Origin of the sequence: Bacillus sp. FJAT-42315, from assembly GCF_002797375.1 — a bacterium.
Lineage (GTDB): Bacteria > Bacillota > Bacilli > Bacillales > Domibacillaceae > Bacillus_CE.
This window is the reverse complement of sequence record NZ_KZ454941.1, coordinates 1,748,761-1,806,431: the sequence shown is the minus strand read 5'-3', so window position 1 is coordinate 1,806,431 and position 57,671 is coordinate 1,748,761. Positions and strand designations below refer to the sequence as shown.

At 41.8% G+C, this 57,671-nt stretch carries 62 protein-coding genes, 1 pseudogene and 2 riboswitches (1 of these 65 running past the window's edge); of the genes and pseudogenes, 13 read left to right on the top strand and 50 right to left on the bottom strand.

Annotated features, from left to right (window positions below; all coding sequences use genetic code 11):
* Nucleotides 1–82: 82 nt before the first annotated feature.
* From CEF22_RS08830 to CEF22_RS08800, 7 genes and pseudogenes are all read right to left on the bottom strand, one after another.
* On the bottom strand, nt 83–706 hold the full coding sequence (locus CEF22_RS08830; protein WP_100402563.1) for a hypothetical protein: 624 nt from the start codon (nt 704–706) through the stop codon (nt 83–85).
* A gap of 66 nt (nt 707–772) precedes the next feature.
* Nucleotides 773–1,096: a hypothetical protein gene (locus CEF22_RS08825; protein ID WP_100402562.1), complete on the bottom strand. Its 324-nt coding sequence runs from the start codon at nt 1,094–1,096 to the stop codon at nt 773–775.
* A gap of 115 nt (nt 1,097–1,211) precedes the next feature.
* A complete protein-coding gene (locus tag CEF22_RS08820; RefSeq protein WP_100402561.1) occupies nt 1,212–1,784 on the bottom strand; it encodes a GNAT family N-acetyltransferase in 573 nt (190 codons plus the stop codon).
* Nucleotides 1,785–1,910: 126 nt separating this feature from the next.
* Nucleotides 1,911–2,094: riboswitch (cobalamin riboswitch) on the bottom strand.
* A 75-nt stretch (nt 2,095–2,169) separates the two neighbouring features.
* Complete coding sequence (locus CEF22_RS08815; RefSeq protein ID WP_100402560.1) at nt 2,170–2,838, bottom strand: DUF975 family protein; 669 nt, start codon at nt 2,836–2,838, stop codon at nt 2,170–2,172.
* Between the two features lie 43 nt (nt 2,839–2,881).
* The gene (locus CEF22_RS08810) at nt 2,882–3,094 is read right to left on the bottom strand and encodes a hypothetical protein (RefSeq protein ID WP_100402559.1); all 213 of its coding nucleotides are present in this window, start codon (nt 3,092–3,094) and stop codon (nt 2,882–2,884) included.
* A gap of 3 nt (nt 3,095–3,097) precedes the next feature.
* A pseudogene (locus CEF22_RS08805) lies at nt 3,098–4,114 on the bottom strand (RNA-guided endonuclease InsQ/TnpB family protein); the annotation flags it as partial.
* 220 nt (nt 4,115–4,334) lie between these two features.
* A complete protein-coding gene (locus CEF22_RS08800) occupies nt 4,335–5,066 on the bottom strand; it encodes a hypothetical protein (RefSeq protein ID WP_100402557.1) in 732 nt (243 codons plus the stop codon).
* A 114-nt stretch (nt 5,067–5,180) separates the two neighbouring features.
* Between CEF22_RS08800 and CEF22_RS08795 the strand changes: the two genes are divergently transcribed.
* Nucleotides 5,181–6,281: an NAD(P)/FAD-dependent oxidoreductase gene (locus CEF22_RS08795; RefSeq protein ID WP_100402556.1), complete on the top strand. Its 1,101-nt coding sequence runs from the start codon at nt 5,181–5,183 to the stop codon at nt 6,279–6,281.
* A 151-nt stretch (nt 6,282–6,432) separates the two neighbouring features.
* Here CEF22_RS08795 and CEF22_RS08790 read toward each other — a convergent pair whose 3' ends face one another.
* Nucleotides 6,433–7,041 carry a DedA family protein gene (locus tag CEF22_RS08790; RefSeq protein WP_100402555.1) on the bottom strand — a complete coding sequence of 203 codons (609 nt, stop codon included), beginning with the start codon at nt 7,039–7,041 and terminating at the stop codon, nt 6,433–6,435.
* Between the two features lie 139 nt (nt 7,042–7,180).
* Here CEF22_RS08790 and CEF22_RS08785 point away from each other — a divergent pair, with 139 nt between their 5' ends.
* Together CEF22_RS08785 and CEF22_RS08780 are read left to right on the top strand one after the other, a co-directional pair.
* On the top strand, nt 7,181–7,906 hold the full coding sequence (locus CEF22_RS08785) for a polysaccharide deacetylase family protein (protein ID WP_232726086.1): 726 nt from the start codon (nt 7,181–7,183) through the stop codon (nt 7,904–7,906).
* A gap of 20 nt (nt 7,907–7,926) precedes the next feature.
* Nucleotides 7,927–8,208: a hypothetical protein gene (locus tag CEF22_RS08780; RefSeq protein WP_100402554.1), complete on the top strand. Its 282-nt coding sequence runs from the start codon at nt 7,927–7,929 to the stop codon at nt 8,206–8,208.
* Nucleotides 8,209–8,283: 75 nt separating this feature from the next.
* Here CEF22_RS08780 and CEF22_RS08775 read toward each other — a convergent pair whose 3' ends face one another.
* The 5 genes from CEF22_RS08775 to CEF22_RS08755 form a co-directional block, all read right to left on the bottom strand.
* Nucleotides 8,284–8,514, bottom strand: coding sequence for a hypothetical protein (locus CEF22_RS08775; RefSeq protein ID WP_095480631.1), 231 nt, complete (start codon nt 8,512–8,514; stop codon nt 8,284–8,286).
* 280 nt (nt 8,515–8,794) lie between these two features.
* A complete protein-coding gene (locus tag CEF22_RS08770; protein WP_100402553.1) occupies nt 8,795–10,414 on the bottom strand; it encodes a long-chain fatty acid--CoA ligase in 1,620 nt (539 codons plus the stop codon).
* Nucleotides 10,415–10,436: 22 nt separating this feature from the next.
* Nucleotides 10,437–11,996, bottom strand: a complete 1,560-nt coding sequence (locus CEF22_RS08765; protein WP_100402552.1) for a fatty acid--CoA ligase — start codon at nt 11,994–11,996, stop codon at nt 10,437–10,439.
* Nucleotides 11,997–12,026: 30 nt separating this feature from the next.
* On the bottom strand, nt 12,027–13,541 hold the full coding sequence (locus CEF22_RS08760) for a class I adenylate-forming enzyme family protein (RefSeq protein ID WP_100402551.1): 1,515 nt from the start codon (nt 13,539–13,541) through the stop codon (nt 12,027–12,029).
* 145 nt (nt 13,542–13,686) lie between these two features.
* Nucleotides 13,687–15,399, bottom strand: a complete 1,713-nt coding sequence (locus tag CEF22_RS08755; RefSeq protein ID WP_100402550.1) for a sigma-54-dependent Fis family transcriptional regulator — start codon at nt 15,397–15,399, stop codon at nt 13,687–13,689.
* Nucleotides 15,400–15,635: 236 nt separating this feature from the next.
* On the opposite strand from CEF22_RS08755, the gene CEF22_RS08750 reads away from it, so the two are divergent.
* On the top strand, nt 15,636–15,815 hold the full coding sequence (locus CEF22_RS08750; RefSeq protein WP_094835525.1) for an aspartyl-phosphate phosphatase Spo0E family protein: 180 nt from the start codon (nt 15,636–15,638) through the stop codon (nt 15,813–15,815).
* 124 nt (nt 15,816–15,939) lie between these two features.
* Nucleotides 15,940–16,143 (top strand): cold-shock protein, encoded by a 204-nt coding sequence (locus CEF22_RS08745; RefSeq protein ID WP_100402549.1) that lies wholly within the window; start codon nt 15,940–15,942, stop codon nt 16,141–16,143.
* A 291-nt stretch (nt 16,144–16,434) separates the two neighbouring features.
* On the opposite strand, the gene CEF22_RS08740 is transcribed toward CEF22_RS08745, so the two are convergent.
* Nucleotides 16,435–17,448 (bottom strand): helix-turn-helix transcriptional regulator, encoded by a 1,014-nt coding sequence (locus tag CEF22_RS08740; protein WP_232726085.1) that lies wholly within the window; start codon nt 17,446–17,448, stop codon nt 16,435–16,437.
* A gap of 321 nt (nt 17,449–17,769) precedes the next feature.
* Here CEF22_RS08740 and CEF22_RS08735 point away from each other — a divergent pair, with 321 nt between their 5' ends.
* Entirely contained in the window at nt 17,770–18,327 is a 558-nt protein-coding gene (locus CEF22_RS08735; RefSeq protein ID WP_100402548.1) for a GNAT family N-acetyltransferase, read from the top strand.
* Between the two features lie 106 nt (nt 18,328–18,433).
* Here CEF22_RS08735 and CEF22_RS08730 read toward each other — a convergent pair whose 3' ends face one another.
* Entirely contained in the window at nt 18,434–19,237 is an 804-nt protein-coding gene (locus tag CEF22_RS08730) for an ABC transporter permease subunit (RefSeq protein ID WP_100402547.1), read from the bottom strand.
* Nucleotides 19,234–20,118: an ABC transporter ATP-binding protein gene (locus tag CEF22_RS08725; RefSeq protein WP_100402546.1), complete on the bottom strand. Its 885-nt coding sequence runs from the start codon at nt 20,116–20,118 to the stop codon at nt 19,234–19,236. The genes CEF22_RS08730 and CEF22_RS08725 overlap by 4 nt, the downstream gene beginning before the upstream one ends.
* 163 nt (nt 20,119–20,281) lie before the next feature.
* Here CEF22_RS08725 and CEF22_RS08720 point away from each other — a divergent pair, with 163 nt between their 5' ends.
* Both CEF22_RS08720 and CEF22_RS08715 read left to right on the top strand, forming a co-directional pair.
* Nucleotides 20,282–20,875, top strand: coding sequence for a TetR/AcrR family transcriptional regulator (locus CEF22_RS08720; RefSeq protein WP_157843199.1), 594 nt, complete (start codon nt 20,282–20,284; stop codon nt 20,873–20,875).
* Nucleotides 20,876–20,949: 74 nt separating this feature from the next.
* Complete coding sequence (locus tag CEF22_RS08715) at nt 20,950–22,323, top strand: MATE family efflux transporter (RefSeq protein WP_100402544.1); 1,374 nt, start codon at nt 20,950–20,952, stop codon at nt 22,321–22,323.
* Between the two features lie 17 nt (nt 22,324–22,340).
* On the opposite strand, the gene CEF22_RS08710 is transcribed toward CEF22_RS08715, so the two are convergent.
* From CEF22_RS08710 to CEF22_RS08640, 15 genes are all read right to left on the bottom strand, one after another.
* On the bottom strand, nt 22,341–23,660 hold the full coding sequence (locus CEF22_RS08710) for a TrkH family potassium uptake protein (RefSeq protein ID WP_100402543.1): 1,320 nt from the start codon (nt 23,658–23,660) through the stop codon (nt 22,341–22,343).
* A 92-nt stretch (nt 23,661–23,752) separates the two neighbouring features.
* Nucleotides 23,753–23,892: riboswitch (cyclic di-AMP (ydaO/yuaA leader) on the bottom strand.
* A gap of 124 nt (nt 23,893–24,016) precedes the next feature.
* A complete protein-coding gene (locus CEF22_RS08705; RefSeq protein WP_100402542.1) occupies nt 24,017–24,796 on the bottom strand; it encodes an SDR family oxidoreductase in 780 nt (259 codons plus the stop codon).
* Nucleotides 24,797–24,911: 115 nt separating this feature from the next.
* Entirely contained in the window at nt 24,912–25,715 is an 804-nt protein-coding gene (locus CEF22_RS08700; RefSeq protein ID WP_100402541.1) for a CAP domain-containing protein, read from the bottom strand.
* Between the two features lie 308 nt (nt 25,716–26,023).
* Nucleotides 26,024–26,356, bottom strand: coding sequence for a hypothetical protein (locus CEF22_RS08695; RefSeq protein ID WP_100402540.1), 333 nt, complete (start codon nt 26,354–26,356; stop codon nt 26,024–26,026).
* Between the two features lie 66 nt (nt 26,357–26,422).
* Nucleotides 26,423–27,334 carry a CobW family GTP-binding protein gene (locus tag CEF22_RS08690; protein ID WP_100402539.1) on the bottom strand — a complete coding sequence of 304 codons (912 nt, stop codon included), beginning with the start codon at nt 27,332–27,334 and terminating at the stop codon, nt 26,423–26,425.
* 87 nt (nt 27,335–27,421) lie between these two features.
* Nucleotides 27,422–28,894: a lmo1851 family serine protease gene (locus CEF22_RS08685; protein ID WP_100403959.1), complete on the bottom strand. Its 1,473-nt coding sequence runs from the start codon at nt 28,892–28,894 to the stop codon at nt 27,422–27,424.
* A gap of 118 nt (nt 28,895–29,012) precedes the next feature.
* Nucleotides 29,013–29,219: a copper chaperone CopZ gene (gene copZ, locus CEF22_RS08680; protein ID WP_095480611.1), complete on the bottom strand. Its 207-nt coding sequence runs from the start codon at nt 29,217–29,219 to the stop codon at nt 29,013–29,015.
* 18 nt (nt 29,220–29,237) lie between these two features.
* A complete protein-coding gene (locus CEF22_RS08675) occupies nt 29,238–31,634 on the bottom strand; it encodes a heavy metal translocating P-type ATPase (RefSeq protein ID WP_100402538.1) in 2,397 nt (798 codons plus the stop codon).
* Nucleotides 31,635–31,668: 34 nt separating this feature from the next.
* Nucleotides 31,669–31,971 carry a metal-sensing transcriptional repressor gene (locus tag CEF22_RS08670; protein WP_094836469.1) on the bottom strand — a complete coding sequence of 101 codons (303 nt, stop codon included), beginning with the start codon at nt 31,969–31,971 and terminating at the stop codon, nt 31,669–31,671.
* 107 nt (nt 31,972–32,078) lie between these two features.
* The gene (locus CEF22_RS08665; protein WP_442857401.1) at nt 32,079–32,873 is read right to left on the bottom strand and encodes a M15 family metallopeptidase; all 795 of its coding nucleotides are present in this window, start codon (nt 32,871–32,873) and stop codon (nt 32,079–32,081) included.
* Between the two features lie 57 nt (nt 32,874–32,930).
* A complete protein-coding gene (gene deoD / locus CEF22_RS08660) occupies nt 32,931–33,635 on the bottom strand; it encodes a purine-nucleoside phosphorylase (protein ID WP_100402537.1) in 705 nt (234 codons plus the stop codon).
* A 68-nt stretch (nt 33,636–33,703) separates the two neighbouring features.
* A complete protein-coding gene (locus CEF22_RS08655) occupies nt 33,704–34,474 on the bottom strand; it encodes a sporulation protein (protein WP_100402536.1) in 771 nt (256 codons plus the stop codon).
* A gap of 68 nt (nt 34,475–34,542) precedes the next feature.
* The gene (locus CEF22_RS08650) at nt 34,543–34,767 is read right to left on the bottom strand and encodes a YozE family protein (RefSeq protein WP_100402535.1); all 225 of its coding nucleotides are present in this window, start codon (nt 34,765–34,767) and stop codon (nt 34,543–34,545) included.
* A gap of 81 nt (nt 34,768–34,848) precedes the next feature.
* Complete coding sequence (locus CEF22_RS08645) at nt 34,849–35,454, bottom strand: YpmS family protein (RefSeq protein ID WP_100402534.1); 606 nt, start codon at nt 35,452–35,454, stop codon at nt 34,849–34,851.
* Nucleotides 35,451–36,236 (bottom strand): SGNH/GDSL hydrolase family protein, encoded by a 786-nt coding sequence (locus CEF22_RS08640; RefSeq protein ID WP_442857359.1) that lies wholly within the window; start codon nt 36,234–36,236, stop codon nt 35,451–35,453. The genes CEF22_RS08645 and CEF22_RS08640 overlap by 4 nt, the downstream gene beginning before the upstream one ends.
* 132 nt (nt 36,237–36,368) lie before the next feature.
* Here CEF22_RS08640 and CEF22_RS08635 point away from each other — a divergent pair, with 132 nt between their 5' ends.
* Complete coding sequence (locus CEF22_RS08635; protein ID WP_100402532.1) at nt 36,369–36,884, top strand: PCYCGC motif-containing (lipo)protein; 516 nt, start codon at nt 36,369–36,371, stop codon at nt 36,882–36,884.
* A 230-nt stretch (nt 36,885–37,114) separates the two neighbouring features.
* On the opposite strand, the gene CEF22_RS08630 is transcribed toward CEF22_RS08635, so the two are convergent.
* The 3 genes from CEF22_RS08630 to CEF22_RS08620 form a co-directional block, all read right to left on the bottom strand.
* Nucleotides 37,115–38,047, bottom strand: a complete 933-nt coding sequence (locus CEF22_RS08630) for a GIY-YIG nuclease family protein (protein ID WP_100402531.1) — start codon at nt 38,045–38,047, stop codon at nt 37,115–37,117.
* Between the two features lie 105 nt (nt 38,048–38,152).
* The gene (locus CEF22_RS08625; protein ID WP_100402530.1) at nt 38,153–39,511 is read right to left on the bottom strand and encodes a hypothetical protein; all 1,359 of its coding nucleotides are present in this window, start codon (nt 39,509–39,511) and stop codon (nt 38,153–38,155) included.
* Between the two features lie 393 nt (nt 39,512–39,904).
* On the bottom strand, nt 39,905–40,747 hold the full coding sequence (locus tag CEF22_RS08620) for a DegV family protein (protein WP_100402529.1): 843 nt from the start codon (nt 40,745–40,747) through the stop codon (nt 39,905–39,907).
* 184 nt (nt 40,748–40,931) lie between these two features.
* Here CEF22_RS08620 and CEF22_RS08615 point away from each other — a divergent pair, with 184 nt between their 5' ends.
* Together CEF22_RS08615 and CEF22_RS08610 are read left to right on the top strand one after the other, a co-directional pair.
* On the top strand, nt 40,932–41,657 hold the full coding sequence (locus CEF22_RS08615) for an ABC transporter ATP-binding protein (RefSeq protein WP_100402528.1): 726 nt from the start codon (nt 40,932–40,934) through the stop codon (nt 41,655–41,657).
* The gene (locus tag CEF22_RS08610) at nt 41,657–42,412 is read left to right on the top strand and encodes an ABC transporter permease (RefSeq protein ID WP_100402527.1); all 756 of its coding nucleotides are present in this window, start codon (nt 41,657–41,659) and stop codon (nt 42,410–42,412) included. Before CEF22_RS08615 ends, CEF22_RS08610 begins: the two co-directional genes overlap by 1 nt.
* Nucleotides 42,413–42,450: 38 nt before the next feature.
* On the opposite strand, the gene CEF22_RS08605 is transcribed toward CEF22_RS08610, so the two are convergent.
* The 14 genes from CEF22_RS08605 to mntR all read right to left on the bottom strand — a co-directional run bounded on the left by CEF22_RS08605 (nt 42,451) and on the right by mntR (nt 55,670).
* Nucleotides 42,451–43,245 (bottom strand): ABC transporter ATP-binding protein, encoded by a 795-nt coding sequence (locus CEF22_RS08605; RefSeq protein ID WP_100402526.1) that lies wholly within the window; start codon nt 43,243–43,245, stop codon nt 42,451–42,453.
* A complete protein-coding gene (locus tag CEF22_RS08600) occupies nt 43,220–44,200 on the bottom strand; it encodes an ABC transporter permease (RefSeq protein WP_100402525.1) in 981 nt (326 codons plus the stop codon). Before CEF22_RS08600 ends, CEF22_RS08605 begins: the two co-directional genes overlap by 26 nt.
* A 57-nt stretch (nt 44,201–44,257) precedes the next feature.
* A complete protein-coding gene (locus CEF22_RS08595; RefSeq protein ID WP_100402524.1) occupies nt 44,258–45,277 on the bottom strand; it encodes an ABC transporter substrate-binding protein in 1,020 nt (339 codons plus the stop codon).
* Nucleotides 45,278–45,415: 138 nt separating this feature from the next.
* On the bottom strand, nt 45,416–46,144 hold the full coding sequence (locus CEF22_RS08590; RefSeq protein WP_100402523.1) for a lysophospholipid acyltransferase family protein: 729 nt from the start codon (nt 46,142–46,144) through the stop codon (nt 45,416–45,418).
* 44 nt (nt 46,145–46,188) lie between these two features.
* Entirely contained in the window at nt 46,189–46,680 is a 492-nt protein-coding gene (locus CEF22_RS08585; RefSeq protein WP_198508047.1) for a dihydrofolate reductase, read from the bottom strand.
* Between the two features lie 18 nt (nt 46,681–46,698).
* Entirely contained in the window at nt 46,699–47,655 is a 957-nt protein-coding gene (locus CEF22_RS08580) for a thymidylate synthase (protein WP_100402521.1), read from the bottom strand.
* A 34-nt stretch (nt 47,656–47,689) separates the two neighbouring features.
* Nucleotides 47,690–48,469 (bottom strand): class I SAM-dependent methyltransferase, encoded by a 780-nt coding sequence (locus CEF22_RS08575; RefSeq protein WP_100402520.1) that lies wholly within the window; start codon nt 48,467–48,469, stop codon nt 47,690–47,692.
* A gap of 216 nt (nt 48,470–48,685) precedes the next feature.
* The gene (locus CEF22_RS08565; RefSeq protein WP_100402519.1) at nt 48,686–49,120 is read right to left on the bottom strand and encodes a BrxA/BrxB family bacilliredoxin; all 435 of its coding nucleotides are present in this window, start codon (nt 49,118–49,120) and stop codon (nt 48,686–48,688) included.
* Nucleotides 49,117–50,253 (bottom strand): conserved virulence factor C family protein, encoded by a 1,137-nt coding sequence (locus CEF22_RS08560; protein ID WP_100402518.1) that lies wholly within the window; start codon nt 50,251–50,253, stop codon nt 49,117–49,119. Before CEF22_RS08560 ends, CEF22_RS08565 begins: the two co-directional genes overlap by 4 nt.
* A 78-nt stretch (nt 50,254–50,331) precedes the next feature.
* Nucleotides 50,332–52,209 (bottom strand): ABC-F family ATP-binding cassette domain-containing protein, encoded by a 1,878-nt coding sequence (locus CEF22_RS08555; RefSeq protein ID WP_100402517.1) that lies wholly within the window; start codon nt 52,207–52,209, stop codon nt 50,332–50,334.
* Nucleotides 52,210–52,249: 40 nt separating this feature from the next.
* Nucleotides 52,250–52,741 carry a hypothetical protein gene (locus CEF22_RS08550; RefSeq protein ID WP_100402516.1) on the bottom strand — a complete coding sequence of 164 codons (492 nt, stop codon included), beginning with the start codon at nt 52,739–52,741 and terminating at the stop codon, nt 52,250–52,252.
* 12 nt (nt 52,742–52,753) lie between these two features.
* On the bottom strand, nt 52,754–54,442 hold the full coding sequence (locus tag CEF22_RS08545) for a formate--tetrahydrofolate ligase (protein ID WP_100402515.1): 1,689 nt from the start codon (nt 54,440–54,442) through the stop codon (nt 52,754–52,756).
* A gap of 34 nt (nt 54,443–54,476) precedes the next feature.
* Nucleotides 54,477–55,154: a class I SAM-dependent methyltransferase gene (locus CEF22_RS08540; RefSeq protein WP_442857358.1), complete on the bottom strand. Its 678-nt coding sequence runs from the start codon at nt 55,152–55,154 to the stop codon at nt 54,477–54,479.
* A gap of 99 nt (nt 55,155–55,253) precedes the next feature.
* Entirely contained in the window at nt 55,254–55,670 is a 417-nt protein-coding gene (gene mntR, locus CEF22_RS08535; RefSeq protein WP_100402513.1) for a transcriptional regulator MntR, read from the bottom strand.
* Nucleotides 55,671–55,939: 269 nt separating this feature from the next.
* On the opposite strand from mntR, the gene cspD reads away from it, so the two are divergent.
* A complete protein-coding gene (cspD, locus tag CEF22_RS08530) occupies nt 55,940–56,140 on the top strand; it encodes a cold-shock protein CspD (RefSeq protein ID WP_094835484.1) in 201 nt (66 codons plus the stop codon).
* Between the two features lie 42 nt (nt 56,141–56,182).
* On the opposite strand, the gene CEF22_RS08525 is transcribed toward cspD, so the two are convergent.
* Both CEF22_RS08525 and CEF22_RS08520 read right to left on the bottom strand, forming a co-directional pair.
* Nucleotides 56,183–56,365, bottom strand: coding sequence for a zinc-finger domain-containing protein (locus CEF22_RS08525; protein WP_095480693.1), 183 nt, complete (start codon nt 56,363–56,365; stop codon nt 56,183–56,185).
* A gap of 28 nt (nt 56,366–56,393) precedes the next feature.
* A complete protein-coding gene (locus CEF22_RS08520; protein ID WP_100402512.1) occupies nt 56,394–57,050 on the bottom strand; it encodes a reverse transcriptase-like protein in 657 nt (218 codons plus the stop codon).
* Between the two features lie 102 nt (nt 57,051–57,152).
* On the opposite strand from CEF22_RS08520, the gene CEF22_RS08515 reads away from it, so the two are divergent.
* Nucleotides 57,153–57,671: the 5' portion of a queuosine precursor transporter gene (locus CEF22_RS08515; protein WP_095480583.1), read on the top strand. The gene runs 153 nt beyond the window's last position; only the first 519 of its 672 coding nucleotides appear in the window; it begins with the start codon at nt 57,153–57,155; its stop codon lies beyond the right edge, outside the window.

Here is a 57,671-nt window from a genome sequence, read left to right as displayed (position 1 = left end):
GTTGGAGCGGCTGTAAGGTCAAAGCCGCGAGCACCTGTTCAGTTGCCTTGATTTTCGACTAACTAACTAGTATTTATTCACTTTATTCAGGTACTTCAATTTCTGTCAACGTATTGGACGTGGATAGAACGAAATCGACTTCTGTTAAAAACTCGTCAATCTTTTTTTCTAGCTGTTCGTATTCGTCACGTAGCTTGAGTGGATCAACGATTTTTGCTTCGTGTTTTTCACGATAGCTTTTCGTCAACTCATTGCTTTCTTCGACTTTCAATTTCGCTTCCCGGCCGTATAGCACTTCTAATTGGCGGTCTAGCTGTTCCTTGACCTCTGCATTAATCTCTTCCACGTCATCTGTCACCGATGAGAACTCACGCTTCATCTTTTGCAGAAGCTCCTGCTCATATTGGATCGATGTTTTGCGTTCAATCGCTTCAGCAACCGTATATGTATGACCGGCAATTTCAACGTTCGTTTTCGCATTCGATAAAACAATCGCTGACTTAATCGCATTTCGGCGTTTAATTAAAGCTAGCGTCGATTGATAGCTGGCACGTGCTTTCTCTTCAAACTCCTTCACAGAAGCAAAGCCACTGACCGGTTTATTACCGACATGGTATTGAATCAATGGAGTGGAATTCATCGTCGAATGAATCCGTTTATCTAATAGTTTCAGCTCCGCTAAAGCTCTCGTAATTGATATTTTCATCTATGACTACCTCCATTTTTTATAACTATATCACAATAGGTTAATACATACATAGTTGGAAGATTGTTATACCTTATTTTGAAGTTGCTTTTTCAGTATCCGGCTTGCGCTCTCTCCTAATTGCAACGCCGCTCCCCATTTCAATTGCTCCTCCTCATTAAAATCCCTATTTTCAAATGATATTACTTGATAAACAGCTTCAATGGAAGCGATATACAGTAAAAGAGCGCCAATACTATTCGCTTCTTGGTCACTTACATGATCTAACTCCCACTGACTGAAATGAGCTACCTCACTTAGCGTTACAGCTCTTGTATGCTCTAACATCGAAACGAGATCTCCTATTTTGTCTGTATAGCCTTCTAATGACCGAATTGTATAGTTAATCATCTTCTATCCCCCTCATGGCAACATAAAGAAAATATTACCCAGGAAATAAATAGAAATAAAGACTGAACATTCACAACGTATTATGATAAAATAAAATTGAACATGTCTGTTTATGTCACACAAACGCATCCGGATCAGCTAGTTTCATAAACCGATAAAGCTCTTCGCTCGTAATCTCCTTCCCAATACGCCCCATCATAAAATTGTACGGATAGCCCGCAATGTCAGGTTCATTCGTTTGGATGTCCTCAAAGCGACTCGCCTGCAACATGTTTTTTAGCAATTGTTTATATGCGTAAGCATCTCCTTTCGTTATTTGCAAATCCCAATGCCAATAATATTCTAGTGAAATAATGATTTTACTTTCTAATGCAGGATTAGCCGTTACCGTTTGGACTAGCTGTTTCGCTATTCCTTTCCCCCTGAAACTTGGAGCCACCTCGACTACACCTAGCGCACGAACGAAAGGCAGATTGCTCCATCTTTCTTCTTTTTCAGGTGGCAACACAACGGTGTAGCCGATAATCGTATCACAATCAATAGCTAAAGACATCGTTACTTCCTCACTCAGTGCCGCTCGTAACGTCGCTTGCTGATGATCAGGCTCGCGAAATCGATTGAGTAAGGAATGGAATGTAAGCCTTTTCATATTCATTTGGACTTCCTCTTGATTTACAATTATTTTCATTATCTACATCCTCCGTTCTCTTTTTTCCAAAATAAAAAACTCTTTCTTCTAGAAAGAGCTGAAAACGGCAGAAAATAGCACAGGAAAAAAAGCTGCCGATTCAATTTCTCACTCCCCGAAGAAATGAAACTTACGGAATGCATGGCAGGTCTCCTGACTTGTGCTTCGTTTTACTTTGAGCCTTCCCGTATAAGCAAGCTTACACAGTGGTCTTCTCATTTCATCCACACTTACAGTTGCGGGGACAGCTTTGGCTTCGCACCAAATTCCCTATTAAGTCGATATCGACACCGTTAATTCCGAATATTCTGTTATCATTTTATTATACAGAAAAAACAAAGAAAAAGCAAAAGACTGCCTTCATAAAGACAGCCTTTTGATCCCTTTACACTTCCTGATGTTGATCAGCAATATGCTTATCATAGAAAGCAGCCATTGACGCTTGCACGTACGGAGCTAACCATAAATAACCGATTCCGAATGTGAGTAATGCTAAAAATGCCCAGCCAATAAAGCTTAAATATAATACAAAATAACTCCACTTATAGCCTTTCATGCGGCGTTTACTTTCTGTAATAGCTTCAAGCATCGATAGTTCAGGATGATCTTTCATAATAAAATATGTTTGCGAATAAGAAAAAGCTTTAATAATCCCAGGAATAACTAACAATAATGACCATAAAAAGACAAAAATCCCGATTAAAATGGAAACACCAACTGTCTTAAACGCTAAACTCATATTGGCATAGATAGAAAATACATCCCCAACACTTTGTCGCTCTCCTCGAACTAAATGTAAAAAGAACCAATACATTGCTGAAATGGAAAAAGGAATCATAACAAAACTAATGAATAAACTAAAAAGGTCCCCTTCCATAGATGTATTCGTTTGATCCACCCAATTTTCGAGCCCTCCGACAGCCACAATATCAAAAATTGTCGGTACGATCCCACCAATCAGAAACATGATCAGCATTAGGACGACAGCGGTTCCCCAACTTCCGGCTAAAGCGTCTCTCGCATCTTTCTTAATACTTGCAATACGAACATTCATTTTTTTGCTCCTTTCTTTTTTATGGATGAACCTCCCCCACCTATCACTTCGCACTTTGAGGTGGAGGTTTCTTGTCGATCCCCTCGATATCAGAAGCTGGACGATGTCCATAGGTGTACACGACACCCTCGTCTTTCTCGGGGACTGACGCTCCCATATGGAAGCAGTGGTCTTGACGCAAGAAGTCTCTCGACGGCTTGCTGCCACCGTAAGCAACAAAGAGAGAACATTCTCTCTCTGGGGCGGTTCTGCCCATCTACTACGCCTGTACAGGACGTAGATACGTGATGTCAGTCAGCATCACTTCTCGAAACTTCCCGTGCACATACTGGGATAAGATGTTCCCTGCACCGTGGATATCCCGATGCCGTTCATATCCACAAGAGCATTGATAGTTTCGTGAATGGACTTTGTTTCGTTTTCCACAAGCAGGGCATGCTTGCGTCGTGTAGGCTTCGTTTTCTTTTGATAAGGAGACACCAGCCGCTTCTAATTTATAGGCCAACTGTTTCGTGAGTTTTCCAAAGCTCCAGTTGCTTAGTTTTTGATTCACTTGTTTGGAACGAATTCGTTTTCGTTTTTTGTTTCGCTTGCTTGTGTGTCGTTGAACGCCTTCCACATCGCCAAGAGCGACATGACCGACCTTTTGTTCCACGCACCAGTTCACAAAAGCACGAGTCGTCTTATGCAGGAGATCCCCTAGCTGCCGTTCGCTTTTGGAGAGAATATACTTCTTCGCCCAGTTGTATTGGCGCCATTTTCTGGACCCTTTTTGACACCGACTCATGAGAATTTGTAGCTCTCTCACTTTTTTATTTCGCAACCGGTGAACGCTGCGCATCTTTCTGCCCGAAATCACCAGTGCTTGTTCATTTGTACTGACAGCGGCAATCGTATGAATCTCACCTGGATCAATCGCGGCTGTATGACCGTCTTGAATCGGTACAGGCTCGATGCCGTCTTCATATGACAAACAGGCATGCCATCGGCCGTCATAGACGAGTTCTACTTCTTTGAGCACACCAGTTGGAACCGAGGCAAGCGTCAACACGAGTGGTGTCTGTTGTTTCCCTTGCCATCTTCCTAAGCTAAGTATTAATTTCCGTCCTTCCAACACGAAGGATTTGTCGACCCATTTAGGATGAAACACTAACTTCTCTTTGTATGGATACCGGATGGACTTATTTGTTTTTCTTGCTTGGCGAACTCCTTCTCGGGCACACAAAAACTTATGACATACCGCTTGGATCGTCTGACTGTGAAGAGGATACAAGCCTTTGAGTTCAGCTTGAAGGTCACTACGTTCCCATCAAGAGGAGATGGAAAATGTCATCCTTTTTTCTTTCGACAAAGTTCGGGATATCCTCAACCAAACGCTTTTCGGCTGTGCCGAACCGAGATTCACCCCCTCCCTACTCGCTGGGCTGTGCCCTTCACGCTCCTTGAAGAAGCGAACTTCTCTCGGGTTATGGTTAAAGTGTAATATAAATATCTATTTAAGACAAAGAGATATTTTCTCCAAGGATTTCCACCGTTTGACGTAACGGAACAAAATTCTGTCCATCCCACCCCCATATATTGTTCATATATCCGAGCCGATCGGCATTATACTGACCTGCGATATTTTGAAACATGACTAATTCATACGTTCCATCTCGATCAAAATCGGTTGGATAAATGCCCGCTAGTGGTGAGATAAAGCCTTGAATCGGTTGTTTTAATGTTCCGTCAGAATTATAAATGTCAGTTAAATAATCCTGTCCCCTATATTTTAAACTGAGCGTGTAACGTTTGGACGGACGAGAACTAATCACTTCTACGACATATTGATCGCGATAATTGACTTCATATTGACTACTATTATTAAATACGTCCGAATCGAAAATAGGTTTCATTTTTCCTTGAATAAATGAATAGATGTACGCATAGACGATACCGCCGCTCCCTCCCGAATCAATAACGATCAGCACATCATCGACCTGATCTCCCGTCATATCACCTAAAAAAATGGTCGGATGATATCCCGAACTCTCCTGCAAACGAATCGTCGCTATAGACTGATCGCCATATTCAACGACCAATGTAATATTTTGGACATATGGACTGTCTTCTCGTTTCGTTCCAATTAAATATACTGTGTCTACTTGCCCATCTCCCGTGACGTCCCCTTGCTTGACATCGAGTATACGATCATCTCGCGGTAAAAATGACTGTACTTGTTTGTTCATCCTACACCCCCTTATTCCAATTTATGCAAACGGCGTGTCCAACAATTCTTATATTGTATGTAAAAAAAGAAAACTGCTATGATAGACAAGAAAATGAAAAAAAGGGTGTCAGTAATGAAAAGATATTGTGTAATCGGCGCAGGAATTTTAGGTGCTTCTACTGCTTATCACCTCGCTAAAACAGGAGCTCACGTAACGATCATCGACCGAAAAGACGAGGGTCAAGCAACAGGTGCGGCGGCGGGAATTATTTGCCCGTGGCTGTCACAGCGACGAAATAAAGCTTGGTACCGCCTCGCTAAAGGCGGTGCTCGGTTTTATCCTAAATTAATTGCTGAATTGGAGCAATTGGGTGAAACAAATACAGGGTATGCCAAGGTCGGAGCTTTAAGCTTGCATGAAGACGAAGAAAAATTAGTGAAGATGAAAGAGCGTGCTTTGAAACGGCGAGAAGAGGCGCCAGAAATTGGCGAAGTGACAATTGTAAGTCCTGCGGAAGCGAAGGCTTTATTTCCGCCGCTTCGAGATGGTTACGGGGCGGTGCATGTAAGTGGAGCGGCGCGCGTCGACGGCCGAGCGCTTCGTGATGCCTTACTCAGAGCGACCAAAAAATTAGGGGCAACTTTAATCGAAGGAAATGCCCAATGGACAGATAACCGCGAAATCATCGTCAATGATCAAACCCTTACTTTTGATCAAATCATTATTACAGCAGGCGTTTGGGCGAAATCACTACTCGCCTCATTAGACGTTCAAGCAAATGTCGAACCGCAAAAAGCACAAATCATTCATTTCGTGCTGCCGAACGCTACGACTAACGAATGGCCGGTCATTATGCCGCCGAACGATCAATACATGTTAGCGTTTGATGATCGCATCGTGGCGGGGGCAACGCATGAAAATGAAGTTGGCTTTGATACGCGCGTGACAGCAAGTGGGGTACATGAAGTATTAGATAAGGCACTGTACATCGCCCCTGGCTTAGCAGATGCCACTATCCTCGAAACCCGAGTCGGCTTCAGACCATTTACTCCCGGGTTCTTGCCAGTGTTTGGCTCACTCCCTGGACATGAAGGCATACTCTTTGCTAATGGGCTTGGCGCATCTGGCTTAACGATGGGACCTTTTATCGGAGCAGAGCTTGCTAAGCTTGCTTTAGGAGAAGAAACGGACGTACCACTTGAGGATTATGATGTTGCTAGTGCGTTGAGTTAAAAAGAAGAGAAAATAAAAATAATTGGGAGAGCGAAAAAATGAACGATCAAACAGGTTATATATGTGCATGCTGTGGTCAATATCATTCTGAGCTTCCAATGAACTGCATGACAAAGAGCATTGAACGTTGCCTTCAATGCTCTTTGTTTATCTAAGCCGCCTTCCTCTTTTTCATATACCAATACAATCCGTAAATGGCGACTAAGCCAATAAATACGTAGATCACATCGGAGTAAATTCCCATGTAGTAAAGGATAATATCCCATGATTGTCCTAATTTCGCGCCGGCGTACACAAGAAGCGTATTCCAAATGAGGGTACCGCTCGTTGTTAACAATAGAAATAACCATAATTTCATATTGGACATCCCGGCAGGAATGGAAATTAAACTACGTATTAAAGGAACCATCCGGCAAAAGAAGACGGTCCAATAGCCTTTCTGATCAAACCAGTTATCCGCTTTTTGCACATCTTCTTGTTTGATTTTCAATAGATGTCCCCATCTGTCAATGAGTTTCATCATTTTTTCCACATCGACGAGTAGACCAATGCCATATAAAATCAACGCCCCTGACACAGAGCCGGCTGTTGCGGCTACAATCACACCGCCGACTGTTAATGACGTGGTCGTCGTCATAAATCCCCCGAATGGCAAAATCAACTCGGAAGGAATCGGCGGAAATACATTTTCTAAGCACATCAGTAAAAAAATACCGACATAGCCAAACTGTTCTACCACTTGCTCTATCCACTGTTGCATCGCAAGCCTCCATCAAAATAGTTACTTGATTGATATATATTTTGAAAAAACTTCAATATTCTTCGTATTTTATAATAATTTTTTCAATGAATCCACAAAATAAACCTTATATCAATTCATTATTAGGAGTGTAAAGCATGTGAAAAAGTCGATTGTTTGTATCATCATAATTATGTATCTCCTTCCAAACACTCACGCCACAGCTTCTAAAAAGAGCCGTGAAGAGTATGAACGAACAGGAGCAATTATTTGGGACGTTCACACCGATTTGAAGCTAGTAGCACTGACGTTTGATGATGGACCACACCCTATTTATACTCCAGAAATTCTAGATATATTAGCAAAGTATGAAGCGAAGGCCACTTTTTTTGTCACAGGTATGCAAGCAAAGAAATATCCAACCATTATTAAACGACAAGCAAAGGAAGGCCATGAAATCGGCAATCATACGTACAGTCATGCATCCGGTGAAAAAATCAGTGCCGATTTGTTAACAAAGGAATTACAGAAAACAACCCAATTGGTTTCTACTCTTACCGGACGGAAACCTGTTCTTTATCGTCCTGTCGGTGGAGTTTACAATGACCTGATTGTTGAAACAGCAAGGAAAAATGGTTACCAAGTTGTGTTATGGTCTTGGTATCAAGATACAAAGGATTGGCACAGGCCAAAAGCCGACAAGATCGCCCATCATGTCATCACGAATACCAAGCCAGGTAACATCGTATTATTACATGACTCCGGTGGCAACCGCATGCAAACAGTGAAAGCACTGGATGCTATTTTGTCCCACTTATACAAAAATGGCTACAAGTGTGTCACTGTGTCCGAGATGTTGTATCAAACGCAGTCAAAATTTCCATGAATAATATTAGGAGGGATCCTATGCTTACCTTCCCCGTCATTCACACCAATTTTTGGGATGCTGTTTTTGCCGTTCCTGCCGTTATCGTCCTGACTCAATTCATTAAAATATTTGGCCATATTCCGAAACGATATGTACCTACTATAGCCTTGTTGCTCGGCTTGTTCATTTCAGTGTTTATTAGTCATCGCCACCATCTCATTCCAGGGCTTTTCATGGGTTGGTTTTATGGTTATGCAGCAATCGGTAGCTATGCGTCACTCAAAACCGCCATCCTTGCTTTTCGCAATAGTCACACCTAGTCTATAGCTGTCGGTGATCATGTGTAAATCGTCACCGATAGCAAAATTAAAAACACCTGCAGTCACGCAAGTGTTTTAATTGAGCTCATTTACTTTTATAAACCCCCATAAGTCTTCGATTGGACAGATTCCGTGGCGAGGCAAATCTTTAAACTCATAAAAGGCATAGTCTTTCCACGAATGCAAATCTACTTTAATCTCCATTTGTTCATTTTCTTTCCAAAAAAACTGGCGATTTTCATTTAATAGGCTAAGCAACTCCACACTAGTTTTTATTTCCGTAACTATGTGCGATGTATCTGTCATTCTCTTTCCCCTCCTAATTTTCCACCCTCTTTTAATTTCTTCTTATTATACACCTTCTCCTTCTTTAAAATTCATATTTTTTAAAATTTTTAAACAAAGAGACTGATTAGTTTTATCTTTAATGACTCTCGCAACAAGTAAAAACACGAGCACTCCTCCTTTTTCAAGATTTAATAGAGGTGAAGTCAATTATTTATTCAAACATTTAGTGAATGCTAATCGTTTTTTATTCCCTTATTGAAAAAACCCGCCCATCAAGACAGGCGGATTCGCTCTTTTGTTAGCTTTGTTTCATAAAATAATCTTCTAATTGGGCACGCAACGCTCGCTTTAAAAACTTACCGACCGATGTTTTCGGGATTTCCTCCATAAAGACGATTTCATCCGGTAGCCACCATTTAGCAAATTGCGGCGTTAAGTAATCCATTAACTCTTGCTTCATCGTCACTTCGTTGAAGCCATCTTTTAATACAACGCAGGCCACTGGTCGTTCTTGCCATTTTGTATGCGGTACAGCGATGACAGTCGCTTCAAAAACAGCGTCATGACCCATTAGTGCGTTTTCCAAATCAACGGAAGAAATCCACTCACCGCCACTTTTAATTAAATCTTTCGTGCGGTCGACGAGCTTAATGACCCCTTCTTCATCGACCGTTGCGACATCACCTGTATAGAGCCAACCATCTCGAAATGCTTGTTCCGTACGATCATCGCGGTAATATTCATCGGCAATCCACGGGCCACGAATGAGAAGCTCGCCCATATCTGCCCCGTCCCAATTGACTTCGCCACGATCATTAATCACTTTCATTTCAAGACCTGGCACGATCATTCCTTGCTTAGCGCGCTGATCCAATTTTTCTTCTTCTGACAAATCCAACTGGTAGCTTTTTAACCGAGCTAATGTCGCCAGTGGAGTTGTTTCCGTCATTCCAAAGGCGTGGAGGAAAGGAACGTTAAATTTTGTTTCAAAAGCACGAATCATTCCAGCTGGAGCAGCTGAACCACCACAAAGAACGGCTCGTAAGCTCGACGTATCGTAATCTCCTGCTTCTAGCTCTTTTAATAAACCGAGCCAGATTGTTGGCACACCGGCTGTGATGGTGATACCTTCTTCAGCAATGAGCTCGGCTAGCACTTTTGGCGTAAATTGTGGTCCCGGCAATACTTGCGTCGAACCGAACCAAGTGTTGGCAAACGGCATCCCCCATGCATTCGCATGAAACATTGGCACAACCGGCATCGCAACATCGGATTCCGAAAGCGCGGCCGTATCCGCTAATCCGAGAGCATAGCTATGTAACACAATGCCTCGATGGGAATACACGACCCCTTTTGGATTTCCTGTTGTCGCTGATGTGTAGCACATGCCCGCTGGATCATTCTCGTCAATATCTTTAATAAAAGCCTCGTTAGGATTCCCTTCCGCAAGCAACTGTTCATATGAATACACCGGCTCTAACGTCGTTTTTGGTAATTCTGCTTTGTCCGTCATTATAATAAACGCTTTCACTGTTGGTAGTTGATCCGCAATTTTTTCCACGAGTGGAACGATATCTTCATCAATAAACAGCACTTGATCTTCGGCATGATTAATAATGTAGACGATATGCTCCGGTGAAAGACGAATATTAATCGTATGCAGCACCGCGTGCATTCCTGGAATGGCGAAATATATTTCTAAATGGCGATGATGATTCCAAGCCAATGTACCGGCACGCTCCCCTGTTTGCAGACCGAGCTGTTTCATTGCGCTCATTAAGCGACGTGTACGTTCCCCAATTTCTTTATAAGTAAAGCGCTGAATACCAGCATGCGTTCTCGATACAACCGTTTTCTTCGGAAAATATTTTTCAGCACGCTCTAATAACGACCCGACAGTTAATGGTACATTCATCATTTGGACATATCCCCTTTGTTTTTTATTTTTTCGCCTGTTCTTCTAATTGTTGACGCAAAATAAATTTCTGGATTTTCCCACTAGCATTTCTTGGAAGTGCTTCAACAAAAATATACGCTCGCGGTCGCTTATAATCAGCGAGTTTCGGGCTGTTTTTGCATAGTTGCTCTAGCTCCTGTGCTGTAACACTTTCATCTTTCTTGACGACAAAGGCAATCACTTTCTCTCCCCACGTTTCATCCGGTTCACCAATCACAGCGGCATCTAGCACGCCAGCGTGTTCAAACAGCACGTCCTCCACTTCACGAGGGTAAATATTTTCTCCGCCGCTGATGATCATGTCATCGACGCGATCGGCAATCCATAAGTAGCCATCCGGATCAAAATAGCCAATGTCTCCCGAATGGTACCAGCCTTGATCAAGTGCACTTTCCGTCGCTTCTGGTCGGTTAAAATATCCCATCATCATACTCGGTCCACGCACAATAATTTCACCCGGTTCAAAAGGAGCGGCAATATCATTTGGATCAGATGGTTGCCCTTCCTTCGTTCTAACAATTCGAATCTCATGGTTGATCAATGGACGCCCCGCTGAACCTGCTTTTGTAATTTGTTCGTCTTCCATTAAAAATGTAATGGCTGGTCCCATTTCCGTCATCCCGTATGCTTGGACAAATTGGACACCAATTCGGTCTTGGCAAGCTCGAACTAACGCAGGAGCCATCGGAGCGGCACCGTATAATCCAAGAGTTAAAGAGGACGTATCATATTGACTTAAATCTTCTTGTAAAAGCATATTCCACATCGTTGGCGCGGCAAAAAATTTCGTGATGTTTTCTTGTTGAATTAGTGAAAGTACTTTTTGAGGGTGAAACTGATGAAGGATGACATTGCTACCACCGGCATGAATGCGCGGTAAAAAAGCACAATGAAGTTCGGCGCAGTGAAACATCGGTGCTGTCACAAGTCCGCGATCGCGATCGGTTAGCTTTGTCGAGTGAATGAGCGCTTGTGATTGCTCAATCATATCGCGATGCTTATGCATCACCCCTTTAGGACGACCAGTCGTGCCACTCGTATACATAATCGCGTATAAATCATTTTCATCGACATGTGCCAATGGCTTTTTCGCTGACTGATACTGGATGTTCTCTTGATAGCTCGCAGCATAGCTCGGAGTGTCCTCATCTGTATACCAAAACGCAACTTGTGGAAAACGTGATTCAATCGCCGTAATTTGATCCTTCAAAGCCTGTTCAAATAGCACAATTTTCGGCTTAGCGTCGTTTAAAATATAAGCGGTTTCTTCTGCCATTAGCCGAAAATTAATTGGATTAAATACAGCACCGATTTTGCAACAAGCAAAGTAAGCGGTTGCTAGTTCTTCGCGGTTATATAAATAAGTAGAAACAATATCTCCTTTTTGAATGCCTTCATCTAGAAAGGCATTAGCTAGCTTATTCACTTCCTCGTTCCACTCTCGATACGTATAGCGATTGCCGCTTTTCGCATCATATAACGCCTCTTTATCGGCATATTGATGGACTGTCAATTCAAACACATCACCTATTGTTACATACATGTTTAATTCCCCCCCTTATTTAGAAAGCGATTACATTTTTTGATGAAATCTTTGTCGCAACTGATATTTTAGTATTTTCCCAGACGTATTCCTTGGAAGCTCGTCCACAACGATCACTTGACGCGGAACTTTGTAGCCAGCAAGCTTTTGCCGGCAAAAACCACGGAACTCTTCCTCATCAAACGTTGCATTAGGCTTTAAAACAACAATAGCTGTCACCATTTCTCCCCACACTTCATCAGGCAAGCCAATGGTTGCCGCTTCTAAAATACTCGGATGCTCATACATCACTTGCTCGACTTCAATTGAATACACATTTTCTCCGCCGCTAATGATCATGTCTTTTTTACGGTCCACAAGCGTCATATACCCTTCCTCATCAGCAACTGCTAAATCACCGGTATACAACCACCCATCCTTTAACGCTCGTTTCGTTTCTTCCGGCTTCTTATAATATTCCTTCATCACCGTCTCCCCACGAATGACAAACTCACCGATCATCCCAGGAGGTGTCTCTTTCCCTTCTGAATCGACGACTTTCACTTCCGTTAAAAAAATCGGCTTTCCACCTTTACCGAGGTGATACTTATGCCCTTCAGGATCAAGCATAATTCCTCCTGGTCCTCCCTCAGTTAATCCGCATAAATTGTAAAACTGGTCCGTTTGAAAAAATTTCATGCTTTGCTTCACAATTTCAGGTGGCATCGGAGCCGCTCCGTACCCGCATCGTTTAATCGAAGAAAGGTCGTACGCTTCCTTATTCGGCACTTGTAAAATGAAATTGTACATCGCCGGCACCCCAAAGAAATGGGTAATTCGCTCATCTTCAATCGCTTGTAACGCTTGAACAGGATGGAATTCACGATGAATCACATGAGTGGCTCCTAAAATCACGCCAGCGACTAAAAATAAATTTAATTGAGCCGAGTGAAACAAAGGGGCAAGATGAAGAAAACGATCATTTTGATTGATCCCCATCCCGACCATCATCGTCAAACCCACATTAAAAATACGACGATGATCGAATAGTGCTCCCTTTGGCTGCCCTGTCGTTCCAGAAGTGTACAGAATTTCAAGGTCATCACTCTCTAATACAACAACTTCTGGCTCGTTCTTATTGTCAGAAAGAAGCGATTGAAAACTCACATGACTCGTCGTTTCTCCTACAACGATCAATGCTTTCACAGCTGTTTGTTTTTTCGCCACTTGAATGATCGCTTCATATTCTTGATCACAAAAGACAAACTGGGTATCCGATTGATCCAAAATATAATGGACTTCAGGAGCAGTGAGGCGAAAATTGATGGGGACCACAACAGCTCCGATTTTCGCACTAGCAAAATAAGCAAATACAAAAAAATCGGAGTTTTTCATCATGAGAGCGATTTTGTCTCCTTTTTGTACACCGAGGTCTAACAGCCCATGAGCCAATCGATTGACTTGCTCATTAAACTCTTCATATGTGTACTCTCTCCCCTCACAATGAATCGCTCGTTTTGTCGGATAATTTCTCGCGTTTAATGTTAAATAGTAGCCGATATCCATTTGTTTTCCCCTCCTTTGTCGTTTCATCTATTACTATTGCAATTTATATGCCAACGACAAAAGAGCATACTTTAACGGAAATCTCGATGAATGATTGTCTCATTCATGAACAAACAGACGACAGCTGTACAAAAAATGGACAGTTTTACAACTGATATCTTTTCAGCTTTTCATATAAGCCCGACCGACTAATCCCTAGCAATCTAGCCGCTTTCGCTTTGTTGCCATTGACCTCCTCCATCACTTTTTGAATCGCTGACATTTCGGCCTGCTCCGTTATTGAATAAGACTGATTATGAGACAACGAAGCCGTTTCTACTTTCGCTGTTAAATATTCCGGCAAATCTTCCGTTTGAATATTGCCCGTTTCCGCAAATGTCATCGCCCGTTCTAAAATATTTTTCAACTCGCGAACATTCCCCGGCCAATCATAATGCAATAAACAACGAAAAGCATTGGATTCGATCCCCGTGACACTTGTACTAAGCACCCGATTCAATTGTTTCATTATATGGTTGATTAATAATTTCACGTCTCCTCTTCGTTCTCTCAAAGGCGGAATATGTAGTGAAATCACATTCAACCGGTAGTATAGGTCCTCGCGAAACTCGCCGTTTTTGACCATTTCCTCTAATGGTCGATTCGTAGCGGCAATAATTCGCACATCGACATGCACACGCTCTGTTCCTCCCACCCGATAAAACTCTCGATCCTGAATCACTCGCAAAAGCTTTGCTTGTAAAACTAACGACATATCCCCAACTTCATCTAAAAACAGCGTCCCGCCATTCGCTAAATCGAACTTGCCAATTTTCCCTTTACGGTTCGCTCCCGTGAACGCCCCTTCCTCATAGCCGAAAAACTCGGATTCTAGCAATTGTTCGGGAATCGCGGCACAATTCACTTCGACAAAAGGTCCGTCTTTTCGTGCGCTGCTGGCGTGAATCGCATGAGCAAATAGTTCCTTCCCGGTACCAGACTCTCCCCGAACTAAAATCGTTGAGCGACCTTTCGCGGCTTTGGCGGCACTTTTCTTCAATTTATCTACATAGCGATCCTCTGTAATAATTTGCTCCCATGTAAACCTAGCTTGCTCTGATTTTTTTAATTCACTTAAATAATAAGCAGCCTTGCTCTCTGCTTTTTCGAGCTTTTTAAACAAAATACTGACTTCATTTAATTGACGATACATCACTTTTCCGAGCACGCCGATCACTTTTTGATCTTGAAGAATCGGAATACGGTGAACAATGTACTTAATGCCGTTCACTTCCATAAAATCACTGAATTCCGCCTCCTCTGTGTGAAGCGCCTTCGATAGATGGAAATGAGGAAACACTCGATCGACAGGCTGCTGTAACACCTCTTGCTGCTTTAAGTTAAATAGCTCTAGTAAAGCGGGATTGACCATCTCAATATTGGATTGTTCGTCGATCATAATAATGCCATCATACGCATGTTCAATCGCCGTATCCAATTTCCGCTTAAACATCAATGCTCTCACGATATCCGTTTTCGTAGCAAGACCAACCACCTTCTCCTCTTGATCAAGCACAATACCCGTTCCTACCTTACTTACTTTGACGACTTCTGCCACCTCTTCAAATGTCATATCCTCTGGCAGTGTCACTGGTTGATCAATAATATAACCCTTTATGCTCATCGACAAAGGCTGCTCATTTAACACCATTTGATATAAAGAACTCCGGGTAAACACACCGATCAGTTGACGGTTGTTATCAGTGACAGGTAAAGTATTCCATTTATTTTCCTTCATCATTACGAGCGCCTCTTTTAACGTAGATGTTTCACGTAACGTTTCTGTGATGGGTGTCATAATATCTTTTATATGAGTCAAGGCGATGCCCCTTTCTTTTATGAATTTTCAAAATATTTTAACTTTATATTAACATGATTTGTTTGTCGAAAACACTTTTAGACAAGGGCTTTTATAAGCAAAATTCGTGTATGTCATGTTTTTTTGTAATTTTCCTAGAAGTTTTGTCGAACATCTTTCATTTTCTCAATAAAGTGGGCATAATACATACTGTTGTGTGGATTAAAATATGAATGAAAAATTAGGAGACTGAAAAAATGGAAAAAATGGAACCAGACTTAGTTACAGAGATTATGTGTAAGCGTCATTTGATGATCCAGACGGGGATGACGAAGGGATTAGGTCACAGAGAGACAATTAAGTATAGCCAAGAATTAGACAAGCTCATTGCGAAATATCAAACAATCAGCAAAAGTTTCCACTCATTCAACGACTAATGTGAAATGAAACACAACACGAAAAGACAAGCCTTTTAGACAAAATAAACAGAAACTTATGAAATTGCATAAAAGTATGAGATAATAGCAATGAACGAAAATATGCAAATTAGGAAGTGACGAAATGTCTTACTACAATAACAGACGTACAGAACCTTTACCGAGTGAAGATGTTGCTACATGGGAATGCGTAGCAAATGACTGTAACGGCTGGATGAGAAAAGACTTTGCAACAAAAGACGCCCCAACATGTCCATTTTGCGGGTCAGAAATGAAAACAGGAACACGCCACATCACCGCCCTCAAAAACAACAATTTACATAAGTGACAAAGAAAAGCGGAAAGCGCCGTCTAACGACGTATGAACTGGAATGGGCCGATCGAGATAAAGGAAACACGATGAACGTAGTGAATCGATGTTGACTTATCGCAAGGAGGAACATGGAAGTTCATACGTCGTTGGCGCTTGGAGCTGGACACTCGAAAAGCGGAAGGCATCGGTCAGCCATAAGTCTGGCCGATGCAACCATTGAACCGGGGAGTCGGTCTTTAGCATTCAACAGCAAGACTAAAAGTAGGCATCATTACGAAACACAATCAAAGGAAAGGCGGCCTAGGCTTAATCCACCGCCTTCTCCTTCTCTGCTATATACAAGTGATACATCTTCTCTACTTCTTGTTGCACCCGCTCTCTTAACGCATTCGGTTGCACGACTTCTGCTTTAGATCCGAAGTTGAGAATCCAATTAACTAACCCAGTACTGACGATCGCTTTAGCCGACAAAATAAAGTGATCTTCCCCATCTTTTTGAATATCCACCCCATGACCAAACTTATCAATGATCACGTTAACCAACTCATTTTTAAAACGAATTTTGATCCAATCAGCCTGTCCGGCAAACATATTGAATGTTGATTGCACATATTTGCCGACATCAAAGGCTTCATATGTGAACGACTCTTCAGTTACTTGCACATGCTTCATTCGATCGATACGATAATGTCTAATTTCATTGGCCTCAAAATAATAGGCAATCAAATAATAAAAATCATGTGCCCACGTTAAAGCGAGCGGCTTCACTTTATAAAGCGCTCCATTATGACTTAACATAAACCGTTTATCGACATTATATCGTCCATATTGAAACGTCACGATTCGTTTTTCCGTAATCGCTTCATGCAAATCATTAATCGTTAGTTGAACTAATTTACTTTCACTTTTGATCGACGTATCAATTAAAATTTCATTTTGCAGCCGTTTCGCTTGCGGCTGGCTCGTTAATGTTTTGATTTTTCGAGTGAGGCTTTTCGTTTCTTCTTTCGTAATAAACCTAGCAGAAACGACCGCGTCAATAAGCATTCTAAGTTCATAAGGCTCAAACAGTCGATATTGATGACTATAGTATTTCGGCATCCCTTCTTTTTCCTGATTAATCGTGATATCAAAATTAGCTTCTATTAAATTCTCAATATCATCTTTTAAAGAGTTTTTATTCGGTGTATATTCTTCGCCATAGAATATTTGAAATTTGTTAATAATGTCATCAATCGTCCATTGGTTGCTTTCATCCGTCTCCTTTCGAAACCACTCCATCAACTTTAACAGCCTTTGTTTATTGTTAACTTTAACCACGAATACCCACTCCTTCCTATTTTCATTGTATCAAAAAAAATAGAAATCAACGCCAATTTCTTGCGCCTATTTTCCTAAAAAAAAATTTAAAAAATATACAAAAAAACAGTTTCCAAACAAAAAAAATTTTTGTATGATAGTAGCAGAAAAACAAATAACTGATGGTGATTTAGGGAAGGCAAATGGTGCGCCACCAGCTTCTTTAGCTGGTTCTAGTGGGTTCGATTCCCACCCCGAAATTTTTTATGAAAGCTATGAAAAATTTCGAGGGTGGAATTCGGGCGCGATAGGACCGAACTGCCCTCATTTGGAGGGATTATCATGTTAAAGAAGCGCGATGTACATGACAGCCATGTACTATTTGATTTGATGACGCACCCTGAAGTCTTCCCTTTCGTGCGTCAAAAAGCTCACTCTTATGAAGAATTTGTCTTCGTTTCGAAACAAACGATCGAAGCGGAAGAACGTGGAGAATTAATTTCACGAACGATTGTTGATGAGTGGGGCAATCCAATTGGAACGATTAATTTATATGACATTAATGAACAGGCTGGTTTTCTTGGTACTTGGCTAGGCAAGCCCTATCACGGAAAAGGATACAATGCTCCAGCAAAGGAAGCCTTCTTTCAAGAATTATTTTATGAGTTAGACATTGAAGCTGTCTTTATGCGGATTCGCAAAGTCAATACGCGATCCTTAAAAGCCGCCCGAAAACTCCCATATGCTATATTAGCAAACGAGACGCGACCATCGATTTACGCACAAATCAATGAATATGAAGATGTGTATGACCTCTTTGAAATTTCTAAAGACTTATTTACTCTCTACATGATGCGTCAAATGAACGAAACAGCAGACGATCAAGCAATGGAAGCTTAAAAATTTCCCCTCTGCCAAATTCATTCTTTAAAAAACGATTCTCATATCCTCTATATGAGCTAACAAATAGGACCCTTCAGCATCCCGCTGAAGGGTTTTCCAATGATTACACACTTAAATCCTTTTTCGTAAAAACACGAACAGCTAATGCAAATAGGATCGTTCCCGCTATCGCAAGCCCAAACACAACCGTACCGAAAGCATAATCAGGCTTGATAATCTCGACCGGATTAAACATGGTAAAGATCGTCACATATTGTAGCCAATCTAGCTGATCACTAATTTTTGCTACTAAATCTAGCACATAAAACAGCAACACCAAACTAGCGGAATAAGCTAAAGCTTTCTTCTCGTCATTCATGATCGCCGACAATAGAAAGGCGATGCCGCTAATGACATAAAAGAACAACAAAGCGACCAAGTTCAATTTTGCAAAATCTCCAAGTGCAAAGGGTTCATCCTTAATAAACAAAGCCGCTCCAATGATCCCGCCAAGCATCGTACAGCTAATAATGATCACAAGCCCTGATAACAGCACGAACATTTGCGTTCTAGCAATCGCCGATCTTGATACTGGCATCGACAGTAAATAAGCAATCGCCCCGCGGTCGACTAAGCGGGCTACTAACTGTGAAGCCGTCATAATACAATACACCGATAATATAATCACAAACAGCAACCCGTAAAATTTTCCGCTCAAAAAATCAAGCAACGTGCCCATTCCTTGATCTAAGTTAAACGCATCAACGAACCCTTTTGGCATTTGTTCCATAAGCTGCTCCATCTCCGTCCCTGAAATAGAAGGATAGACACTAACAATGAGCAATAAGTAAAGAGCCGCTCCGATCCCATAGCTGAACATCGCTTTCGCATGAACCTTCATCATTTTTTGATACAATGCACCATTCATGAGTGTTCACCTCTTCGATCGTAATAGTCCATAAAAATATCCTCTAAGCTTTGAGCATGCGCATCCAAATTCAGCACATGATAATCCGCAAGAGTATGAATGAGCGAATCGAAGTCGCCTTTTACCGTCACACGAACGCGGTTGCTACCCGTTCGTTCCCCGTTCAATACTTGCTCAAGCCGATCCGCTTCCATTTCATTCGCCACGGTAATCTCCAGCACTTTCCGCTGTAGTGTTTGCCATTGATGCACATCCTTTTCGGCGACAAGATATCCATCCTTAATAATCGCCGCTCGATCACATGTCCGTTCAATCTCTTGAAAGCTATGAGAAGAAAAGAGAAACGTCGTACCCCTTTTTTTCTCTTCGTTGACAAGGTTAATAAACAGCTGCTGCATGAGTGGGTCAAGTCCTGACGTCGGTTCATCCAAAATAATGACAGCTGGTCGATGCATGAAGGTGGCGGTGATCGCGACTTTTTGCTTCATCCCTTTAGACATTTTTCGAATCGGTGTATCCGGGTCAAATTGCAGTCTCTCAATCAGTTCATTTTTTAAAGTATGATCCTTCATCTTACGCATATCCGCTAATAATTGGAGAAATTCTCGACCCGTCATCCCTTCGATAAAAGCAATCTCCCCTGGCAAATAGCCGGTAAATATTTGAATAGCCGCGGCCTCTTTCCAGCAGTCTAGCTGTCTAATCGCCGCTTGCCCATGATCCGCTTGAATAAACCCCATCAATAACCGAATCGTTGTCGACTTCCCAGCCCCATTCGGACCAAGAAAACCAAACGCCTCTCCCTCTGCAATCGAAAAAGAAAGATCAAATACACCTCGCCCATTGGAAAACTGCTTCGTCAATCCATTGACATCGATCACCTTGCCCACCCCCAATAAGTTTTGAAATAATAATAATTAGATATTTCATTTTCATTGTATGCCATTCGTTTCCTTAATACAATGATTTTTTGAACTATTCATTCTCTTTTATTTCAAAACATGGCATAATAGAAGGAAAATGAACGGAAATTAGGTGATTCTCGTGAACGGCTTTGATAAACGAACAGAAAAGAAAAAACAACAAATTAAAGAAGCCACTTTTACATTATTGAAAACAAACCGAGCAAAAGCGATCACGATTAAAGATATTGCGAAGCTTGCTCAAGTATCGCAAGTAACCATTTACAATTATTTCGAAAACAAGGACTCGTTAATACGAGAAGTAATGAAAGAATACTTCACGAAGCAAGTGCAACAATCGAAAGAGTTATTTCATAGTGAGCTTCCTTTAAAAGAGAAAGTCGAAGCGATTTTTTTTCAAAAAAAAGCGGTGATTCAAGAGATTGAACCAGCTAATTTTCAACAACTATTAACTGATGATCAAGAGCTACAACAATTCGTCGAGTCCATCTATCAAAATGACATTATGCCTTTATTTATCGCGATGGTGGAACAAGCCCAAGCTAGAAATGAAATTAATCCAAATCTCTCCATTCGAGCGATTTTATTTCACTTACATACGTGGAAACAAGCAAGTGACAAGCTGACTTACGAACATTTCTCTCGAGAGGAACTAGCTTTGTTTACAGAGGAATTAATTCAATTATTCTTTTATGGCTTATCTGCTAAAGACTAAAAGAATCCCTTTCCTGTAAGAAAATATGTTATAATGCTTTCATTCTGCCAATTAGCAGCGAAAGGAAGAGTTGGATGAAACAAACCTTTACAAAGAAAGAAAAGCTGAAGCAGCTTTTTTATATTATGCTTCCGATCTTGATCACTCAACTTGGGATGGTCTCGATGAACTTTTTCGATATTATGATGTCGAGCCGGTACTCAGCGGACGATATCGCCGGTGTCGCGATCGGCTCCTCTCTTTGGGTGCCCGTATTTACCGGGCTAAGCGGCATTTTGTTGGCGATTACTCCGATCGTCGCTCAACTTGTCGGAGCGGAGAGAAAAGAGGAAGTACCTTTTTCAGTGATGCAAGGAATCTACGCGTCCATTGCCCTAGCCGTGATTGTATTTGCGATCGGTGCTGTCACCCTTAATCCTGTATTACAGGCGATGAAGCTTGAAGACAATGTGCACTATATTGCCAAAGGATATGTGACGGCGTTGGCTTTTGGAATTATTCCTGTCTTTGTCTTTACCGTGCTACGCTGCTTTATCGACGCCCTCGGCATGACGAGAACGTCGATGTTGATTACGCTAATCGCCTTGCCGTTAAATGTTCTATTTAACTATGTACTCATTTTTGGAAAATGGGGACTTCCTGCTTTCGGAGGCGTTGGAGCGGGCTATGCTTCGACACTTACCTATTGGATCATCGCCTTCATTGCTGCATGGATTATCCACCGGGAACGACCATTTTCCGACTATAAAATCTTTCATTCATTTCCAGCCATCTCTTTTCCTAAATGGAAGGAAATTTTATTGATCGGTGTTCCGATCGGCTTATCGATCTTTTTTGAAACGAGCATTTTTTCCGCAGTGACGCTGCTGATGAGTGAGTACAGTACAAATGTGATTGCCGCCCATCAAATCGCTCTCAACTTCTCATCAATGCTCTATATGGTTCCGATGAGTATGTCGATGACCTTAACAATTGTCGTGGGCTTTGAAATTGGAGCGCAGCGATGGAAGGATGCGAAAATATATAGCTGGTTTGGGGTAGCAACCACTGTTTTTGTCTCCTTCCTTGCAACAATTCTATTATTTTTATTCCGAGATCAAATTGCCGGTATTTACACATCGCATACGGAAGTGCTTCAGCTTGCGAGTCAGTTTCTGCTCTTTGCCGCTTTATTTCAACTATCTGACGCGATTCAAGCGCCCGTTCAAGGGGCATTGCGCGGCTATAAAGATGTCAACATCACCTTTTTAATGACAATGATTAGCTACTGGGTGATCGGCTTGCCACTCGGCTATTACTTAGCGAACGAAACGGAGCTTGAGGCATTTGGCTATTGGATCGGCTTAATTTCTGGATTAACAGCTGGAGCCCTCACCCTGTCTGCTCGACTTCTTTTTATTCAAAAGAAAAAATTTCAAGATATAAAAACAAACCACGCCGCTTCTTGAGGCGTGGTTTTTCTATGTCAACCTGTTAAAATATCTTCCGTTGGGTATTTATATTTTTGCTCCTGCTTACGGGCTAGAATATAAACTAACGACAGCGGTCCCACTTTTCCTGTGATCATAATGGCAATAATAACGAGCTTACCAATGATCGATAAAGAAGCCGTAATTCCCATCGATAAACCCACTGTGCCGAAAGCGGACACCACTTCAAACATTAACGGCAGGAATGGTAACGGCTCAGTAATATTGATAATGAGCACACCTGCAACAACAACAAATGTGCTTACCATCGTAATCGACAATACTCGAAGAAGATGATCTGTGCGAACCGTTCGCTCAAACAGATGGATATCTTTTCTCCCTTGCACATATGTCAGCATCGCCACAAGCATGATAACAAACGTTGATAGCTTAATTCCCCCTGCTGTCGATCCGCTCCCCGCACCGATAAACATGAAAATCATGATCAAAAAAGCTGTAGAATTTTCCATCCCACTTAAATCAACCGTATTAAATCCAGCTGTTCTCGTCGTGATCGATTGAAAGTAAGAAGCCCAAAGCTGATCAGACAGCGGCATCGATCCAATTGTCTTCATATTTCCAGACTCCAAGAAGAAAAAGAACAATAAGCCAATGATATTAATTGAAAGAGTCGCAACTAGCATTACTTTCGTATGTAAGGAAAATTTTCTCCACTTCCGTTTTTGCCACACGTCAATAATCACCGTAAAGCCAATTCCACCTAAAATGATTAAGGACGTAATCGCCAAATTGACAAGCGGGCTTCCTACATAACTTGATAAATTGTCAGACCATAGAGAAAAGCCAGCGTTGTTAAAAGCGGACACCGCGTGAAAAAAGGAATAAAATAACCCATCCTTCCAGCCAAACTCTGGTACCCATTTCATCGCTAAAAAAGCCGCAGCAATCAATTCAATCGTTAAGGAGAAAATAAATAAGTATTTAACAAGGCGAATCACCCCACCGACATGTACATAATTGAGGATTTCCTGCATCACTACTCGCTTTTTTAAACCAATTTTTTTACCAAGAAGCATAAAGATCAAGATCCCAAATGACATGATTCCTAAGCCGCCTACTTGAATGAGGCTCATAATAATGAACTGACCGACCCTTGTGAAATGAGTTCCTGTATCTACCACTCCTAAACCTGTCACTGTCATAGCTGAAGCAGAAGTGAATAACGCATCGATCCAGCGAATCGGTCCATTCGTTGATATCGGAAGCTTCAATAAACAAGCACCTACAACGATAAAAAAACCGTAGACAGACACAAGTAAAGTAGATGGTGCCATTTTAATCCTTTTCATCTTCATTGAAACAACCTTCTTTTCTACAATATTTACAGATAGATTTATATTCCCCCAAAAACATGACAAAAAACCATTAGCCTCTGCCAATGGTTCCAGAAGCCTTCCTGAACTGCTGACGAGGTTAGCTGTCGGATTCGGACTGGAAGGTCGCCCGGCCAAATTTTTTGGCTTCACCCCTGCAGAAATTAATCTGCGCTGGTTCCCCCGCTCCATGCGGATTAAGCGTATGAATGTTCTTTATATTACTCCTCTATTTATTGCTTGTAAAGTAAATTTAATGTAAATAGATAGTCTAGAAGAAGCAACCGCATGATCAAAAAAATAGGCCCCCTTTAAAAGAGAGCTTAACTTTACAATTATTATGATTTCAAATGAAATACTTTTCCTAATACATCTTGTCCACCTGTGACAGGTATGATGCTACCGGTAATAAAGCTAGAAGGCTCAGACACGAGAAAACTGATGACGCGAGCCAGATCTTCTCCGGTTCCATTACGACCGACCGGTGCTAGTGTGTCTGTTTCAACAGTAGCGTCAATAATGTTTTTTTCTTTCCATTCACCGACGATATCCCCAGGACATACCATATTCGCTGTGATGCCATGTTTAGCTTCTTCGATGGAAATCGTTCTTGTTAAGGAAGCAAGACCTGTTTTAGCCGCAGCAAAGGCTGAGCGATAAATCCATCCAGGCGCGGTTTCGACTCGATCAAAGCCGAATGTGATAATACGCCCCCAGCCATTCTCACGCATAAACGGTAGAGTGAGCTTCGTTAAATAGAAGACACTGTTTAAATTGCCGTTCATCATGTATGTCCACTCATCCCATGTGTACTCATCCAAAGTTTTTCTCTCTTTTACGTAAGGACCGGCGTTATGAATGAAAATATCAATGCCACCAAATTGCTTCACTGCCTGTTCAATCAGATAATCACAATCTTCTTTTTTCGAAATATCTCCTTGAATCGCGACGGCCTGTATAGCATAGTCTGTTGAGAGTTGTTCGGCAAATTGAATCGCCTCGTTTTTGCTAGAACGGTAATTAATCACAAGATCCAATCCATTCTCTGCTAAAGCGATAGCTGTCCTTTTGCCAATTCCGCGCGAGCCGCCTGTAATAAGCGCTGTCTTTGTTCTCATGACATCCTCTCCATTAATAAATAGTTATATTATCATAGTAAGCATCCTACTGTTATTATGCAAATATAAGTAGATAAATAGAAAAAAAACACCGCGGCGAGCACGGTGTTATAAGTTATTTCTTAATAAATTGTTGTGTCCAAATAGAACCATTTTCTACATACCCAACGCCAATATGTGTAAAGTCCTTGCTTAAAATATTAGCTTTATGTCCTGGGCTGTTCATCCAAGCTTTGACTACTTCTTCAGGTGTACGTTGACCTTTAGCAATATTTTCTCCAGCTGCCTGATAGGTAATGCCAAATTGCTTCATCATATCAAATGGAGAACCATATGTTGGGCTTGTATGAGAGAAATAGTTGTTGGCCAACATATCCTCCGACTTTTTACGAGCGACTTTACTTAATTGATTATCAATCTGCAAAGCTGGCAAACCTACTTTTGCACGCTCTTTATTCGTTAAAGTGACTACTTGCTGTTCAAAAGCCTTTAATGCAGAAGCATTTGGATCAACAGCTGGTTTTTGTTCAGGTGTTGGTTTTACCTCTGGCTTTGGTTGTGGCGTCGGCTTTACTTCCGGTTTTGGCTGTGGCGTCGGCTTTGGCTTTACCTCTGGCTTTGGCTGTGGCGTCGGCTTTGGCTTTACCTCTGGCTTTGGCTTTACCTCTGGCTTTGGCTGTGGCGTCGGCTTAAATTGAGGCAGTTGATCAGCGTTGCCGAATTGCTTTATAAGTTGTTCTAAATCTATCTTTCCTTGTAGTTGCTTCCATCCATCTTGAGAAAGAGTATATGTTTTATATTGACATGGCGATTGATTCGCTACTTGTGTATTATTCGTAGCTGCTTCTGACTTTGTTGCAAATGGGGCAGCCAAAAGGGTAAGTGATGTAGCTAATGATACGATGATTTTTTTATTCATTGCTCGTTTTCCTCCTGGTTGTTTGATTTGACAACTACATCGTAACATGATTTTGTTGTCATAATAGAGGGAAATAGAAGCAAGAAAACCAGCTGTCTCAATTGAGACCCGCTGGCTTTTATTTTTCTCGGTATAAGACTCGATGACACTTGATCATATCAGCATTTAAGATAAATTTCCTTTATTGTGAATAAATTCAATGATCATTTAGATTATCACACACTATCAAAAAATTGGCAGAAATATTAGCTAGATTAGCTGAATAGACACTTAACTAATGTAACAATTATGACAAATAAAGAACAAGCTTAACAAGAACTATTCATGCAAATACAGCCTTTGACTTCAATATCAAATCTTTTCAACAGTCGAACAGCAAAATTACACTCCACCGTATTTCCAGCAGCGATATAGACTACTTTTTCATTCAAATCAGGGGCGTAGCGCGGAATATACCCACATGGCATTTGGATCGCTTCTTGTACAGGTACTTGGTTCGCTTCCTGATAGTCTCTAACGTCAATAATTGGATAGGATTCTACCTCGTCCAATTGGATTTTCTTGACTGAAACTGGCCAGTATCGATAAGAAATCCCGATAAAAATGAATGAGAATAATAATAACATAAGCACTATGAACATGATAACAACCCCTTTCCAAATGTTATTTTATACTACAAGGGGTATATGAAGCAAGGATAAAGTCTTTTATTTTTCCAACGCCTTTAATTCGGAAATGATTACCTCTTGATTTAGACCTTCACCAATGATGACAATGTTTTTCGGCATATTCATTTCTTCTGGGATCCATAAAGGCATACCATAGGAATATTGAAACAGCATCGGGTATTGCCTATTGCGGACAGGTACGTATCCCTTCATCCGGTACAGTTGCTCGCTCGTTCCTCGCAGCCATTGCTCAAATGCTTCGATATCGACGCTGCCATGAAACGTATGGCTAAAGACGGTCAAATGTAGATGTTGATGGGCATGAACAGCCGTTCTTTCACCTTTAGGAGACATGTTCATTTCGCTTAGCTGCTTCATTGAAACTTTAGCATTCGTTGTTAAGCAAACCGGAGCATTCGCATTGATTTGTTGAATATCATAGGTAATCATCCCTTGATCCATTTCAGAGACAAGATCGATTTTATTAATGATTAATAAATCGGCATGCTTAATTTGCTCGTACATCAATTGCAACACGGCTGGTGATAGGTTCGCTCGATTTTTCCAAGCCAGGCAATCAATGATCGTAATGATTCCTTTCCATTGTAGCTGTTCCGCAAACAGAGGGGACATAATGGCATCAATCGCTTCTACCGGATGTGCCGCTCCCGTCGTTTCAATAATTAAGTCATCGAATTCTTCTGTTAATAACAGCTCCTGTAATTGCGCTTCTAGCTTGTCTTGAATCGTACAGCAAATACAGCCGTTTAAGAGCTCTTTTAACGGCGTCTCCTCGTCAACTTCATCGGAATCGATTGAAATGTCTCCTAGTTCATTCATTAATACGGCTGGTCGGCGATCATTTAACTTTAAATGCTGTAATAGCTGCTTTAATAACGTCGTTTTGCCGCTTCCTAAAAACCCTGACAGCACATATACTTGTTTTTTCATCCTGCTCACCCTTTTTTATGTAGTTAATCAACAGAAAAGGCTGCTTTCAAAGAGCAGAAACTCTCTTTGAAACAGCCTTTTTTTGCATTAGGAAGCAGCTGGAACTTTCTGCTTCGTTAAAATCTCGATGGCTTTTTGTTTTTGCGTATCATTTTGTTCAATTTGCTCTCTTAGCTTCGCCATGAGTTCGAGTGATGTTTTACCTTCAATGATGCCGGTTATTTCAAGCCCGATTCGCTCTTGGAATTGTTTCACAGCGATCTCTGTTTGTTCATCAAAAAAGCCGTCTACTTTTCCAGGATTGATACCGATCGCCTCTAGCATCTTCTCGGCATTCTTTACTTCATCTGATAATTGATCTAGCTTCAATGGTTGATCTGGATTTAAGAAGGCTAGGTTGGCATAGTCCGGTAATTTCACCACTGTATCCGGTGTAACGCCTTTTTTATGAATCCAGTTCCCTTTCGGTGTTAACCATTTTGCGGTTGTAAATTTCATGTTAGAGCCGTCCTTGAATTCTTCGGATGTTTGAACGGTTCCTTTCCCGAAAGTTTTCTCACCAATGATCGGAATACCAGCTGATTCTTTCATCGCTGCGGCAAAAATTTCCGATGCACTAGCGCTTCCTTCGTCAACAAGTACAGCGACTGGAAGATCGAACTTCGGCTTGCCGTCGGACACAAACTTCTCACGTTTTCCTGTGTGGTCTTCCACTTGGAATAGCACTTCGCCCTCTGGGACAAACATGCTCGTAATTTCTACTGCTTGGTCCAATAACCCGCCAGGATTTTGGCGCAAATCAAGAATCATGGATGTCATCCCTTGGGATTCCATATCTTTTATTGCTTTTTTCAATTCTTCTGCCGTATGATCGGAAAAGCTCGTAATTTGAATATGAGCGACTTTATGATCATCCATTGTAGCATAAACCGTTTCGACCGGAATTTCATCACGTACGATCGTCATTTCGATTGGTTTCGGTGTTCCGGCACGTTGAATTTTCAATTTGACTTTCGTGCCTTTTTCGCCGCGAATCAACATGACCGCTTCAGAGGAACTCATTCCCTGAACGCTCTTGCCATCAACCGAAAGAACTTTATCATTCGGTTTAATACCCGCCTTTTCCGCTGGTGACCCTTTAATTGGCGAAACAATCATAATCGTTCCATCTTCTTCTCTAATTTCAGCACCAATTCCTTCAAAAGATGCTGAAACACTTTCATGAAAGCTTTTTGCTTCTTTTTGATCCATATAATCTGAATATGGATCATCTAGTGAGTCCAACATACCATTAATTGCACCATCTATGAGCTGATCTTTATTTAAGTCCTTGTAATAGTTACTTTGTAACTTGTCATATGCGTCATATAACTTGGCAAACTCATTACGAGGCGTCACGCCCACTTCCGCTGCTTTTTCATCGCCGAAAGCTAGAACAATCGTGGTAATAGCTGCTGAGACAAAGACGAGAAAGAATACAAGCATAACGAAATGAAACTTCTTCAAATGAATATAATGGGCTTGCTTGTCACCAGATTGTTCTGACTGATTTTCTTCCATGTTGCTCACCGCTTTCCATCCTTTAGTACAGTTATTTTTCAACTCTTCCATTCTAACAGTTTTTCAAATAATAAAAAAGAAAAAACTCCCCATTTCATTGAATGGGAAGCTTTTTCACTTATTCTACATCATATCCTTGGTCTTCTACCGTCTCTTTCATTTGAGCGACTGTTGCTTTTTCTGCGTCAAAGGCAACTGCTACTGAACCAGTTGGTAAATCAACCGTAACCTCTTTCACACCTTCTACTTCTAATAAAGCGGATTTCACTGCTTTCTCACAATGTCCGCAAGTCATTCCTTTTACTTGTAAAGTTGTTTGTTCCATGTTTGTATCCTCCAATTTTTAAATTTTAACTCGTTTTAAGCGCAGGGAGTTGGTGACAACGGAGACGGAGCTAAACGCCATCGCCGCACCCGCTACCCACGGAGCGAGTAAACCAAACGCTGCAATCGGAATACCGACTCCATTGTAAATTAGTGCCCAAAATAAATTTTGACGAATGTTTTTGATCGTGGCTTTGCTGAGCTTAATCGCTTTTGGAATAAGCAGTAAGTCACCGCCAAGTAACGTAATGTCAGCCGCTTCAATTGCCACATCGGTTCCGGTACCAATCGCCATCCCGACATCAGCAAGAGCTAATGCTGGGGCATCATTAATGCCATCTCCCACCATGCCGACAACGAAGCCTTTCGCTTGTAGCTCCTCGACTTTATGTGCTTTATCTTGCGGTAATACTTCAGCGAAAATACGTGCCTCTTCAATGCCTACTTCTTGGCCAATCGCTTTCGCTGTACGACTGTTGTCTCCAGTGAGCATATAAACGTCGATGCCTTCCTTGACTAAGTGCTCGATCGCTTGTTTCGCTGTTTCTTTAATCGTATCGGCTACAGCAATCAAACCACTTAAGCGCTGATCAACAGCAATTAACATCGCTGTTTTCCCTTGCTCCTCTAGCTGGAACATTTTGTCTTTGTATGGATGAAAGTCAACGCCGTTTTCCTTCATCCATTTGCGCGAACCAACAAGCACTTTCTTTCCAGCAATTTCTGCTTGAATGCCGTGACCTGGAATTGCTTCAAATGCCGTAGGAGCAATCATTTGAACTCCTTGTTCCTCGGCATAGCGAACAATCGCTTCTGCTAAAGGATGTTCAGACTGTTTTTCCGCTGATGCTAACAGCGAAAGAACCTCTTCGTCCATCGCTTCAAAATCAGTCACTTCCGGCTTCCCTTTTGTGATCGTGCCCGTTTTATCGAGGATAATGGCATTTAAGCGTTGAGCGTTTTCTAAATGCTCTCCACCCTTAAATAAAATCCCATTTTCAGCCCCTTTTCCAGAACCGACCATAATTGATGTCGGCGTAGCAAGCCCCAATGCACAAGGGCAAGCAATCACTAGTACAGCAATCGCCGCTTCAAGGGCCGCTGCTGTGTTGCCACGATCGACGAATGCGAGCCACACGAAAAACGTGACAAGAGCAATCACGACTACGATCGGAACAAAAATACCAGACACTCGATCAGCGACACGTTGAATTGGTGCTTTGCTTCCTTGCGCTTGTTCCACAGCACGAATAATACCGGAAAGAGCTGTTTCTTCTCCTACTTTTACTGCTTGCACCGTTAGCGAGCCATTTTTATTGATCGTTGCTCCAATAACCGTATCACCGATCATTTTTTCAACTGGAATCGATTCGCCGGTAATCATCGATTCATCGACACTGGTCGTTCCAGATTGAATCACGCCGTCAACAGGAATCTTCTCACCCGGCTTCACTAACAGGAGATCCCCTGGCACCACTTGTTCAACTGGCAGTTGTACTTCTTGCCCATCCTTTATTACTGTCGCATATTTCGCCTGTAAATTCAAAAGAGAAGAAATCGCTTCAGTCGTCCGTCCCTTCGCTCTTGCTTCTAGTAACTTACCGAATAAAATTAATGTAATTAACACCGCACTCGTTTCAAAATATAAATGCGGCGCTTCATTCGTTCCCATTGTGCGAAACGCTTCAAACAAACTGTAGAAATAGGCAGCGGATGTTCCTAATGCCACTAACACATCCATATTAGCACTTTTATTGCGTAACGCTTTGTACGCCCCTTCATAAAAGGACCAGCCAATAATAAACTGAACCGGCGTCGCCAATAGGAGCTGCACCCATGGATTCATCAAAATATGAGGCACGGGTATATGCGTATCAAATGGAAAGTGAGCAAACATCGTATAGAGAAGCGGCAATGATAATAAAGTTGAAATGAGAAGCTTCCGTTTCTTCGCTTCATATTCCTCTTCTTTATGAGCTGCTTTCTCTTGCTGCCCTTGCTTTTCCTTCGCTTCAAATCCAAGTTTTTCGATCCTTGCGACAATGCTGTCAACAGAAGTAACACCGGATTCAAATTCAACCGATGCCGTTTCTGCCGTCAAGTTTACGACGGCTGTTTTGACACCATCCATTTTGTTGAGCACTTTTTCGATCCTCGCAGAACAAGCGGCACATGTCATGCCAAAAACATCTAGCTCGACCTTTTCGGTGCGCACACCATAGCCCATCTTTTCGATTCTTTCCGCAACCTCTTTCGCAGACACTTGCTCATTATCGATCGTAACCGTTGCGGTTTCCATCGTTAAATTGACATTCGCCTCTACACCATCCATTTTGTTTAACACTTTTTCAATTCTAGTGGAGCAAGCGGCACACGTCATGCCGGATATTTTCAAATTGACTTGTTGTTGACTCATCTTTATTCCCTTCTTTCGTCAACTCTTTTTCCCTTTATGTTCGACTAAATTGATTAAACACTTTCATTAATTCGTCGATAGCAGCTTTCCCCTCACCTGATTGAATTGCACCAGCGACACAATGATTCGTATGATCTTCAAGAACGTGCATCCCGACATTTTTTAACGCTGATTGAATCGCCGTAATTTGCACAAGAATATCGACACAATAACGATCTTCATCAATCATTTTTTGAATTCCACGCACTTGGCCTTCAATTCGGTTTAACCGATTTAATAATTGTTTCTTCTGCTCCTCGTTTCGATGAGACACGGTACGATGTGGTTCATTTCCCATAATTTCCACCCCTCTCACTTTATACTATACCCATGTATGGTATATTAGTCAAGAAAAAAATACTAAGTGGCGATCCTCGTTTCCTTTTGCCACTTAGTATGGACTTCTTAAATCTTTTCTACATTGTTAAAATATTCTTCAAGCGTCCAGCCATTTTCAAAGATCTCTTTCGCCGCATCCTTTCCAACGTAACGGAAATGCCACGGCTCATACATATATTGTGTCACATCTTCTTTGCTTTTCGGATAGCGCAAGATGAATCCGAATTTGTGAGCGTTTTGCTCTAGCCACTGACCTTCTGGTGTCGTTTCAAACGATTGAACGAGATCAAATTGCACACTTTCTGCGGAAATGTCCATCGTCAACCCTGTTTGATGCTCACTCGAACCCGGTGGAGCCACCGCCTCTAACGCTTTCTCTTCTCCTACTTTAGCGATTTGACTCGCCAAAATTTGTTGCTGCCGTTCATACGAGCGATAGCCAGAAACAGCAAATAAATGAATGCCTTCTTGCTCTGCCGCTTGGAACATTCCCTCCATCGCGTCCGCCGCTTCTTTTCTCATATAGCTTTTTTCAATGTCTTGATTACCAAAGGAAAAAGGCACGTTCGGACGCACTAAATCGGCTGGCTTATAATCCCCTGGCAAAGTAAATTCCTTATTGACTAACGCTAGCACATTCTCTGGATTGGCAATCACAGCTTTTCCATCCACTTGCTTCACTTCATTGAAAAAAACAGCTTCAAGCTGCGGGCCAGACGGCTGGCTCACTTTTTTCTCTTCTTGAGTCGTTTCTTGCTTCTCTACTTTCTTCTCCTCATCTGACGACTGACATCCGCCCAGTAATAATGCGGCTGTCAATACTAAACCCGTTTTCTTCATTTCGTCACCTGATTTCCCCATAATTTCATTTGACATAGGAAAACCAGCCTTTTTATGCTAGGCTGGCCTTCTCCATGATTACTCTTGAATCGCCGCTTCTAAAGCGACTTCAATCATTTCGTTAAATGTCGTTTGGCGTTCTTCCGCTGTCGTTTCTTCTCCTGTAATAATGTGATCACTCACTGTTAATACAGAAAGCGCTTTGCGGCCAAATTTCGCTGCCAATGTGTAAAGAGCAGACGTTTCCATTTCAATCGCTAACATGCCATAGTCAGCCCATTTTTGATGCTCGGCATTGTCGTTATAGAACATATCTGCCGTAAATACGTTACCTACTTTTAAATGAAGCCCTTTTTCTATCCCAGCGTCATAGGCCTTCTTCAATAAATCCCAGTTCGCTGTCGGGGCATAATCAATGCCATTAAATGTGAAGCGGTTCATTTGTGAATCCGTTGACGCACTCATCGCTAAAATGACGTCGCGTACTTTCACATCTTTTTGAAGAGCGCCACAAGTTCCTACGCGAATTAAGTTTTGGACATTGTAGCTTTGCATTAATTCATTAATGTAGATCGAAATGGATGGAACACCCATTCCAGTACCTTGGACAGACACTCTTTTCCCTTTATAAGTCCCTGTATAGCCGAACATATTGCGTACTTCATTATAGCAAACAGGATTGTCTAAAAACGTTTCAGCAATATATTTTGCTCTTAATGGATCTCCTGGTAAAAGGACTGTTTCAGCAATTTCATGTTCCTTTGCTCCAATATGAATGCTCATGATCAAACCTCCAGTGGGATAGCTATTGCATCATTCATTTTAATGTTTTTATATGACAGTTGCAATTGTTACATATGAGCAGAAATGATTTGCGTTAGCTTTTCTCTTAGCTGTGGCAAGTCTTGTGTCGTAATATGAACATTGACGAGACTTTCATCTATATCAAGCGCCTCTGCGAGAAAACCGCCTAACCCTCTCGCTTTGCGATCGACTTCGATTAATAGCTGAGCGGATTGCTCTGTTTGGGAAATAAACATTAGTTCTAGTTCATCAAGGCGACCGCGGAACACTCCGGACGTTGGGACAAATTCAAATTCCTGAACGAACGGATAGTGGCTCGCAATTTTTAACGAAGCCTGTTCACAATCAACTTTACGTAAACGAAAACCAAGTAGCTCGATTTCTTCTAAAATCTTTGCCGCAAGTAGTGTCGGACGCACTTCTATGTAATCTTTATCTTCCGGATCGACTGCATTTTTAATATCTAAGCCCGTTTCGACCCATACACGCGTTTTACCATAAGTGATTGGCGTATCCATCGGCAATTCTAATTCAAACGGAATCACTTTCGTCTCTCCTACCCCGATCGTAAAAGGCTCATTTAGCTTCTGCTTTTTGACTGCAGCATAATCAGTATATTTATGATCATCCGTTTCGCGTGTGTACGTTGTGTTTACCTTTAAGTAAATCGAATCAATATCTTGAGGAACGTTGCCGCCATAAATCTCCACCTTACCACGCATCATATCTCCAGCTGTATATTCAGAGCGCTCTAACTTCGTATCTACTCTCGCTCCACCTACACCAAAGCTTGCTAGTACTTTACCGAAAAATGACATTGAGAATTCCCCCTAATAATTTTTTTGCTACCTAATGATACGCAAACAAAAACAAAAGGTTTCATTTTTTAAATTTTTTCTTCTTCGATATATCTTTCCCACGCTTCATCAAAAACGGCCATGCTCCGTAAATAGAGCCCGTTAAGTTCTAAGTATCGGCTTAATTCATCGTAGCTTGCTTCATGCTTCGGAAAGCTATGATCCTTAAACGCATAATTAGCAAAATCCGCGACATCATCGCGTGGAGGCTCTTCTCGATGCTTCATTAAATAATGAAAAAATGATTTCCGCACTTCTTTTCCCCCTTTTTTCCTCAATATAAAGGAGAATGATAGAAAATGTAAAGAAATTTCTGCGCAAAACAAGCCGCTCGATTACTGTTGAGCGGCTTCGTTGTTTCCTTGTTCTTCTTCTAAAAGCATTAACGTAAATTGAATATCATCTTTTTTCAAGTCAAAGCGATCGGCACGCACTTTCACATCGCTTTTCAACTCTAGCTCGTTCAATGACAGATAGATCATTTGATCGTTCGGCATAAATTTCACCCACTTCGGGAATGGATAGGCATCTCGAGCCGTCTTCATCACATAAGATACAGGAAGATCCACTCGTCCCATCTTCATTTCTTTTTGCTTTAACACAATGTCACCATTGTCTAATGCTTTCGGTTCGAACGTCAGCTTATAGTCAATCCCACTTGAAAACACCGGTATTTGTCCATACATAATCACTTCATCTTTTAAGTACATATTCAATTCTATCGGACTATTTTTCGCTTCTTGTTCAATATAGGATTGTATCATTCTATTTAAATCTTCTTTATTCGACTTTACTTGAAACTCAACTGCTCCTTCTAAAGGCGAATCTGTCGGCATCGCATCGTCCTTCATAGGAGAGAATAACATCACACCGATCGCGATCAACACGAATAAGTTCACCGCCACTATTCCGATACACGCATATTTCCAAAAATTTTTCATCTTTGCTCCTCTTTTACATACATAATTTTCTTATTGGTCAATTCTTCTAGCTCTTTGCCTTTAATTGTGTCAAAAATACGCTCCCCCATCAACTGATAGCCTCGATCATTCGGATGAAATTGATCCACATATAACAATTCTTCTTTTGGATTGGTAAACAGATCTTCCACCGCAACAAAGGTCGTTCGATCATATTTCTCCACTGTTTGCTTGCTCGTTTCATTCCATTCGTTCAAAATAGCTTCCACTTCCTGAACGTCATGAAGCATATCTAAAAATGGGTTATATAATCCCACTAAGACGATTCCCGCTTCCTCATTGCTTTGCCTTACTTTTTGAATGATTTCATTTAAGCGCTTTTCGTATTGCTCTCTTCCATCATCAAACTGATTGACCTTTAATCGGGTAAAGTTTTCCTTCAATACTTTCATAATATCATTTCCGCCAATCGTAATAATGACAAAATCCGCCTGCTCAATCGACTGCTTCACTTGTTGCTCATCTAACCGTTTAAGAAGCTGGTCCGTTCGATTTCCTTTAATTCCATAGTTCGTGAAGGTCGCATCTTTCACCTCTTCTAGCTCAACTAACTCATTTTGCAAATAAGGGATATAGCCACCTGTTTCCGTGCTATCGCCCACACCTTCTGTCAAGGAATCCCCTATAGAAACCACACGTAAATCTTGTGGCACAATCTCTACCTTTTCTTCTTGCGCGGCACAAGCAGATAAGCTAAAAACGAAAGCAACGACAAGAAGCCATGCTCTCTTCAAACCTCTCACCTCGCTGTCTAAACTACTGATATTATAGCATATTCATATGCGAGAAAAAGGATCACTCACCCCATAGCTACCATTGGTTTCACATCTATGATTCATGTATAATAAACCATTATACAGAAAAGGAGATTTACAATGCGAGTATGGACTTACTTTGCCGTTCTTAGTAGTTTACTTTTGCTTATTGCCGGTTGCTCTTCTGTGTCTGAGGAAGAAAGTGAAGGTCATAAAGCTAGTGAATCCGAATCCCATGCGGATCATATGCACACCCAGCCAAACGGTGACCTCCAAGAAGAAACCGCTTCCGTCGATGAAATGCCAAACTTTTTACAAGATAAAGATGATCAAATGAAAACCATCTATTTAGCAGCAGCGAAAAACCCAGAAGTACTAGAATCGATGCCATGCTACTGCGGCTGCGGCGATTCAGCAGGTCATAAAAGCAACTTAAACTGCTTCGTCGCTGACATCAACGAAGAAAAAGTCGTATGGGACGACCATGGCACACGCTGCGGCGTCTGCCTCGAAATCGCAGCCGAATCCGTCCTGATGCACAAAGAAGGTAAATCATTAAAAGACATTCGTGACTATATTGATAACAAGTATAATGAAGGCTATGCTGAGCCGACTCCGACGCCAATGCCTGCTTGAGGAAAAGTGGAGCCGACTGTTTAGACATGACGAGCGAATGACAGAATAGCGTAATGGCGTAATGGCGTTCTTCAGCCATGCAGTCAGGCTGGCATTTGACTCGAGTGTCTAGGAGTCGGGGCTGGACAACGCGAAAAGTAATTCCCCGTCTGACAACGTAACGTAGAGTCGGACGGGGAATTTATTTATGGGGACAAGGCAACGAACTTTTTCTTATTTGTAACATATATTTATTTCTTAACAACAAAGAATGGTGTCAACTTTGCGATTATGTCTTTATCGGGGCGCACTTCTTGATAAGAGTAACGATTTCTTTTTTCATCAGGCGGTCTTTTTACATCTGCCACATAATAACTAGAAACACCTAGAATTTCTGACACTTGTTTATCCTGAATATTAATGACCCCTTCCTCCTTTAATCTTAGGATAAACTTTAAGTTTCCAATTTTTCTTTCTTCTTCTGAAATAATATTTATATCGTATTCACGAAGATAATACCCAATATTATCAGGTACTATTGCAGGGATTTTTGCATGAGTTTTCTCTTTCTTTATAGAACTAATATTTGAAGGTGTCATATTAAACAGAGATGCAAGTTGCGTTTGAGGCATTTTTATTACACCTTTATCTAATAACTCAAGTATGTATTTAATATACCCTACTTTTTTCTCTTCCTCTGTATACGTTCGAGTATTATAACGTCGTATAATATCATCAATATCATTTGGAACTTTATGCTGGATTTCAGGGTATAGCTCATCACTATAAAGACACGATACTAAAGAAGAATAGACTCCTGTTTCCTCACACACTTCGTTATGTGTCATTTTAATAACATTATGTTTATTTAAAAAGACTAAATACTTAGTTTTTGCAATAGCATCCTCATCTAATTTCTCCCCAACACCACCCGGCTTTATATTTGTTAAAGGTTGACCCGCTTCACGGTAATCGATTATTTTTTGTATCTCTAAAACACTCGCTTCTTGTTCAGTCAAATTATCTTGAACAATTCTATAACTCCATTCAAACTCTTTTTTTATTTTTTCACACTCTAAGTTTCTTGTATCAGTTGTAACTCGATTTCCTTTTCCCATTCCAACGTAAAAAACTTCTTGTGTATCTTTAATAAAATATTCGTAGACATAATATTCCCGAAGCATTTTATCTAGTTCCCCTTTATTCCTTTTTAAACTATTATCATTCAAAATCTCTAATTTTCATCGCTTAATTTAACGTTTATATACAGGCATTATCGGTACTTGACATTAACTATTCCTATCCCCGAAAATTTCAATGTATTCAATATCTTGATAGTCAAACATTACTTTCCAATCAGCTTGCTTGTAACCCCAGGCAACTGGATCATTTTTTTCATCTTCGTAAATAACCCTAAATTCACGGTTATTCTCAACCTGTTTACCGCTTATGTCAAATGTTAATTTAGCTTCAATTACGCTAATAGCAGGTGCACTATCTGTCACGCTCACCAACTCGTAACTAATTAGCGACTTTCCTAAAAATAGTTTGCGTAATCTACCTGATAACTTACCAACAGTTAACGATTTACTATAATTGGTTGTCATTCTAGCAAGGTTGCCGTAATTACCTACTTGTATATAGCTAATGTACTCCATTACAGCCTTTTCAGGCGTATCTTCACCATATTCCGATAAATCACCATTAACAGGGATATCAACTCCTACGATTACCTCACGTGGTTTCCACTCATCCATAAACTCTCTTTGACATCTACTTTCCTGCCACACCTCTAGCGCCGAAGCTATTTGTTCGCTTGATTCCTCTAACGTTGGCAGTTCATACTCTTTCGTAATGCCTTTTTTACCTTCTTTAATGCCTTTAGCCCAATCAGCTAATGATAGCAGGGTGGCTAATGCTTTTGCGGACACTTGTACGTTACCATAACCTAGATCCCTACCGTGCAAAATACCGTTCCTGTACGGAAGAGTTATCTCTTCGTTAGTTGTCTTTTTACGGCTTTTTCCGAGAATTTTAGCAACAGTCCCTAAACCGCTTTCGTGAGCTACAATTGTATCCCATACGTTAAGGTCTACTTTTTCAGCAAAAAATCCATACCGTTCAAACTCGTTAACAAAGCCATCAATTAGCATTAAAAACAACGGCACACTAGCATGATATCTACCGTCAAAATGATCATCTAATGCGTTCATTAACAATTCCCTACGCGGCTTAAATTCTTCTATATTCTTTAAGCGTGAAGCAAGAAAGTTTACATTCCCTCTATCAGTAAAATAGCTAATTAACTCCCTTTCGGCATCGTTTGGTTTTCCACTTTCAGCAAGCTCTACACATCTCTTCATTAACTCGTAGCTTAGTGTTTCAAATGCTATCCAACCTTTTTTAGCAAAAAAGTGATTAAACCTATCTACCGTATGTACCAATTCCTTAAACTGTTTATGGATAGTCCCTACATTTTCAAATGGCTCTTGGCTAATAGAAGCACCTAATCCTAGAAGTTCTGCGAATTTCAAAATATCTCCTAACCCTTGCACACCGCTCATATTCACTTCCATTTGTTGTATACTATAATTATCTTGTATTCTTTTTCTACTGTTGTTCTGCTTTCTACGTTTCTTTTTAGCCAAAATGCTTCCTCCTTCGACAAACAAATGTTTAATATTACAACTTCTAGAAATATAAAAAAACACCTTCAGTTGGAATAAAAAACCCTACCATACAGCAAGCGTTTAAATATATTCGATTTTAATATTAAAAGATGCTGTCCCGCGTTTAGGTTAGCTAGCCGATAAACCTTTTAAATCTTCTGTATTCAAACCGGTAATAAAAATTTTGCAGACCTTCACCTTACCACTTGGCTATGCGCCATAATCTGAAGTCTCATTTCTTGAAAAAATTTTGTTAATACTCAACGATAGTTCCCCATCTAAGCCTACCATTATATTTCTCCACTTCATGACAAACAAAAACCCAAGCATCAGAAATAATCCTAATACTCGGGTCATTCATTTCATCTTTTGTCATTTCGCCCAATACATAATCGCCACTGCGCCAGGGCCTGTATGAGTGGAGATGATTGGTGTTGTTGTATCGATTTCAATCTCTTCAAAGCCAGTCAATTCAATCACTTTGTCTGTTAGCTTACGGGCCAGTTCTTGTCCACCTGCGTGAGCAAGGCCTACTTTGAGTAGTTCTTTGCCTTTGAGCTCTTCCGCTAGCTGCTTCGATAAAAATTTCACGACTTGTGCATGACTACGAACTTTCGTCACTGGGCTTAATTCAGCAAGGTCCAAATTCAAAATCGGCTTAATATTTAATAAAGAACCGATAAAGCCAGTAGCTCTTCCGATGCGGCCACCTTTAATTAGATTTTCTAGCGTATCGACAACAATATACAGCTTCGTTTGCGAACGGATTTCCGCTAATTTAGCGAGGATCTCATCCATCGTGCAGCCTTCTTCCGCCATTTTCGCCGCTTCGATCACTTGAAAAGATAAAGCTTTCGAAATATAGCCAGAGTCTAGGACTGTCACCTTCGACTCACTCATTTCAGCGGCTTGTTGAGCAGAGCGAACCGTCCCGCTCATCTTCCCTGTCATATGAATCGATAAAATTTCACTGCCGTCCTTGCCAAGCTCATCGTACACTTCTAAAAAACGACCGACAGGCGGTTGCGAGCTTTTCGGTAATTCTTTCGCTTGCTGCATTTTCACTAAAAATTCGTCAGGGGAAATTTCGACTGCATCTAAATAAGATTCATCGTCTATTAAAATGGTTAATGGAACTCTAGTAATTCCGTATTTCTCTAAATCGGCTACCCTAATATCTGCAGACGAATCAGTTACTATTTTTATTTTTTTCATACTTACACATCCTAACTATACAGTCAATCTCTTGCCATTATACCGTTAAATGAAAGGAAATTAAATGATATTTACTCATTTTGATCGTTTTTCCTATGATCGCAAACTTGAAAAAGATATGCCTAATTTAGGATAATAGCTAATACATGTCGATATTTCAAATGGAATAGGTGGTTTATTATTGATGACAGATTATGCAGTAACCTTTAAGCAAGTAGACAAATATTTTCAGAATGGCACACAAAAGGTTCTTCGCCAGATGACCGCTGAAATCCCTAAAGGCGTCATTTTAACGTTAGTCGGTCCTTCTGGCTCCGGAAAAAGCACGCTTTTATCTCTTTGCAATCTGATGCTGACGCCTGATCAAGGAGAAGTGTTCATCGATGGCAAAGAAGTACGTGACTGGAACGTGAACAAGTTGCGAAAATATGTCGGTCTTGCGTTTCAAACACCCACGATGCTTCCAGGAACGGTGGAAGATAACCTCATGTTGGCAGCTCGACTTCATCAAGTGGAGCTTCAAGATTCAGGAAAAAGATTAGAGTATGTTGGCTTACCAACGAGCTTACTGACACGCAATGCCGCAGAACTTTCCGGTGGGCAAAAACAGCGAGTCGCTCTTGCCCGAACGCTCGTCAATCCAACATCGATCTTATTATTAGATGAAGTGACTTCAGCTCTTGATGTATCCGCTGCACGAGAAATTGAACAATTGATTGTCAACATTCAAAAACAAGAAAAGAAGACGGTATTATGGGTGACTCATGATTTAGAACAAGCGAAACGAGTAGGGGATGTCACATGGTTGTTAGTCGATGGCGAGCTTGTGGAAGCAACGGACACTCAGACTTTTTTTCAACAGCCTAAAAAAGAAATTACTCGCCGTTTTTTGAAGGGAGAATGGTCATAATGAGTTTATTCACTTTGTCTTCTGCCCTCGTCTTTGTCTTTTTAGCGATTATTTTATCCAAAAGTTTAAAGCTCGGTTTAGAAAAGGATCTATTAATATCAGCTTGTAGGGCGACCATTCAACTCTTACTCATTGGCTATGTCCTCTCATTTATTTTTTCCGCCGATCATCCGTTGTTTATCCTTCTCATGATTTCATTAATGATTGGTGTAGCCGCGCAAAATGTCGTGAAGAAAGGGCATGGATTCCCTGGGATTCATCTACGAGTGCTCGCTACTTTAGTCATCATAGAAATCATTGCGATGACCTTTCTGCTAGGGTTGAACATCATTCCTCCCGCTCCTAGATATGTCATTCCAATTAGCGGAATGATCATCGGAAGCTCGATGGTGATTTGTAGTTTACTACTTAACCGGTTAAAAGCAGAGCTCCAATCAAGAAAGGCAGAAGTACTTGTGATCTTGTCATTAGGAGGCTCGCCAAAACAAGCAATACAAGCGATCTTAAAGGACACGATTCGCTCTAGCCTCATTCCAACGATCGATGGAACGAAAACGATCGGGCTCGTTCAACTCCCAGGTATGATGACCGGTCAAATTATCGCCGGTGCCGATCCCATTCAAGCGGTTCGTTATCAATTAATTATTGTGTTCTCCTTGTTAGCAATGGCCTCATTAACGAGTATTATTTTAGGATTATTGCTTTACCCGAGTTTATTTAATCAGCATCAGCAATTGATTTTTGAAGAAACATGAAAAAAGCTTGTAGAGAATGGAGTCTCTACAAGCTTTTTCTATGCGAGCAACGAGCGGTCGTTTAACATCGCTTCGCCGCGAATTCGCTGGAATTCTGATAACAATTTCTCTACCGTTAAGTTCGGCTTTTCTGCTTCATTCGCTTCAAAAATAATTTGCCCTTTATCCATCATAATGAGACGGTTGCCGAGGTCGATCGCTTGCTGCATATTATGTGTTACCATAAGCGTCGTTAGCTCGAATTTAGCAACGATTTCTTTCGTTAAATTCGTAATTAATTCGGCTCGTGCCGGATCAAGCGCCGCTGTATGTTCATCGAGTAATAAAATGTTCGGCTTCGTGAAGGTCGCCATCAAGAGCGACAAGGCTTGCCGTTCCCCTCCTGATAACAATCCGACCTTTGCCGATAGACGATTTTCTAAACCGAGATGAAGCATTTCTAACTGCCCGCGGAAAAAGTCACGCTTGCTTTTAGTGACACCAAAAGCTAACGTTCTCGTTTTCGTACGGTTGTAAGCCAGTGCTAAATTTTCTTCAATCGTCATCGTTGGTGCCGTCCCAGCGAGCGGATCTTGGAACACGCGACCAATTTTTTTCGCCCGTTTATGCTCTGGTAACATCGACATATTCGCCCCATCAATCGTAACCGTTCCCACATCAGGAAATAATTTACCGGAGACAATATTCATTAACGTCGATTTCCCCGCTCCATTACTGCCGATCACCGTCACGAAATCGCCTGGATTGAGCTGTAAATTCACTTGATTGAGGGCAATCTTTTCATCAGGTGTTCCCTCATAGAATACTTTATAAATTTGATTTAACTGAAGCAAGGGACTCACCTCTTTTCCCGACAGCCGCTTCTAATTGAGCCGCTCGTTTCTTTTTGCGCAATGCTGATTTTTGTTTGTCAATCAGCTTCGGAACAACTAATGCGATAATGACGATCACCGCTGTAATTAATTTCATATCGCCAGTTTCTAAAAATTCGACTCTTAAAGCTAATGTCACAATGATGCGATACAAAATAGCTCCAATTAAAACGGCCAATGTCGCTCGAGCAATAGAAGAACTTCCAATCACCGCTTCACCGATAATGACAGACGCCAAGCCGATAATAATCATTCCAATTCCCATTCCAGCATCACTAAAGCCATTATATTGAGCAATTAACGCACCAGAGAAAGCGACTAACGCATTCGATAAGCCAAGTCCAAGCACTTTTAACCAGTCGGTATTCGCGGAAAAGCTGCGCACCATACCATCGTTATCACCAACTGCCCGTAAACCTAAACCAATTTCCGTCTTTAAAAATAGATCAAGCATCAGCTTAATAACGAATGCTAACAGGAACATCGAAAGTAAGATTTCCCAAGTTGCCCCGTCAAACAGGCTGATTCCTAGCCCTTGCCACCAAGCGGAAATTTTCGTTATAACCGTCTCTTCTGCCAATAAAGGGACGTTCGGCTTCCCCATAATCCGCAAATTAATAGAATAAAGAGCAATCATCATTAAAATACCAGAAAGCAACGGATTAATTTTCCCTTTCGTATGAAGAATTCCAGTTAAACATCCAGCGATAAAGCCAGCTAAAAACCCGGCTCCTGTCGCTAAAAATGGATTGACTCCTGAAACAATTAACACTGAAGCAGTAGCTCCTCCTGTCACAAAACTTCCATCTACTGTCAAATCAGGAAAATCGAGAATTCGGAAAGATAAATACACGCCAAGTGCCATAATCGCATAAATCATTCCTACTTCAACTGATCCAAACAAAGCTGTCAACATCTTATTCCCCTCCTGTGTGACAAAAAGGAGCTTCTCGCCGAAAAGCTCCTTTTTCCATCACTTCACAAATTCCGCTTGTTCTTTCCATTCTTCTTTTATTTCAATGTTCATTTCTTTTGCCGCTTTTTCGTTAATCAGTAACTTCAAGTTTTGCGGTGGCTGAACCGGTAAATCACCTGGTTTCTTGCCCTCTTTCAAAATTTGTACGGCCATTTGACCAGCTTCATAGCCAATGTCATAAAATTCAAAGCCAAATGCCGCAAATCCTCCACGTTTTACAGAATCAAGCTCACCGACAAACATCGGAATATCCTCTTTATTGGCTACTTGAATGACTGATTCTAACGCAGATACGACTGTGTTATCTGTGACGATATAGATCATATCAGCCTTCCCGACGAGCGATTCTGCTGCTTGCTTCACTTCAGAAGATGTCGACACCGTCACCGGAACAAGCTTCAATCCATTTTCCTTCATCACTTTTTCTACCGCTTCTACTTGAGCGACAGAGTTTTGCTCCCCGGCATTGTAAATGACACCGACGTTTTTCCCATCAAATTCCTTCGCCATAAATTCAATCGTTTTCGGAATCGCCTCTGGGTGAAGATCTGTCGTTCCGGTAATATTTCCACCAGGATTGTTCAGGTCTTTCACTAAGCCACCAGCGACGGCATCTGTCACCGAAGTAAAGACAATTGGAATCTCCTTTGTAGCATTTAATGCACTTGCTGCACTCGGTGTGGAGTTCGCAAAAATTAAGTCGACCTTATCACTAACAAAGTTATTAGCGATCGTCTGGTTATTATTTTGATCCCCTTGAGCGATTTGCACATCATAATCGGCTTCAATGCCCGCATCTTCTAGCGCTTGTTGAAACCCTTTGTACGCATTGTCTAATGACGGATGCTCAACAATTTGAGTAACCCCGATTTTGACTGTATCTTCCTTTGCGGGACCTGCTTCTTCTTTTTTCTCTTCTTCGCCGCTATTGCCGCAGCCTGCTAGCATAAGCATGCTCGTCATGCCGATCGCTGCCATTCCTTTTACCCACTTTTTCACAATGACTCCCCCTAACATTTCACTAACTTGGTTTACCGCTGTAATCCATTAAAATAATTAATATTATTATGCGATACTAATAACAGAAAAGCAAGGATTTTCAGAAAATTATTTTTATTAAAAACAAAAGGAGCCACTTATCTGCAGCTCCGCCCGTTATGTATTCATTTGATGTAACGCACTTTGAATCTTCTCCTGCACCATTTCCGCTACATCTTTCAACTCGTATTCTTCAAATATATCAAAAGAAATCGCTGGTAAAATCTCTATTTGTATATGACCAGATGTTACTTTTTTGCGGTTATTCTTCTCAAACATGTCGGATGTTCCTGTAATCGCTATTGGAACGATCGGTACGTTCGCATCCTTAGCGATCCGAAAACCGCCTGATTTAAAGGGCTTCATTTCTCCACCTAAGCTTCTCGTTCCTTCAGGGAAAATCAATAGCGAATGACCCTTTTTTAGTTTTCCTGCTCCATCACGAAGCATTTTCACCGCGTCACGGCGATTGTTACGATTAATGTAAATGCAACCGATCACATCCATCCAATCGCGCACGACTGGCACTTTCTTCACTTCCACTTTGGAAATAAACCCAAACGGCTTCTCAATATGTCCAAGTAAAGCCGGCACATCAAAGTCACCTTCATGATTACAAATGAAAAGCACAGGGCCATTCGGAATATGTTCCTGCCCTTTAATATCAACAGTTGAACCGGTCGATTTCACAACCGATCTCGCCCATCGTTTCGGTAGCTGATGCGCTTGTTGATCACGCTCGGCAACAGTCAGCTCCTTATTCATTTTTTTATTTTTTCGCAATGTGGGCAAACTCCCAATTAACGTCACGACTAAAAATAAGACAAAATATAGTAAGCGAAACATGTTTCTCCTCCTAAAAACAGAAAGAAAATAGCAGAGATCACCTGCTATTTCTTCTTTTCGTATATGCGAAACTGATAGTCATAAGGGTTTTTCTCATTTTTAAGCCCTGGTGTAGCAGAAACCAGCTCCCATTCATCCCAGTCCAGCTCTTTCGGGAAATGAGTATCTCCGTCAAATGACTCCTCAATGACCGTCACATACAAACGATCCACAAATGGGAGCATTAAGCGAAAAATTTCCGCTCCACCCGTAATAAATAACTGCTCTTCTTTTTCCGCTTTCTCGACTAACTCGTCCACGGAATAAACAACGGTACAGCCGTCTGCTTCATAACTTTGGTCGCGAGTTAAAATCACATTTTCTCGCCCCGGCAACGGCTTGCCGATCGATTCAAATGTCTTTCTCCCCATCACAATCGGATGACCCATCGTCGTTTCTTTAAAAAACTTCAAATCCTCCGGCAGTCGCCAAGGCAATTGATTGTTTTTGCCGATAACACCGTTTTGATCCATCGCCCAAATAAATGAAATCATCAAATCACTTCTTTCCTTTATTTACACCGCTACTGGTGCTTTAATCGCCGGATGTGGCTCATAGCCTTCCACTGTGATATCTTCCATATCAAAATCAAAGACATTCATTTTCTCTTTATTTAACACTAATATCGGAAGCGTTTTTGGCTCACGCTGCAACTGTGTCTCGACTTGCTCCAAATGATTGACGTAAATATGAGCATCACCAATCGTATGAACGAATTCACCTGGCTCTAGTCCGCATTCATGAGCAATTAAGCAAGTGAGTAAAGCGTAGCTAGCAATATTGAATGGCACGCCTAAAAAGACATCGCCAGAACGCTGATACAATTGACAAGATAGCTTGCCTTCTGCAACGTAAAATTGAAACATCGTATGACATGGTGGCAAAGCCATGGAAGGAATATCCTCTGGATTCCAAGCAGACACAAGCATGCGGCGAGAATCAGGATTGTTCTTAATCATTTCAATCACATCTTGGAGCTGATCAATCGTCTCTCCTTGTGTTGTCTTCCACGCACGCCATTGGCTACCGTACACATCGCCCAGTTTGCCATAGTTGGCAGAAAAGCCATCGTCCGTTAACACTTTTTCTTTAAATAGTGCCATTTGCTGTTCATATTCTTGTTTGAATGCCTCATCTTCTAACGCTCGCAAACCAAAATTGGTCATATCTGGCCCATGATAGTCTGCACTTTCGACCCAATTTTTAAAGGCCCATTCATTCCAAATATTATTATTATGCTGCAATAAATAACGAATGTTCGTATCGCCCTTCATAAACCATAAAAGCTCACTGACAATTAAACGAAAAGGAATGCGTTTCGTTGTCAGTAACGGAAACCCTTCTTGCAAATTAAAGCGCATTTGATGCCCGAATACAGAGATCGTTCCTGTTCCGGTGCGATCCTCTTTTCTCACACCTTCACGCAAAATATGGCGGCAAAGGTTTAAATATTGTTGTTCATTTTGACTCATGTTGATCGACTCCTTATTTCATACGCTACTTATCTTAACATAAGACTTCAATCGTCCCAAAGTGAAACGCGGATGTTTTGCGAATATGCTGTTCGAATCCAAGACGCTCGAACCGATCCGAGCGAAAATGATCCTTTAACACGACCCGCTGTTTCGCCACTCTCATCGCTTGTTCAAGCGTCTCTTTCTCGAGCTCATCATAAATGGCAAAATGCCGCAATCCAGCGATCCCTTCTGACGCCTCGACCGTTTCCGTAAACATCGGATCAAAATACACGACATCAAAGGAGCGATCGGCAAACGTCGATAACAGTTGTTGATAACGGCCTAGCTGCACTTCAATTTTCTCCATCGCGGCCTGTAACTCCGGCAGCGGTGCCTGCCATTCCTTTAATCCCAGCTTCACGATGTAACCAAGTACCGGGTTGCCTTCAATCCCTGTCACTTGACCTGTTGGACCGGTTACAAAGCTCGCAACAATGCTATCAGAAGCCAGTCCAAGCGTGCAGTCTAACACGGACATTCCTGATTCAAGTTTAGCCGCCGACACAAACGGATCTTCTTCTCCACGCATGAGCCGCTTCACGCGAAAGGAAGCGGAATTCGGATGAAAGAAGAAAGGCTCGCTTTCATGAAGCGGATAGAGCTCTAACCGTTCCCTCTTCACAATTAAGCAGTCGGATTCATACTGCTTTTGCAAATCAGCAACGGAACGCTTTCGTCTAGCAACATACGGAAACCCTAGCTCCTTGGCCGCTTGCTTTGCCTTTTGTTCTAATGGCGTATTCACTCTACTTGCGGTTGAAATAATCATCTTTTTTCCTCACTAACAAATAAATGCCTATAAAGTGAAACTTTAATCAGTGGGGGTTTTCTTCCATCCCCCACTGATTATTAGTTGAACCAATCGGGCGTTTACGGGCAGTTGATCCCCTACCTAACTTCTTTGCTTTCACTGAATTTTGAGGTAGGGGTCTTACTGCCCGTTAATGCGGGATAAAAAGGATGTCGCTCGCGACATCCTTCTCTCTTATTTACAATATTGCTCAAAAGCCGTCGTTAAATTCGTCATGATCGAACCAATATCTTGTCCTTCAATTTGCTCACGCGGAATGAAGTGTACCACTTCTTTTCCTTTTAATACGGCCATAGAAGGTGACGATGGCTCATATCCATCAAAATACGTGCGCATTTGCGCCGTCGCTTCCTTATCTTGTCCAGCAAATACCGTCACGAAATGATCAGGTGCCGCATCATGCATCGATGCTTGCGTAGCCGCTGGTCGAGCAAGACCGGCCGCACAGCCACAGACAGAATTGACAACGACTAACGTTGTTCCTTCTACCTGTTCCATAAATTCCGTTACTTCCTCGGCTGTTTTCAGCTCTTTAAAGCCTGCATTCGTTAATTCAGCACGCATCGGTAATACCATTTGGCGCATATATTCTTCATAAGCATTTGTCATTTTGTTTCCTCCTCATTCTTAGCTCGGGCTTCGGTCATTTGTTTCCACACCGAGCCTTTCGCTTCCTCGCCACCTTCAATTCGTTCGATGGCCATTTTCACTTGCATTTGCACTTCAAACTCTGGATCATCGACAACCGCTTTTAAAGCAGGTAATGCCGTTTCATCGCCCACCTCGTATAAAAACATCGCCGCTCGCCAACGAACGATTTTGCTTTTATCGTTAAGCGCCTCACACATCGTCGGAATCGCTTCTTTAAATCCTAAATCGGACAAGCAATCACCAGCTGTGCGGCGAACGGTCACTGTGGAATCCTTCAACGCTTGAGTCAATAATGGTAATACTTGAACATCCTCAATCATACCGATATAAACTACCGCGAGTCGACGAATAGCCGGTTTGCTATCTGCTAGTGCCAGCGTTAATACAGGAAGATCTTCAAGCGTCGGATCAGCTAGGCCTTCTAGCCATTCATACCGCTTCCGCCAATCTCCTTCCGCTTGCCACATCGCTTCCGTCAGCTTCACTTGTGGACGTTTCTCAACGAGCTGACCGCTCGCACCGCTTTCTGCTAAAGCAGACAGCCTTTCTTTCGGATAAGCAGCGATCAGCTCCTCCACTGTTTCTTTGCCAGTTTCCTCTAAGTCCCCGTAACGAACGCCGAAATCCTGCCACTTTCTTTGCAATACGTAATTATCGTCGCCGGACTGCGCCTGTTGAAACGCTTGTAAAAACTCATCCGGCAACGCAAAGCGCTTTTCTTCAGTCGCTGACGTTAATTTCAACTGAATCGGAATACCTTTAAACACTTGAATAGCCGCTCGCACTTCACCAAACGCCTCGTCCATCGAAGCATTGGCAGCCTCCGCCCCTGTCGCTTCGCCAAACACTTGGCGAACTTGCGGCAAAATCATTTGCCAATCATATTTCCCGTTTCGCTCTACGGCAAGAAAATCGGCAACATGGTAAATTCCTTTAACGCCTTCGATCTTTAGTAGTGATCGCAGTGGCTCGGATACTTCTTCCGCTTGTGCCGCTTTATAATTATTACTTTTGCCCGCCGGAAGCTCCTCGTCTAACAATACTTTCATTGTATTCGGGCTAGGCGTGGGCTCGATTTTAATAATTTTCAATTTACGTTTCTCCTTTCCTGTTGAGTCGTTGCTGTCATTGTAACATAGAAGAAACGTTCACATCGGAATTGTTGCTCATCACACAAATTCCGATAAATAGCTCCATCGTTCAATTAAATGCTCCAATTCTTCATTTAATGCTTCTAGCTCTTCGCTTAAACGCTGTGCTTTTTCAAAGTCGCTTCCTACTTGATCAAGCTCCTGCTGGGCCTCTGCGATGCGATCTTCCACTTGAGCCATTTTCTCTTCAAGTCCATCCCATTCTCGTTGCTCATTGTAGCTTAATTTTTTCTTCGTTTTTTCTTGTGGCTTTTCTTGAACGACCTTTTTCACTGGAGCAGTTTCTAGCTTCTCACGCGCAGCTTGTTGGTCGAGATAATCACTATACGAGCCATAATACGAGTCGATCACACCATTTCCTTCGAACACAAGTAATTGAGTCGCTGTTTTATCGAGAAAATAGCGGTCATGGGACACGGTAATCACAACTCCTGGAAAGTCCTCTAAATAATCTTCCAAAACCGTTAACGTGGCCGTATCTAAATCATTCGTCGGCTCATCGAGTAACAGCACATTCGGCTGAGACATTAACAATTTCAACAAATAGAGGCGGCGTTTCTCTCCACCAGATAATTTATAAATTGGTGTTCCATGGGCGTGCATTGGAAATAAAAATCGTTCGAGCATTTGAGCGGCGGACAATTGCTCGCCATCCTTTGTCGTCACCACTTCAGCTGACTCTCGAATGTAGGCGATCACCCGCATCTTTTCATCCATATCGGTCCGCTCTTGCGTATAGTAAGCGATTTTCACCGTTTGTCCTGTGATCATTTCCCCTTGATCGAACGGAAGTTTTTCGGCTAATAAATTCATAAACGTGGATTTTCCACTGCCGTTTTTACCGATAATACCAAGCCGATCCCCTGGCTTCACGAGTAAATTAAAGTGTTGTAAAATCACTTTCCCATCAAACGATTTCGACACATCTCTCAGCTCAAATACTTGCTTGCCGAGTCGGCTTCCCTTTACAGCTAAATCGACTTGCTCATTTTTCGGACCTTGGCCAAGTGCACCTTCTAATTGCTCAAAGCGATCAATTCTCGCCTTTTGCTTCGTCGTCCGCGCTTTCGCTCCTCGTCTCATCCATGCGAGCTCGCGGCGATATAAATTCCGACGTTTATCTTCAGCGGCCGCTTGTTGCTCCTCGCGCTCCGCTTTTTGTTCAATATAGCTTTGATAATTACCTTTATACGTGTAAATGTTGCCGCCTTCTAGCTCAAACATCCGATTCGTCACTCGATCAAGAAAATAACGATCATGGGTAACAAGCAACACAGCACCAGCATATTTACTTAAATAATCTTCGAGCCAGCCGATCGTTTCATAATCAAGATGGTTCGTCGGCTCGTCTAAAATTAACAAATCCGGTGTTTCAATTAGCACCTGCGCCAGCGCAACACGCTTTTTCTGTCCACCGGAAAGCTCGCCCATTTTGCGGCTAAAATCATGAATGCCCAGCTTCATTAAAATCGCTTCCGCATTCGTATTCGCTTCCCACGCATCAAGCGCATCCATTCTTTTTTGCAACTCAAACAATTCTTCCGTCACCGCTTGATTATTCGGCTCCTGCTCTAGCTGCCTTAACGTTTGCTCATATTTTTTTAATAATTGAATGACCGGTGCCTCACTTAAAAATAGCTGATCCATCACAGACAACTCTGGGTCCATTTCCGGCTCTTGGGCTAAATAAGCAATCGAATAATCATTCGGCGCAATCATCTCTCCGCTATCAGGCAAATCTTTCCCAGCGACAATTTTCAACAGGCTCGATTTTCCTGTTCCATTAACACCGATTAACCCGATGCGCTCTTTTTCACTAATTGAAAACGTTAGGTTCTTAAATAACTCTTTTTCCCCGTACGTTTTGGTCATTTCATTTACTGTTAACACTCTCATTCGTCGTTACCACTCCCGCGTTCCTCTATATGTCGCCCATCTATTTATTCATCGCTTGTAGCGTATCCACGATAAAGCCGACTAGATCGGTCATTTCTTCGATCATATCTTCTGTGATCGTTCGCTGAAAGTCAAGCCGCCATTCATTCATACGTTCTTGTCGATCCGATTCAATGTTTCTTCGTTCCACGAGACGTCCTTCGCCCCAAAGCCGATCAAGTATATCCATCATTTCTTCTGTGAAGTGAGGTGCCTTACCCGAATAAATGACTTCGAGTAAGACACCTGGTTCAGCCTTAGGTAGCTGCATGAGTTCACCTGCTAATTGATGGATCGTCGACCGAATGCTGATCGCGACTTTCCTGTCCGTTTGCTCCACAAGAGAAAAAACGATCGAGGACTCCCGCTGCATACTCGCTAAATCAACTAAATCTTTGCGATCATGGATATGCAGAAGTCCGGCTAAATCACGATCATACACTTCGGCTTGGACGATAAATTTAATGTTGTCAAAAGCCGTTGGATCAAACAAGCCGATTCCTCCTTAAAATAACCCCTGCGCTCTTCCTTGCGCATCGACATCCATCGCAATCGCAGCTGGCTTCTTCGGCAATCCTGGCATCGTCATGACATCACCTGTTAGAGCAACGATAAAACCAGCGCCAATTTTCGGGATCAGCTCACGGATATGGATCGTAAAGTCTTGTGGTCTTCCCATTTTTGTCGGGTCATCACTTAAAGAATATTGCGTTTTCGCCATACAAACAGGTAAATTGCTCCACCCATGCTCGGCAAATTCTTTTAATTGCTTGCGTGCCTTCGCAGAAAACTCCACACTCTTGCCACCGTACACTTGCTGTACAATCACATTCATTTTTTCTTCTAATGATTGATTCAGCTCATATAACGGCTGAAAACGAGAAGGAGATTGTTGAATCGTTTGCACGACTTTTTGCGCCAAATCAGCGCCGCCTTTTCCACCTTTTTCCCATACTTCTGTTAAGGAGACCTCGACACCTTCTTGCTGGCACCATTGTTCAAGCAATTCGATCTCTGCTTTCGTATCGGTCACAAAACGATTGATGGCCACGACAGCTGGTACCCCAAAGGATTGAACCGTCTCTATATGTTTCTTTAAATTTTTCAATCCTTCGCGCAATGCCTCGACATTCTCTTGTTTTAAATCGGCTTTAGCTTGGCCACCGTGCATTTTCAGCGCGCGGATCGTCGCCACAATCACAACCGCATCCGGATCGATTTGAGCCATTCTCGTTTTAATATTGAGGAACTTCTCCGCACCAAGATCGGCGCCAAAGCCTGCTTCGGTCACGACATAATCAGCTAGCTTTCTCGCCGTTTTCGTTGCAATAATACTATTACAGCCGTGGGCGATATTCGCAAATGGACCACCGTGAACAAGCACCGGTGTATGCTCAATCGTTTGCACTAAATTCGGCTTTAACGCATCCTTTAACAGCAAAGTAAGTGCACCTTCTACCCCAAGATCCCCACAAGTCACTGGTTGCTTGTCATAATTGTACGCGACAATCATGCGAGAAAGACGGCTTTTTAAATCAGCTAAGCTGTCAGCTAAACAAAGGACCGCCATAATTTCAGAAGCAACCGTAATATCAAAGCCATCCTCGCGTGGTACCCCTTGTACAGGTCCACCAAGTCCGACAATCACTTGGCGAAGGGCCCGATCATTTAAATCAAGCGCTCGCTTCCAAACGATTCGACGCGGATCGATGTTCAGTTCATTGCCTTGATGGATATGATTATCTAAAAAAGCAGCGAGGGCATTATTCGCTGTCGTAATCGCATGAATATCGCCAGTGAAATGCAAGTTAATGTCTTCCATCGGGAGCACTTGGGCATAGCCGCCTCCAGTGGCACCGCCCTTGATCCCCATCGTTGGTCCAAGTGATGGTTCACGTAAAGCCGCCATTGCCTTGACACCAATTTGATTAAAAGCATCCGCTAACCCGACAGCGACCGTCGACTTTCCTTCCCCTGCTGGTGTCGGGTTAATGGCCGTCACAAGTACGACTTTTCCATCTTGCTTTGTTGCTAATGTTGCTAGCGTTTCATACGTGAGCTTCGCTTTGCTTTTGCCATAAAGCTCAAGGTTTTCTTCTGTTAACCCAACCTTTGCAGCAATCTCTACAATCGGCTTAACGATCGATTCTTGGGCAATTTCAATATCACTCTTCACAGCTGTATGTATACTCATAGTAGGTTCCTCCGCTCTTTCCAACATTAAAGAATTATTGTTTTTCTAGCATAAAGACCGTCATAAACGTTAATGCTTGCTTTAATTCATTCGGCAGTGAAGTGACATGTTCATCACACACTCCATCTTTATATACATGATACTCATCCACTATGGCAAAACCCTTCCAGGCAGCAAGTTTACTAAACTCCCACGGCATCATCGTATTCATCACGACTTCTTTTCCTATTAAACGTGGATAGCTATTCGCTCTTGGGCCTGCCGTCGGACCTAAAATCGCTGCACATATTTTCCCCTTAGGTGCCAACACTCGCGCTACTTCCGTCAGCACTTCTGCTGGGGACTCTGTCCATTCAAGCGAATTAATCGCCACAACCGCTTGGATGGATTCATCTTTAAATGGTAACTGTGTAAGATTCCCTTGATGAAAGGTTAATCCCTCTTTTTTAAGTCCTTTCGCTAGCTCCACCATTTTATCAGATAAATCGACTCCGATGACTTCATACCCCTTTTCATGAAGCTTAAAGCTCCCGTATCCGTCACCACAGCCTAAATCAGCCACAATCGCTGGTTGCTTCACATAAGTAGCTAAAAAAGAAACGAGATCCTTTCGACTTCCCGTCTCCCACATCTCCTTACTTTTAGCATGCCAACCATCTGCATTCTCATTCCATTGCTCTTGCGCTTGAACAATCCACTTCATCTTCTCCACCCCATCCCTGTTTTCTATTTAATTGTAAGGGACTAGGACTAGCTGGGGCAACAAAAAAAGCCGCCCCTCACACAGAACGGTTTCTTTTAAAAAACGGTGTTATTCTTCTTTTTTCTGAACAGCTTGTAAATCAGTCCGGCGCGTCGGATCTTGGTTAAAGTACTCGATTAAATCAGCAATTCGATCAATCGAGTTCCAGCTTAAATGATGTTCAATGCCCTCAACGTCTTCGTAAATCATTTCTTCATTCACCCCGATGATTCGCAAGAACTCTTCTAACAAATCATGACGCTCGACAAGGCGCTTCCCCATCTTTTTTCCTTTCTCGGTCAAAATCAACCCTCTATATCTTTCATATATTAAATATTCATCCCGATCTAGCTTTTGCACCATTTTCGTCACAGATGACGGATGAACCGAAAGCGCCTCGGCAATATCAGAAACACGGGCATAACCCTTTTTATCTATTAATAAAAATATTTGTTCTATGTAATCTTCCATACTAGGTGTAGGCATAAGTGAACCTCCTGATTTTTGCTCATTCTCTAAAGTTTACTATAATTACTATCGAAGTACAAGGCGGAGGACAAGCCCTACTTTTGTAGAAATATCAGTTTATTTGGCGAAAGAATTTTGACTTTTCGCTCCTTTCTGATCTTGACTAATATATGGAGTTATTGGTATATTAGAGACATTACGAACAGTCGATCTGGGCGTGATGAATAATTTGATTTGAGCACATCATAGATATAATGTGTTTCGAAGATTTAGGAGGATTCATTATTATGCAAAACGGTAAAGTAAAATGGTTCAACAACGAAAAAGGCTTTGGATTCATCGAAGTTGAAGGTGGAGACGATGTATTCGTACACTTCACAGCAATCGAAGGCGACGGTTACAAATCTTTAGAAGAAGGTCAAGAAGTTTCATTCGAAATCGTTGAAGGAAACCGCGGACCTCAAGCTGCTAACGTTAACAAGCTATAATTCTATCAACATGTAACAAAGCCGGCATCTTTTGCCGGCTTTTTATGCGTTTGATAGCTGTTCGCCGTATTTTTTCAAACGTTCCCCCACAGTACATTTCGTAATGCAAAATTTATGAGCATACGCTTTTCCGTGCTCTTTTCTAAAGGTTGCTTTAATTAAACAACCTTCACAGTAAGTTTGTAGCACTCCCTCTACTTCGGCAAATAGCTGCTTTCGATCCAAATCTGTCACACCCTTCTTCCTACCACATTTATTCATCCATTAACGCATGACTGTTCACAAATACTTCCTGCAACGCTTGATTCGCTAATTTATCCGCTTCTTTATTTTTCCTGCGATCAAGTGGTTTGTAAACCGGCTCAATGCCTAAATCATTCATTTTCTGTTCGATTCGATCGAGCCATTGATTGAAACTATCCTCAAAGCATGGCCATTCTCCTGACAGCTGCTTCAACACGACTTGAGAGTCTCCATGAAAGACCACTGGTACATGATGAACACCCAATTCCTCAAGAGCAATAATCGCTTGAAATAAAGCGGCGTATTCCGCTTCATTATTCGATTCAAGTTGCATAAGGCGTTCATTTCTTCTCAGCCGCCAATGTTGTCCATTTTTCTTATAATAAATCACGACACCAGTACCAGCTATTTGAGTATGACGGTCGTATCCTCCATCGAAATATACTTCGACTTCTCCTGGCTCCTCGTCCAGCTGTTGATCGAGCTTCTTAAATTCTTTCACTGTCCATTCATTCAACAATTCATCAACCACAACAACAGACTTCATGCGACCTCCTTTTTGCAAGTCTTCAATAATCGGCAACACCTGCTCTTTTATGAGCCAATCGGATTCAAACTCCGCTTTTCTCCCTTTATATTCATATTGCCATCTGATCTTCATTTTCATTCGAATCCCTTCTTTCTCTTGACCAATTGACTGGTTTTTGTATAATGTACGTTGGGCAAATTCATCTGATGACTTGCTTGACAACTTAGGAGGATCTTTTTTATGTTCAATGAATGGTTTGGCTTTTTGTTTGTACTTATTAACTTTACTATATTTTTGGCGATGTATCGACTATTTGGACGGACAGGATTATTTGTGTGGGTCGGGATTTCCACGATTTTAGCAAATTTGCAAGTCGTCAAGACGATTGAAATATTCGGACTGACCGCGACACTAGGCAACACAATGTACGGAACCGCTTTTTTAGCGACGGACTTGTTAAATGAACGATATGGAAAAAAAGAAGCGAAAAAAGCAGTGTGGCTCGGCTTTTTCACGTTGCTGCTAATGACAGTGCTCATGCAGCTCGTATTGCTGTTTGAACCGGGACCAACCGATTTCGCTCAGAAACCGATGGAAGAATTATTTGGCTTATTGCCTCGAATTGCAGCCGGAAGCTTAGCTGCTTACATGGTTAGTCAATTCGCCGATGTCTATATCTTCTCCTTTTTACAGAAAAAATTTCCGAAAGACTCACAATTTTGGATTCGAAACAACGGAAGCACGATGATCAGTCAACTA

Coding starts and splice junctions, on each gene's coding strand:
- CEF22_RS08565 (WP_100402519.1), bottom strand. CDS start 49,120: ATGACAAATGCTTATGAAGAATATATGCGCCAAATGGTATTACCGATG.
- CEF22_RS08600 (WP_100402525.1), bottom strand. CDS start 44,200: ATGTTGACAGCTTTGTTTGGATCAGTTGAAGTAGGAATGATTTATGCG.
- CEF22_RS08770 (WP_100402553.1), bottom strand. CDS start 10,414: ATGATGAATGTACCATTAACTGTCGGGTCGTTATTAGAGCGTGCTGAA.
- CEF22_RS08590 (WP_100402523.1), bottom strand. CDS start 46,144: ATGTTTCGCTTACTATATTTTGTCTTATTTTTAGTCGTGACGTTAATT.
- CEF22_RS08630 (WP_100402531.1), bottom strand. CDS start 38,047: ATGCTTCGGGAATATTATGTCTACGAATATTTTATTAAAGATACACAA.
- CEF22_RS08645 (WP_100402534.1), bottom strand. CDS start 35,454: ATGAAAAATTTTTGGAAATATGCGTGTATCGGAATAGTGGCGGTGAAC.
- CEF22_RS08580 (WP_100402521.1), bottom strand. CDS start 47,655: ATGAGTCAAAATGAACAACAATATTTAAACCTTTGCCGCCATATTTTG.
- CEF22_RS08825 (WP_100402562.1), bottom strand. CDS start 1,096: ATGATTAACTATACAATTCGGTCATTAGAAGGCTATACAGACAAAATA.
- CEF22_RS08830 (WP_100402563.1), bottom strand. CDS start 706: ATGAAAATATCAATTACGAGAGCTTTAGCGGAGCTGAAACTATTAGAT.
- CEF22_RS08620 (WP_100402529.1), bottom strand. CDS start 40,747: ATGAAAAAAATAAAAATAGTAACTGATTCGTCTGCAGATATTAGGGTA.
- CEF22_RS08800 (WP_100402557.1), bottom strand. CDS start 5,066: ATGAACAAACAAGTACAGTCATTTTTACCGCGAGATGATCGTATACTC.
- CEF22_RS08730 (WP_100402547.1), bottom strand. CDS start 19,237: ATGAATGGTGCATTGTATCAAAAAATGATGAAGGTTCATGCGAAAGCG.
- CEF22_RS08795 (WP_100402556.1), top strand. CDS start 5,181: ATGAAAAGATATTGTGTAATCGGCGCAGGAATTTTAGGTGCTTCTACT.
- CEF22_RS08750 (WP_094835525.1), top strand. CDS start 15,636: ATGGAAAAAATGGAACCAGACTTAGTTACAGAGATTATGTGTAAGCGT.
- copZ (WP_095480611.1), bottom strand. CDS start 29,219: ATGGAACAAACAACTTTACAAGTAAAAGGAATGACTTGCGGACATTGT.
- CEF22_RS08635 (WP_100402532.1), top strand. CDS start 36,369: ATGCGAGTATGGACTTACTTTGCCGTTCTTAGTAGTTTACTTTTGCTT.
- CEF22_RS08595 (WP_100402524.1), bottom strand. CDS start 45,277: ATGTTAGGGGGAGTCATTGTGAAAAAGTGGGTAAAAGGAATGGCAGCG.
- CEF22_RS08695 (WP_100402540.1), bottom strand. CDS start 26,356: ATGTTCATAGTGCTTATGTTATTATTATTCTCATTCATTTTTATCGGG.
- CEF22_RS08810 (WP_100402559.1), bottom strand. CDS start 3,094: ATGGGCAGAACCGCCCCAGAGAGAGAATGTTCTCTCTTTGTTGCTTAC.
- CEF22_RS08520 (WP_100402512.1), bottom strand. CDS start 57,050: ATGAAAATGAAGATCAGATGGCAATATGAATATAAAGGGAGAAAAGCG.
- CEF22_RS08670 (WP_094836469.1), bottom strand. CDS start 31,971: ATGGGAAATGAACCACATCGTACCGTGTCTCATCGAAACGAGGAGCAG.
- CEF22_RS08715 (WP_100402544.1), top strand. CDS start 20,950: ATGAAACAAACCTTTACAAAGAAAGAAAAGCTGAAGCAGCTTTTTTAT.
- CEF22_RS08655 (WP_100402536.1), bottom strand. CDS start 34,474: ATGTCATTTTTCGGTAAAGTACTAGCAAGCTTTGGTGTAGGTGGAGCG.
- CEF22_RS08745 (WP_100402549.1), top strand. CDS start 15,940: ATGTCTTACTACAATAACAGACGTACAGAACCTTTACCGAGTGAAGAT.
- CEF22_RS08615 (WP_100402528.1), top strand. CDS start 40,932: ATGACAGATTATGCAGTAACCTTTAAGCAAGTAGACAAATATTTTCAG.
- CEF22_RS08780 (WP_100402554.1), top strand. CDS start 7,927: ATGCTTACCTTCCCCGTCATTCACACCAATTTTTGGGATGCTGTTTTT.
- cspD (WP_094835484.1), top strand. CDS start 55,940: ATGCAAAACGGTAAAGTAAAATGGTTCAACAACGAAAAAGGCTTTGGA.
- mntR (WP_100402513.1), bottom strand. CDS start 55,670: ATGCCTACACCTAGTATGGAAGATTACATAGAACAAATATTTTTATTA.
- CEF22_RS08765 (WP_100402552.1), bottom strand. CDS start 11,996: ATGTATGTAACAATAGGTGATGTGTTTGAATTGACAGTCCATCAATAT.
- CEF22_RS08555 (WP_100402517.1), bottom strand. CDS start 52,209: ATGAGAGTGTTAACAGTAAATGAAATGACCAAAACGTACGGGGAAAAA.
- CEF22_RS08690 (WP_100402539.1), bottom strand. CDS start 27,334: ATGAAAAAACAAGTATATGTGCTGTCAGGGTTTTTAGGAAGCGGCAAA.
- CEF22_RS08545 (WP_100402515.1), bottom strand. CDS start 54,442: ATGAGTATACATACAGCTGTGAAGAGTGATATTGAAATTGCCCAAGAA.
- CEF22_RS08775 (WP_095480631.1), bottom strand. CDS start 8,514: ATGACAGATACATCGCACATAGTTACGGAAATAAAAACTAGTGTGGAG.
- CEF22_RS08760 (WP_100402551.1), bottom strand. CDS start 13,541: ATGGATATCGGCTACTATTTAACATTAAACGCGAGAAATTATCCGACA.
- CEF22_RS08685 (WP_100403959.1), bottom strand. CDS start 28,894: ATGGAAGAAAATCAGTCAGAACAATCTGGTGACAAGCAAGCCCATTAT.
- CEF22_RS08710 (WP_100402543.1), bottom strand. CDS start 23,660: ATGAAGATGAAAAGGATTAAAATGGCACCATCTACTTTACTTGTGTCT.
- CEF22_RS08700 (WP_100402541.1), bottom strand. CDS start 25,715: ATGAATAAAAAAATCATCGTATCATTAGCTACATCACTTACCCTTTTG.
- CEF22_RS08790 (WP_100402555.1), bottom strand. CDS start 7,041: ATGCAACAGTGGATAGAGCAAGTGGTAGAACAGTTTGGCTATGTCGGT.
- CEF22_RS08705 (WP_100402542.1), bottom strand. CDS start 24,796: ATGAGAACAAAGACAGCGCTTATTACAGGCGGCTCGCGCGGAATTGGC.
- CEF22_RS08815 (WP_100402560.1), bottom strand. CDS start 2,838: ATGAATGTTCGTATTGCAAGTATTAAGAAAGATGCGAGAGACGCTTTA.
- CEF22_RS08820 (WP_100402561.1), bottom strand. CDS start 1,784: ATGAAAATAATTGTAAATCAAGAGGAAGTCCAAATGAATATGAAAAGG.
- CEF22_RS08610 (WP_100402527.1), top strand. CDS start 41,657: ATGAGTTTATTCACTTTGTCTTCTGCCCTCGTCTTTGTCTTTTTAGCG.
- deoD (WP_100402537.1), bottom strand. CDS start 33,635: ATGAGCATTCATATTGGAGCAAAGGAACATGAAATTGCTGAAACAGTC.
- CEF22_RS08735 (WP_100402548.1), top strand. CDS start 17,770: ATGTTAAAGAAGCGCGATGTACATGACAGCCATGTACTATTTGATTTG.
- CEF22_RS08575 (WP_100402520.1), bottom strand. CDS start 48,469: ATGATTATTTCAACCGCAAGTAGAGTGAATACGCCATTAGAACAAAAG.
- CEF22_RS08675 (WP_100402538.1), bottom strand. CDS start 31,634: ATGAGTCAACAACAAGTCAATTTGAAAATATCCGGCATGACGTGTGCC.
- CEF22_RS08665 (WP_442857401.1), bottom strand. CDS start 32,873: ATGGGGAAATCAGGTGACGAAATGAAGAAAACGGGTTTAGTATTGACA.